Origin of the sequence: Bradyrhizobium tropiciagri (assembly GCF_001189845.1) — a bacterium.
Taxonomy (GTDB): domain Bacteria; phylum Pseudomonadota; class Alphaproteobacteria; order Rhizobiales; family Xanthobacteraceae; genus Bradyrhizobium; species Bradyrhizobium tropiciagri.
Window position 1 is genome coordinate 57,672 of the sequence record NZ_LFLZ01000017.1, and the last position, 57,671, is coordinate 115,342.

At 62.7% G+C, this 57,671-nt stretch carries 51 protein-coding genes and 3 pseudogenes (2 of these 54 cut by a window edge); 43 read left to right on the forward strand and 11 right to left on the reverse strand.

The window, feature by feature from the left end; translation table 11 throughout:
* A protein-coding gene (locus tag AKN84_RS15995; protein ID WP_050421653.1) for a hypothetical protein crosses the window boundary here: on the forward strand, window positions 1-110 show its final stretch. 325 nt of this gene lie to the left of the window's left edge; only the last 110 of its 435 coding nucleotides appear in the window; the start codon falls outside the window, past its left edge; it ends in the stop codon at window positions 108-110.
* Between the two features lie 158 nt (window positions 111-268).
* Here the strand turns inward: AKN84_RS15995 and AKN84_RS16000 are convergent, their stop codons facing one another.
* Window positions 269-1,246, reverse strand: a complete 978-nt coding sequence (locus AKN84_RS16000) for a LysR family transcriptional regulator (RefSeq protein WP_050421712.1) — start codon at window positions 1,244-1,246, stop codon at window positions 269-271.
* Window positions 1,247-1,452: 206 nt separating this feature from the next.
* Here AKN84_RS16000 and AKN84_RS16005 point away from each other — a divergent pair, with 206 nt between their 5' ends.
* From AKN84_RS16005 to AKN84_RS16035, 9 genes are all read left to right on the forward strand, one after another.
* Window positions 1,453-2,220, forward strand: a complete 768-nt coding sequence (locus tag AKN84_RS16005) for an SDR family NAD(P)-dependent oxidoreductase (protein WP_050421654.1) — start codon at window positions 1,453-1,455, stop codon at window positions 2,218-2,220.
* A 38-nt stretch (window positions 2,221-2,258) separates the two neighbouring features.
* Window positions 2,259-2,870, forward strand: a complete 612-nt coding sequence (locus AKN84_RS16010; protein ID WP_050421655.1) for a glutathione S-transferase family protein — start codon at window positions 2,259-2,261, stop codon at window positions 2,868-2,870.
* A gap of 252 nt (window positions 2,871-3,122) precedes the next feature.
* The gene (locus AKN84_RS45540; RefSeq protein WP_244485191.1) at window positions 3,123-3,353 is read left to right on the forward strand and encodes a putative quinol monooxygenase; all 231 of its coding nucleotides are present in this window, start codon (window positions 3,123-3,125) and stop codon (window positions 3,351-3,353) included.
* Between the two features lie 341 nt (window positions 3,354-3,694).
* Window positions 3,695-4,348 (forward strand): flavin reductase family protein, encoded by a 654-nt coding sequence (locus AKN84_RS16020; protein ID WP_050421713.1) that lies wholly within the window; start codon window positions 3,695-3,697, stop codon window positions 4,346-4,348.
* The gene (locus AKN84_RS49980) at window positions 4,345-4,473 is read left to right on the forward strand and encodes a hypothetical protein (protein WP_283805522.1); all 129 of its coding nucleotides are present in this window, start codon (window positions 4,345-4,347) and stop codon (window positions 4,471-4,473) included. The genes AKN84_RS16020 and AKN84_RS49980 overlap by 4 nt, the downstream gene beginning before the upstream one ends.
* Window positions 4,474-4,482: 9 nt before the next feature.
* Window positions 4,483-5,349: an MBL fold metallo-hydrolase gene (locus AKN84_RS16025; protein WP_050421657.1), complete on the forward strand. Its 867-nt coding sequence runs from the start codon at window positions 4,483-4,485 to the stop codon at window positions 5,347-5,349.
* A gap of 140 nt (window positions 5,350-5,489) precedes the next feature.
* Window positions 5,490-5,654, forward strand: coding sequence for a hypothetical protein (locus tag AKN84_RS50980; RefSeq protein ID WP_488226064.1), 165 nt, complete (start codon window positions 5,490-5,492; stop codon window positions 5,652-5,654).
* Between the two features lie 351 nt (window positions 5,655-6,005).
* Entirely contained in the window at window positions 6,006-6,290 is a 285-nt protein-coding gene (locus AKN84_RS16030) for a hypothetical protein (protein WP_128970872.1), read from the forward strand.
* A 176-nt stretch (window positions 6,291-6,466) separates the two neighbouring features.
* On the forward strand, window positions 6,467-6,700 hold the full coding sequence (locus AKN84_RS16035; protein WP_050421714.1) for a DUF6894 family protein: 234 nt from the start codon (window positions 6,467-6,469) through the stop codon (window positions 6,698-6,700).
* Between the two features lie 45 nt (window positions 6,701-6,745).
* On the opposite strand, the gene AKN84_RS16040 is transcribed toward AKN84_RS16035, so the two are convergent.
* Complete coding sequence (locus AKN84_RS16040) at window positions 6,746-7,660, reverse strand: LysR family transcriptional regulator (protein WP_050421659.1); 915 nt, start codon at window positions 7,658-7,660, stop codon at window positions 6,746-6,748.
* A gap of 101 nt (window positions 7,661-7,761) precedes the next feature.
* Here AKN84_RS16040 and AKN84_RS16045 point away from each other — a divergent pair.
* From AKN84_RS16045 to AKN84_RS16075, 9 genes and pseudogenes are all read left to right on the forward strand, one after another.
* Window positions 7,762-8,600: pseudogene (locus tag AKN84_RS16045) on the forward strand (SDR family NAD(P)-dependent oxidoreductase).
* Window positions 8,601-8,737: 137 nt separating this feature from the next.
* A complete protein-coding gene (locus AKN84_RS16050) occupies window positions 8,738-9,343 on the forward strand; it encodes a flavin reductase family protein (RefSeq protein ID WP_050421660.1) in 606 nt (201 codons plus the stop codon).
* Window positions 9,340-9,855: a hypothetical protein gene (locus AKN84_RS16055; protein ID WP_244485176.1), complete on the forward strand. Its 516-nt coding sequence runs from the start codon at window positions 9,340-9,342 to the stop codon at window positions 9,853-9,855. The genes AKN84_RS16050 and AKN84_RS16055 overlap by 4 nt, the downstream gene beginning before the upstream one ends.
* The gene (locus tag AKN84_RS49060; RefSeq protein ID WP_244485177.1) at window positions 9,791-10,060 is read left to right on the forward strand and encodes a hypothetical protein; all 270 of its coding nucleotides are present in this window, start codon (window positions 9,791-9,793) and stop codon (window positions 10,058-10,060) included. Before AKN84_RS16055 ends, AKN84_RS49060 begins: the two co-directional genes overlap by 65 nt.
* Before the next feature lie 155 nt (window positions 10,061-10,215).
* Window positions 10,216-10,386 carry a hypothetical protein gene (locus tag AKN84_RS48065; protein WP_167351856.1) on the forward strand — a complete coding sequence of 57 codons (171 nt, stop codon included), beginning with the start codon at window positions 10,216-10,218 and terminating at the stop codon, window positions 10,384-10,386.
* Complete coding sequence (locus tag AKN84_RS16060; RefSeq protein WP_050421715.1) at window positions 10,383-10,592, forward strand: hypothetical protein; 210 nt, start codon at window positions 10,383-10,385, stop codon at window positions 10,590-10,592. The genes AKN84_RS48065 and AKN84_RS16060 overlap by 4 nt, the downstream gene beginning before the upstream one ends.
* A gap of 283 nt (window positions 10,593-10,875) precedes the next feature.
* The gene (gene hemA / locus AKN84_RS16065; protein WP_050421661.1) at window positions 10,876-12,105 is read left to right on the forward strand and encodes a 5-aminolevulinate synthase; all 1,230 of its coding nucleotides are present in this window, start codon (window positions 10,876-10,878) and stop codon (window positions 12,103-12,105) included.
* A gap of 89 nt (window positions 12,106-12,194) precedes the next feature.
* Window positions 12,195-12,554 (forward strand): hypothetical protein, encoded by a 360-nt coding sequence (locus AKN84_RS45545; protein WP_244485179.1) that lies wholly within the window; start codon window positions 12,195-12,197, stop codon window positions 12,552-12,554.
* A gap of 1,495 nt (window positions 12,555-14,049) precedes the next feature.
* Window positions 14,050-14,361 (forward strand): DUF736 domain-containing protein, encoded by a 312-nt coding sequence (locus AKN84_RS16075; protein ID WP_050421663.1) that lies wholly within the window; start codon window positions 14,050-14,052, stop codon window positions 14,359-14,361.
* Window positions 14,362-15,281: 920 nt separating this feature from the next.
* On the opposite strand, the gene AKN84_RS16080 is transcribed toward AKN84_RS16075, so the two are convergent.
* A complete protein-coding gene (locus AKN84_RS16080; protein WP_244485181.1) occupies window positions 15,282-16,451 on the reverse strand; it encodes an IS630 family transposase in 1,170 nt (389 codons plus the stop codon).
* Window positions 16,452-16,477: 26 nt separating this feature from the next.
* Window positions 16,478-16,837: a helix-turn-helix domain-containing protein gene (locus AKN84_RS50705; protein WP_128970873.1), complete on the reverse strand. Its 360-nt coding sequence runs from the start codon at window positions 16,835-16,837 to the stop codon at window positions 16,478-16,480.
* An 846-nt stretch (window positions 16,838-17,683) separates the two neighbouring features.
* On the opposite strand from AKN84_RS50705, the gene AKN84_RS16090 reads away from it, so the two are divergent.
* The 7 genes from AKN84_RS16090 (at window position 17,684) to AKN84_RS16115 (ending at window position 27,169) form a co-directional block, all read left to right on the forward strand.
* Window positions 17,684-17,935 (forward strand): helix-turn-helix domain-containing protein, encoded by a 252-nt coding sequence (locus tag AKN84_RS16090; RefSeq protein WP_050421665.1) that lies wholly within the window; start codon window positions 17,684-17,686, stop codon window positions 17,933-17,935.
* 207 nt (window positions 17,936-18,142) lie between these two features.
* A complete protein-coding gene (locus tag AKN84_RS16095; protein WP_128970874.1) occupies window positions 18,143-18,823 on the forward strand; it encodes a glyoxalase superfamily protein in 681 nt (226 codons plus the stop codon).
* 128 nt (window positions 18,824-18,951) lie between these two features.
* Entirely contained in the window at window positions 18,952-19,995 is a 1,044-nt protein-coding gene (locus AKN84_RS16100; protein ID WP_050421667.1) for a PDDEXK family nuclease, read from the forward strand.
* A 27-nt stretch (window positions 19,996-20,022) separates the two neighbouring features.
* Window positions 20,023-21,381: a hypothetical protein gene (locus AKN84_RS16105; protein ID WP_050421668.1), complete on the forward strand. Its 1,359-nt coding sequence runs from the start codon at window positions 20,023-20,025 to the stop codon at window positions 21,379-21,381.
* Between the two features lie 173 nt (window positions 21,382-21,554).
* The gene (locus tag AKN84_RS49065) at window positions 21,555-24,233 is read left to right on the forward strand and encodes a HigA family addiction module antitoxin (protein WP_244485183.1); all 2,679 of its coding nucleotides are present in this window, start codon (window positions 21,555-21,557) and stop codon (window positions 24,231-24,233) included.
* Window positions 24,230-25,681, forward strand: a complete 1,452-nt coding sequence (locus tag AKN84_RS48535) for a hypothetical protein (RefSeq protein WP_202814695.1) — start codon at window positions 24,230-24,232, stop codon at window positions 25,679-25,681. Before AKN84_RS49065 ends, AKN84_RS48535 begins: the two co-directional genes overlap by 4 nt.
* Before the next feature lie 3 nt (window positions 25,682-25,684).
* Window positions 25,685-27,169 carry a hypothetical protein gene (locus AKN84_RS16115; RefSeq protein WP_050421669.1) on the forward strand — a complete coding sequence of 495 codons (1,485 nt, stop codon included), beginning with the start codon at window positions 25,685-25,687 and terminating at the stop codon, window positions 27,167-27,169.
* 66 nt (window positions 27,170-27,235) lie between these two features.
* Here the strand turns inward: AKN84_RS16115 and AKN84_RS16120 are convergent, their stop codons facing one another.
* Window positions 27,236-27,631, reverse strand: coding sequence for a hypothetical protein (locus AKN84_RS16120; protein WP_050421670.1), 396 nt, complete (start codon window positions 27,629-27,631; stop codon window positions 27,236-27,238).
* A 510-nt stretch (window positions 27,632-28,141) separates the two neighbouring features.
* Here AKN84_RS16120 and AKN84_RS16130 point away from each other — a divergent pair.
* A complete protein-coding gene (locus AKN84_RS16130; RefSeq protein ID WP_050421672.1) occupies window positions 28,142-29,482 on the forward strand; it encodes a glycoside hydrolase family 16 protein in 1,341 nt (446 codons plus the stop codon).
* A 36-nt stretch (window positions 29,483-29,518) separates the two neighbouring features.
* Here AKN84_RS16130 and AKN84_RS16135 read toward each other — a convergent pair whose 3' ends face one another.
* The 3 genes from AKN84_RS16135 to AKN84_RS16145 form a co-directional block, all read right to left on the reverse strand.
* Window positions 29,519-31,333 (reverse strand): reverse transcriptase family protein, encoded by a 1,815-nt coding sequence (locus AKN84_RS16135; protein ID WP_050421673.1) that lies wholly within the window; start codon window positions 31,331-31,333, stop codon window positions 29,519-29,521.
* Between the two features lie 352 nt (window positions 31,334-31,685).
* On the reverse strand, window positions 31,686-33,356 hold the full coding sequence (locus tag AKN84_RS16140) for an SWIM zinc finger family protein (RefSeq protein ID WP_050421674.1): 1,671 nt from the start codon (window positions 33,354-33,356) through the stop codon (window positions 31,686-31,688).
* A complete protein-coding gene (locus tag AKN84_RS16145) occupies window positions 33,353-36,511 on the reverse strand; it encodes a hypothetical protein (protein ID WP_050421675.1) in 3,159 nt (1,052 codons plus the stop codon). The genes AKN84_RS16140 and AKN84_RS16145 overlap by 4 nt, the downstream gene beginning before the upstream one ends.
* Window positions 36,512-36,718: 207 nt before the next feature.
* On the opposite strand from AKN84_RS16145, the gene AKN84_RS16150 reads away from it, so the two are divergent.
* Window positions 36,719-37,093 (forward strand): hypothetical protein, encoded by a 375-nt coding sequence (locus AKN84_RS16150; protein WP_050421676.1) that lies wholly within the window; start codon window positions 36,719-36,721, stop codon window positions 37,091-37,093.
* Window positions 37,094-37,099: 6 nt separating this feature from the next.
* On the opposite strand, the gene AKN84_RS16155 is transcribed toward AKN84_RS16150, so the two are convergent.
* Complete coding sequence (locus tag AKN84_RS16155) at window positions 37,100-38,461, reverse strand: polysaccharide deacetylase family protein (protein WP_050421677.1); 1,362 nt, start codon at window positions 38,459-38,461, stop codon at window positions 37,100-37,102.
* Between the two features lie 96 nt (window positions 38,462-38,557).
* Complete coding sequence (locus AKN84_RS16160) at window positions 38,558-39,373, reverse strand: polysaccharide deacetylase family protein (protein ID WP_050421678.1); 816 nt, start codon at window positions 39,371-39,373, stop codon at window positions 38,558-38,560.
* Between the two features lie 84 nt (window positions 39,374-39,457).
* Here AKN84_RS16160 and mgtE point away from each other — a divergent pair, with 84 nt between their 5' ends.
* From mgtE to AKN84_RS16175, 3 genes are all read left to right on the forward strand, one after another.
* Window positions 39,458-40,879, forward strand: a complete 1,422-nt coding sequence (gene mgtE, locus AKN84_RS16165; protein ID WP_050421679.1) for a magnesium transporter — start codon at window positions 39,458-39,460, stop codon at window positions 40,877-40,879.
* A gap of 83 nt (window positions 40,880-40,962) precedes the next feature.
* Window positions 40,963-41,283 carry a helix-turn-helix domain-containing protein gene (locus AKN84_RS16170; RefSeq protein ID WP_050421680.1) on the forward strand — a complete coding sequence of 107 codons (321 nt, stop codon included), beginning with the start codon at window positions 40,963-40,965 and terminating at the stop codon, window positions 41,281-41,283.
* 414 nt (window positions 41,284-41,697) lie between these two features.
* A complete protein-coding gene (locus tag AKN84_RS16175) occupies window positions 41,698-41,907 on the forward strand; it encodes a hypothetical protein (RefSeq protein WP_050421681.1) in 210 nt (69 codons plus the stop codon).
* 18 nt (window positions 41,908-41,925) lie between these two features.
* Here AKN84_RS16175 and AKN84_RS16180 read toward each other — a convergent pair whose 3' ends face one another.
* Window positions 41,926-42,813 (reverse strand): LysR substrate-binding domain-containing protein, encoded by an 888-nt coding sequence (locus tag AKN84_RS16180; protein WP_050421682.1) that lies wholly within the window; start codon window positions 42,811-42,813, stop codon window positions 41,926-41,928.
* 80 nt (window positions 42,814-42,893) lie between these two features.
* On the opposite strand from AKN84_RS16180, the gene psrA reads away from it, so the two are divergent.
* The 12 genes and pseudogenes from psrA to AKN84_RS16240 form a co-directional block, all read left to right on the forward strand.
* A complete protein-coding gene (psrA, locus tag AKN84_RS16185) occupies window positions 42,894-44,024 on the forward strand; it encodes an iron-containing alcohol dehydrogenase PsrA (protein WP_050421717.1) in 1,131 nt (376 codons plus the stop codon).
* A 25-nt stretch (window positions 44,025-44,049) separates the two neighbouring features.
* Window positions 44,050-45,296: pseudogene (gene phnA / locus AKN84_RS16190) on the forward strand (phosphonoacetate hydrolase).
* 24 nt (window positions 45,297-45,320) lie between these two features.
* The gene (phnY, locus tag AKN84_RS16195; protein ID WP_050421683.1) at window positions 45,321-46,769 is read left to right on the forward strand and encodes a phosphonoacetaldehyde dehydrogenase; all 1,449 of its coding nucleotides are present in this window, start codon (window positions 45,321-45,323) and stop codon (window positions 46,767-46,769) included.
* An 85-nt stretch (window positions 46,770-46,854) separates the two neighbouring features.
* Window positions 46,855-48,171: an MFS transporter gene (locus tag AKN84_RS16200; protein ID WP_128970876.1), complete on the forward strand. Its 1,317-nt coding sequence runs from the start codon at window positions 46,855-46,857 to the stop codon at window positions 48,169-48,171.
* 374 nt (window positions 48,172-48,545) lie between these two features.
* Window positions 48,546-49,850: an MFS transporter gene (locus tag AKN84_RS16205; protein ID WP_050421684.1), complete on the forward strand. Its 1,305-nt coding sequence runs from the start codon at window positions 48,546-48,548 to the stop codon at window positions 49,848-49,850.
* 55 nt (window positions 49,851-49,905) lie between these two features.
* Window positions 49,906-50,682, forward strand: coding sequence for a maleate cis-trans isomerase family protein (locus AKN84_RS16210; RefSeq protein WP_050421685.1), 777 nt, complete (start codon window positions 49,906-49,908; stop codon window positions 50,680-50,682).
* Window positions 50,679-51,482, forward strand: a complete 804-nt coding sequence (locus tag AKN84_RS16215) for a GntR family transcriptional regulator (protein ID WP_050421686.1) — start codon at window positions 50,679-50,681, stop codon at window positions 51,480-51,482. Before AKN84_RS16210 ends, AKN84_RS16215 begins: the two co-directional genes overlap by 4 nt.
* Window positions 51,479-52,239: pseudogene (locus AKN84_RS16220) on the forward strand (aspartate/glutamate racemase family protein). The gene AKN84_RS16215 and the pseudogene AKN84_RS16220 overlap by 4 nt, the downstream one beginning before the upstream one ends.
* On the forward strand, window positions 52,239-53,651 hold the full coding sequence (gene hydA / locus AKN84_RS16225) for a dihydropyrimidinase (RefSeq protein ID WP_193399659.1): 1,413 nt from the start codon (window positions 52,239-52,241) through the stop codon (window positions 53,649-53,651). The pseudogene AKN84_RS16220 and the gene hydA overlap by 1 nt, the downstream one beginning before the upstream one ends.
* 44 nt (window positions 53,652-53,695) lie before the next feature.
* Window positions 53,696-54,580 (forward strand): alpha/beta fold hydrolase, encoded by an 885-nt coding sequence (locus tag AKN84_RS16230; RefSeq protein WP_050421687.1) that lies wholly within the window; start codon window positions 53,696-53,698, stop codon window positions 54,578-54,580.
* Window positions 54,581-54,938: 358 nt separating this feature from the next.
* Window positions 54,939-56,630, forward strand: a complete 1,692-nt coding sequence (locus tag AKN84_RS16235) for a phospholipase C (RefSeq protein WP_050421688.1) — start codon at window positions 54,939-54,941, stop codon at window positions 56,628-56,630.
* 51 nt (window positions 56,631-56,681) lie between these two features.
* Window positions 56,682-57,671 carry the 5' portion of a cytochrome-c peroxidase gene (locus tag AKN84_RS16240; RefSeq protein ID WP_244485185.1) on the forward strand. It continues 294 nt past the right edge of the window, so only the first 990 of its 1,284 coding nucleotides appear in the window; its start codon is at window positions 56,682-56,684; the stop codon falls past the right edge of the window.

A 57,671-nucleotide genomic window follows, 5' to 3' on the forward strand; every position in this document is an offset into this window, starting at 1 on the left:
TTCTTTCCTTAAGCATGTTCCGGGCAGAATTGAAGGTTCTACAAGGCAGATTTGATGTACATCCGCGTTTCAGACGTTGGCTCGAACAAACCAGTCAAACGCGGACATAGGTTGGCCGAGCCGTTTCGCGGAAGTCAGCGGCCCGGGGCAGGGAATGAAGCGCCATTCGGAATAAAACCGCGAACCCGTGAATACGTATGCTTTGCGCGGCGCCGCTGACCCGGCGTCGTCTGAGACGGTTTCGGCGTCTAGACTGCAGGGCATTTCGCTACGTGCCCCGTGACCCCGCGCGCGTCGGCCGCTCTGATGGAACGACAAGCGGCGCGCGGTGCTCACTCTTCGCGATTGATTCATTGCCCGCAAACAGCGCGGCGAGCCAGTCGATGAATACCCGAACCTTTGTGCTCATGTACCGATTCGGCTGATATGCGGCAAAAACGGGAATGGGGTCCGAGACCCAGTCGTTCAGGACGGTTTCGAGCGCCCCCCTTTGAAGGTGCGTGACGGCGGAAAAAGTCAAAGCGTGTACGACACCGAGACCGGCCAAGCTCATGGTCAGGCACGCCATGAAGTCGTTCGAACTGAGTCCGTGCCGATTCTGCACTTCCACTCGTTCACGACCTTTCGCGACCACAATCGGAAAGGGCCGCTGGGTCCGCGAAGCAACGGTTCGGATGACGACATGGCCATGCTCGAGATCCGACGGATGCGAGGGGCGCCCATGCTTGCCCCAGTACGCTGGCGTCGCACACAGTATCTGCTTGACGGTGCCGATCTGTCGTGCCGCGAGCGACTGATCGAAGATCTTTCCCGCGCGCACGACGCAGTCGACGCTCTCTGCAATGAGGTCGACCGGGCGGTCACTGATTCCAAACTCGAACTCGATGTCCGGATAACGCGCGACGAACGCCGGTAACGCGGGAAGGATGACGGACTGGCCCAACGGTATCGGCAGATCGACACGCAGGCGTCCTCGAGGGCTACTTTTCGCGCGCGACATTGAGCCTTCGAGCTCCGAGAGGTCATCCATCAACTGTCGCGCGCGCTCGTAGTACGCAGAACCATCCGCTGTCGCCGACACTTTGCGCGTCGTCCGGTTGAGCAGCTTCGTGCCGAGGTCGCCTTCGAGCGATACGATCAAACGGCTAACAGCCGTCTTGGGTAAATCGAGCATCTGCGCAGCTTTCGTGAAAGTCCCGCTCTCGACCACTCGAATGAATGCCTGCATTGCCTGAAATTTGTCCACGATCTGACTCCTTGCTTTCCGCGTAACCTGCATTGTTTCACCGAGGAAACAATGTGGAACTGTAGCAGCGGTTTATCGTTTTGCACGCGCTCGCTATCGTTTACCCGTCGCAGCGACTAGCGACCTTCAACGGCGCTTCGAACGGACCGACGGGCAACTCGTTCCGCTTTCGAGGGCCGAAGTTCATTTTGTAAGGGGAAATTGTCATGTCCAACGCTGCGGAAACGCACGTCGCGGACCGCCCGAAGGCGGTGGTCATCGGAGTGGGGCCAGAGCAAGGGCTCGGCGCGGGACTGTCGCGCCGATTCGCGGCAGAGGGGCGCCACGTCATCGTCGCGGGGCGCACCCAATCGAAGATCGATCGGGTACGCGAGAGCATTGTCGAGGCCGGAGGTTCGGCGAGCACGGTTGTCATGGACGTGACGCAAGAAGCGGATGTGATCCGGCTGTTCGATGTTGCGATGCAGACAGACGAAAATGGCGGCAGCGCCGACCTTGTCGTATACAACGCGGGAAACAATCAGCCTTCTGACTTGCGCACGATGGAAGCGGACGTCTTCGAATCGTTCTGGCGGTTGAATTGTTTCGGTGGGTTCCTTGTGGGTCGCGAGGCCGCACGGCGCCTTGCGCCACTCGGCCGAGGTTCGATTCTCTTTAGCGGGGCGACGGGTGCACTTAGAGGTATGCCGAACTTCGCCCACTTCGCGTCGAGCAAGGCCGGGTTGCGAATGCTCGCTCAAAGCATGGCGCGCGAATTCGGTCCGCTGGGCCTGCATGTCGCCCATATTGTGATCGACGGGGGCATCGACGGAGAACGGGTGCATACGCGCTTCACCGAGCACTTCCAGCAAAAGGGTGCCCGCGGACTGCTCGACATCGACGCGATCACCGATGCATTCTGGTCGCTCCATCGCCAGCACCACTCGGCGTGGACGCACGAACTCGATCTGCGTCCGTTCACAGAGCCGTTCTGAACCAGGGCCCCAACACAATGAATTCCGAGGAATCAACAATGAAGCTTATCGGTCCCTGGCTTTCCGGCTTTACCCGTCGGGTCGGCATCACGTTGAAGCTGCTAGGCATATCGTTCGAACATCTGGCCTTTCACGCCTATGAGCAGAAGGAGCTTATCCGTCCTTTCAGCCCAATGGTGAAGGTGCCGGCGCTCGTGCTCGACGACGGCACGATTCTCTACGACAGCGGAAGCATCATAGAATACCTGCACGAAGCGGTCGGACTCGAACGCGCATTGCTCGCGCCCGCCGGCGCAAAACGGCGCGACGCGTTGCAGTTCGTCGGCATCGCGTCCGCCATCTACGCAAAGCTCGGCGATATCTACGATGAGTCGCTTCGTCCGCCCGAGCATCGGATTGCCACGATCGTCGATTCGTTGTGCCAGCAGGCGCTGGCCGGGCTTCAGATGATCGAGTCGCGAGCTGGCGGCGGATGGCTGGTGGGCGGCTCGCTTTCGCAAGCCGACATAATGGCCGTCGTCACCTTTCAGGCGTCGCTGGTATTCATGCCCGACGTCGTGAATGCAACCGCATTCCCCAGGCTTGCCGGACTGGCCGCGCGCGCCATGGAGATCGAAGCATTCTCCAGTACGTTTCCCTTCAAGCAATAGCGGCTCCCTGAGTTGGCCAGGCGTCAAAGTTGAGCATCACTTTGGAGTCAAATCCGCATTTTCACCTTAGGAGACGCTACCGGTCCGTGCGGCCAAAACAGTCGAAGGCCCGCGAGATGCTGTAAGTGTGGTGCTACGGATCAGAAGACAAATCCATAGTATGAGAAGGAGGAGCTAGATGATTCACGTAGTCGTAGAAATCAGGGCGAAGCAGGGCAGCGCGAGACTATCCTCAGCGCATTCAAGGCGAACATACCCGCGGTTCATGCGGAGCAAGGTTGCATCGAATATGCCACGTACGTTGATGCAGCGGGTTTCGGCGCGTTCGCGCCCTATGGCGACGACACGTTTATCGTCATCGAAAAGTGGGAAGCAGCATCCGACTTGATGGCCCATGCCAAGGCTCCTCACATGCTGGAGTATCAGGCCAAGGTCAAAGATCTGGTCGAACGCCGCACCGTCCACGTTCTTTCGCCTGCATAGATAGGGAGCTATCGTCGCCAGGAAGGAGGCGGTGTCATCGTGCCGACGAGCGGCACCTATGACAGGCTCGGAAAGATCGCATTTCCGGACGTTCCCGTCCGCTGACTTCGGAGCGGGTAGCGGATTCTGAACTAGGGCCTGATGGAGCGAAAGCGAGTTTCCATCGGTGGTCCGTCCCCGCGACTAAACCAGTCGTAGCCCCGGCCGTTACGGGGTTCGCCTGGGAAGTGCTGCGAAGCCGGCCTAAGCCGTTCTTCGTCGGGGGCGAAATGTACGCGGCCGTTCAACCGGCGGATCGCACTTCTGGCGTGGTTGATGAAGATTCGAGAGAGAACGAGGTCATGGATTTCCACTACTACGAGCCGGCCAAAGGCCACGGGCTGAAGCACAATCCCCTCAACGCAATCATCGCGCCGCGACCAATCGGATGGATCTCCTCCCGGAGTTCAACGGGGTTAACCAACTTGGCGCCCTATAGCTTTTTCAACGCGTTTCTCTACGACCCACCGATCATCGGCTTTTCGTCGATATCTTGGAAGGATACCGTCCAGAATGTCTCGGAAACGCGGGAGTTTGCCTGGAATCTGGTGACTAAAGAACTTGGCGATAAAATGAATCAGACATCAGAGGGGTTTCGCCACGGTGTCAACGAATTCGAGGTCGCCGGGTTGACCCCCATACCTAGCCGGCACATCCGCGTTCCGAGGGTTGGCGAGAGCCGAGCCTCAATGGAGTGCAAGGTATCCGATATTGTTCCCCTTCGGTCCGCAAGCGGAGAAAAGACAGATGGATGGCTTGTTCTTGGAGAGGTGGTCGCAGTCTACATCGACAAGGCACTGATCGAGGACGGCATCTACCAGACTGCGTTAGCCAATCCAATACTCCGCTCAGGACGCGGCGACGAGTACATTCAAGTAACTCAGGATCGCGTGTTCGAGATGCCGCGACCACCTGGCAGCAGCCATCCGGATTTTCATGGTTCGCGCGGCTCGTGAAGCTGTTGAACGACGGCGTGCGCGAGCGGCTTCGCGACGTCCTCGGCGGATACAACTTCGACTACACGATTTTGGCTTCCGGCGGCACAGAGGTGGGGTCCGTCACATCGTTTGAACCTATTTAGGAGTTGAACATGTTCGAAAAATCTGCGCTGGCCAGAGTGCTTCTCTTGCTAGTCGTCGCAGCCGGGGTTTCTTTCTCGGCGCAAGCCGAACAGCCTCTGCATAAGGGGCAAGCGCCGGGCTACTTCCGCACGAAGGTAGGCGCTCTCGAAGTGACCTCGCTCTATGACGGGGCTGGTGCTTTTCAGGTCGACTGGCTGAAAGGCAAGCCTGCTGCAGTTGAAGAGATCGGAAGTGCTGCCAAGGACAACCCGCATTTCTTGGACGGAAACGAGGCCGGTTTCCTTATCAACACTGGCACAAAGCTGGTTCTCGTCGACGTCGGCGCGGGTCCATGGTTTGGTGGCAGTGCCTTTGGTCACCTTGGCGAAAGCCTGCGGCAGGCTGGCTACAAGCCTGAGCAGATTGACATGGTGCTGGTCACGCACCTGCACTCCGATCACGTCGGTGGCCTGACATCCAAGAGCGGCGAGCGCCAGTTCCCGAACGCTCAGATTTATGTGGCTCAAGCCGAGAGTGACTTCTGGCTCTCAAAGGAAACTGCCGCCAGGGCACCGAGTGACGCCAAGCCGTTCTTCGATGCCGCCCAAGCGATCGCTGCCCCGTACATCAAGGCTGGCAAGTGGCACACGTTCCAACCGAACGAGAAGATCCTTGACGCGATGACTATCGTGCCGCTGCCGGCCCACACGCCCGGCCATTCGGGCTATCAGTCGAATCCGAAGGAAACAAGATCCTCTTCTGGGGCGACACCGTCCATTCCATCAATGCTCAGCTTCCCGACCCCGACGTGGCGGCAGTATTTGACATTGACGTGGAAGGAGCCATTGCACAGCGGACGAAGCTGCTCGAGGCCATTGCTGGGAAGGACATCTTGATCGCGGGGCCGCATTTGGCGTTCCCGGGGCTCGGTCGCGTGTTTAAGGCGCGCGGTGCCTACCACTGGGCTTCGATCTCGTATTCCAATCGCTGGGAACAACGATAAAACAGAGCAAGGCTATTCGGCGCTCGCGCTCCCATTGATGCTGCCTATACCAACGTCGATCCGGTTCACACTTGGATGTGTCTGCCGCAGCGGGTGCCGATGAGGATCGCGATCGATCATGTTCCGTCTGGCGTGCCTTTGGCGTCCGGGCCGACCGCCACAGTCGCGATCCGGGACGGCAAGGACGGCCGAAGGTAGGGGGCTCTGGGAGAGAGTCCGCGCCGAGCTCGCGACGAGCTTCTTTGGGCTGATCGGCGAAGCGTCGGCGCGGCCGGGCTGCATTCCCGGCCCTCTGATCAGTCACGATGGGAGCCGATATCAGCGTTGGCGTTTGTGTAGCCACCGCGGGTCGTTCACCGATCTCGTGCCGCTTGCATTCGCTGCGAAGAAGCGGCTGCTCGTCGGTGCTAAGCCAAGGTTTAGGTGAGACAACCATCGCAGTATTCGGAGCAATGCAAGTACAATAGATCGAAGGCTCGCGGAATTGTAACTCTCTCTCAACAATTCGTCTTGCGGAGCTCGATCATGAGGAGAGTAGGATTTCTCGCGTTGGCTGTGGCGATCAACGTGTTCACAATTCCTGCAGTTGCGGCGGAGTGTACGCCGATCAAGGACATCGACGCCTCTCGTTCACGCTGGGAGCTGTTGCGCAGCCAACCGGCCAAGGAGGCTGACAGGGACAAGATCTGCCGCGCCTACGCCACGTCGTTTTACGAGTCGGTGACGCTTCGGCAAGCCGAGGCAAGATGCGCTGGCGGCGAACGAAATCTCGCTGTGCTTGATTCCGAGATCGACGCTTTCAACGACCTGCTGGCGAAGCAGTGTGGTGGTTGAGCCATCGTCAGGCCAGTGACAATTCCGAGGTGCGCTGATGATCCTGTTTCCGCTCATGATTGCCTGGATGTGGTTCGAGATCTTCAAAACATTACGGGGGCTGGCACTTGTGCCGGCACGGACAGGTCGTCAGTGCTGAGATCAGTGACGAACGTCGTGAGTGAGGGAGGATGAACATGACACAGGTGTTCTTTCACTGCTCGAACCCGAAGAAAGTATTCCTTGATCCTCGCGGCGCCGAGGTTGACGACATTGCGGAGGCGCGCGATCTCGCGACCCGCGTTGTGCGGTCGGTCACCAGCGAACGCACGCTCGAAGACTGGCGCGATTGGGTCGTACATGTCAGCGACGATCAGGGCGATGAGCTCTTCGTCATGCCCTTCACTTTGGTCCTCGGAAAGCCGCATTGAAGGTCCGCCATGCTCTGGACAGTCGACTGGGCCAGGCAGCACTATCTAGGACGCAGGCGGCTGCAGTGCCGCGAAGGCCTTCTTCAGCCTCGGCGCTGCAAAATCGAGGAAGGCGCGGACCTTGATCGGCAGAAAGCGGTTGGCCGTGTAAACGAGATTGACCGGCAGCGGGGCGGGCTGAAATTCGTCGAGCAAGGGCGTGAGCGCCCCACGTTCGAGAGCTGTCTGGAAGTGATAGGCGAAGGCGGAGGTAATTCCGATGCCGGCGCACGCGGCGTCGCAGGCGGCTTCGGCGCTGCCGACCATGAGCCGGGCACGAACGGGTACTGCGACCGCGACCTTGTCTTTGAAGAATGTCCAGACATCGGGCGACATGAAGCCCGCATAGGTGATACAATCATGCCTGGGGAGATCTTCGGGCGAACGCGGTACTCCGTGTGCCGCGAGATGGGCGGGACTGGCGCAAATCATGCGACGCATCGTGCCCAGGCGTACGGCAATCAGGCTGCTGTCGGGAAGCGCGCCGATACGCAACCCGAGGTCAATCTGCTCCTGAAACAGGCTCTGCACGCGATCGGCGAGCAGCAGGTTGGCCTTGATATCTGGGTACACCTTGAGGAAATCGGCCAGGATCGGGATGAGGTAGGCGCGGCCAAGTCCGACGGGAGCCGTCAAGATCAACTCGCCCGTCGGAGCGGAATATTCGCCGGAGGCGGCGCGCTCGGCCTCGGTCACGTCAGCCAGAATCCGCTTGCACGCGGCAAAATAGGAACTGCCTGCATCGGTCAGGACCAGCTTTCTGCTCGACCGAATGAACAGCTTCGTCCGCAGATGGGATTCGAGCTCGGAGACCTTACGGCTGACCGTCGCCAATGGCGTTTTCAATTGCCGCGCCGCAGCCGACAGGCTGCCGGTCTCAACCACGGCCAGGAAGGTCGACATCGAGTCCAGGCGATCCATCCCGCGCCGTTTCCAGATTTTGGAAGGATAGCTCTCGACTTTGCCATATAGCGCGAGATTTCGGAAGGCTCTAGGTCTCGACGGTACAACGGAGAACGTCCATGAGCACCACAACGAAAGGCATTGCCCTCATCACCGGCGCATCATCAGGCATCGGCGCCATCTATGCCGACCGCTGGCCAAGCGTGGATATGACCTGATCCTGGTCGCTCGCGACAAGAGCCGTCTTGCCGGCCTGGCGCAGCGTCTGAAAAGTGCGACCGGCCGCTCCGTCGAAACGCTCGCGGCCGATCTCAACGACAAAGCGGATCTCGCCGACGTCGAGGCGATCCTGCGCACGAATGCCGACATCACGCTGCTGGTCAACAATGCCGGCGTCGGAGCCACGGCGCCGCTGCTGAACGCCGATATCGAGAAGATGGATGACATGATCCACCTCAATGTTCGGGCGCTGACCCGATTGACTTACGCGGCGGCCCCAGGCTTCGTCGCACGCGGCGCCGGCACGATCATCAACATCTCGTCGATCGTGGCGATCTCTCCTGAGACGCTCAACGGCGTTTACGGTGGAAGCAAAGCGTTTGTGCTGGCTTTCTCCCAGTCGCTGCACCACGAGCTTGCGGCCAAGGGGGTGCGCGTCCAGGCCGTGCTGCCCGGCGCGACCGCGACCGATTTCTGGGACGCCGCCGGCGTGCCGCTGCACCATCTCCCGGCCGCGATCGTGATGTCGGCCGATGACATGGTCGATGCAGCGCTCTCAGGTCTCGACCAGGGCGAGGTCGTCACCATTCCCTCGCTCGCCGACAACGCCGACCTGGACAGATACGAGACCGCGCGCCGCGCGATGTCCGGGAAGCTCTCAAGCGCTGTCCCTGCGCCCCGATACAAGGTGAGGGCGAACCCCGCGGCCCCAAAGGCTGCCGTAGCGTCGGCCAAGTGACTACCGCCAAGGAATGTAACACCCAAGCAGATGCAACCATGAAACGTCTGGTGCTTTTGCCGCCCGGGCGACGGGTTAGCATCATCGGATCAGCCAGGTAACCAGGGATCGGAGCAGGCCATGCAGTTCGAGAAACGATGGGCGCCCCCGAGCGGTACAAGCTGCTGCTGGCGACGGTCTTGCCGCGACCGATCGCGTGGGTGACGACGCGTGACGTCGCCGGTGCAATCAACGCCGCGCCGTTCTCGTTCTTCAATGTCTTCGGTAGCGACCCCGCGACCGTCGGCATTGGCATCGGTAGCAAGGGACCGGCTGAGCCGAAGGACACCCGCGCCAATATTCGCACCAACGAGCAATTCGTCGTCAATCTGGTGCCGTTCGCGCTGGCCGAGCAGATGCGCGTCACGTCGATTGCATTTCCCAGAGGCGTCGAAGAACCGAGAGAAGCGGGCCTGTCGTTGGCGCCTTCTATGCGGGTCGGCGTGCCCCGCATCGCGGACGCGCCAGTCTCGATGGAGTGCACCTTCATGCAGGAAATCGCGCTCGGCAGCTTTGGCCTGGTCCTCGGCAAGATCCTGATGGTGCACGTTCGGGATGAGGCCGTGACCAACGCGGCCCGCCAGCACGTCGATGCCGAAAAACTTGATCTGATCGGCCGCATGGAAGGCGGCTGGTACGCGCGCACGCGCGAGCGCTTCGAACTACCGGCAATCGCGCTCGAGGATTGGAAGGGAAGGCCATGAACGAGCTGTTGACAACGGTCCTGGACGCGCACGGCGGCCTCGAGCGCTGGCGTAGCTACAGCAAGGTTGAAGCCAGCATCGTCAGTGGTGGCGGCTTCTTCGCCTTGAAGGGAGTTCTGCAGGATGCAAATCCGCGCCGCATGACTGTATGGCTGCATGAGGAGCGATCATCGGTCACACCTTATGGCGCGGCCGACCAGCGCACCATGTTCACTCCCGATCGCATCGCGATCGAGAAGCTCGACGGCACCCTGGTCGCGGAACGGCTTGCGCCCCGAGATTCATTTGCCGGGCACCAGATGCACACGCCTTGGGACCCTCTGCACCGCGCCTATTTCAACGGCGAAGCGCTATGGACCTATCTCGCGACGCCCTTTGCCATTCGCAATGGACGGCTTCCGTGTCGAGGAGACCGCACCTTGGCAAGAGGGGAAGGAGACGTGGCGAATGCTGCGTGTCTATTTTCCGGGGGCGATCGAGACGCATTGCCAGGTCCAGGATTTCTTTTTTGACGAGCGGTTCGAGCTCCGGCGGCACGACTACAGTGTCAATATCGCCGGTGGCTTCCCCGCCTCGCAACTGATGCTGGAATACACCGAGGCCAACGGGATTCGCTTGCCGAGCAAGCGGCGCGCGTACACCCGCGGTCCCGTCCGGCGTCCGATCCTCGACATGTTGATGGTTTCGATCGACCTCAGCGAGGTGGCGTTCTCGTAGACGGTTTGGACCGACCGAATGAAGGCCTCCTTTCGACACTTGGACGACAACACGAGCTTTTGTTTCCTCGTTACCGCCTGACAGGCTTCAAAGCCGCAGTCGATGAACCCAAATCATCTAAATGTATGATAATCGTCATGTAATAGGAGCGATCCATGGGTGAGGTTATTCCATTCGTCTCAAAGGCCGAGCGCGAGCGCATCCGCCTGATCAAGGAAGCTCGCGCGATATATGACAGCGTGTTCCCGCCGGATCGTCCCGTTGACGAACAGGGCAGCGAAGCGCCGGCAGTCCATCCGTTTAGCGGCGGGTGCTCCGTGTCGTGATCAAGATCATCGCCGTGCTCTGCAGCTTGTCTTCTCCGGCAAATTGTCAGGAGCAGACGGTCACTTCATCGGATTTCGCCGATGTCTCCTTGCAGTCATGCCTAATGGGCGCACCGCAGCTTGCCGACTGGATGAAGCAGCATCCCGCCGAGCGCCTGGCAGCGTGGCGTTGCGTGATCGGCAAGGAGGACGGCAGGGGAGCTTAGAGAGCGCATTCGCCACGATTTGCCAAGATTTGGTCTGCTTAACTCGCACCGACGTTCGGCGTCGGATACCAGTCTACCTCGCGAAGACAGACAGCTTCGCGACTGCCCCGGCGCCGGACCCCCGTCCCGTCGCCGCGGCTTGCGGCGGCCGGCCCTTCTCTTCCTCCCGAGGACCGGCCGCCCCTTTTAAGGTCCGATAGCGGCAACGCCGGATCGAATGCACCACGGCTCACAGGATCGCTGGGTCCGATCGTTGAGCCTAACTGGACGGAGAGTTGGTTCCATGAACTACGATCGTTTCTTCTCCGCCGCGGTTGAGCGTTTGCACGCCGAACGGCGGTATCGTGTGTTTGCCGACCTCGAGCGCGTCGCTGGTCGTTTCCCGCATGCCGTATGGCATTCCCCAGGCGGCCCGCGTCCGGTCGTGATCTGGTGCTCGAACGACTACCTCGGCATGGGCCAGCACCCGAGCGTGATCGGCGCCATGGTGGAAACCGCCACGCGCATGGGGGCGGGCGCAGGCGGCACCCGCAACATTTCCGGTACCAACCATCCGCTGGTCGAACTGGAGCGCGAACTCGCCGACCTGCACGGCAAGGAAGCGGCACTGGTCTTCACCTCGGGATATGTATCCAACGAGACGGGCATCCCGACCATCGCCAAGCTGCTGCCGAACTGCGTAATCCTGTCCGACGCCTGGAACCATAATTCGATGATCGAGGGCGTGCGGCGGGCCGGCGTGGACAAGAAGATCTGGCGCCACAATGACGTCGATCACCTGGAGGAATTGCTGGCGGCGGAGCCGCCGGAGCGACCGAAGCTGATCGTATTCGAGGCACTCTACTCGATGGACGGCGACATCGCGCCGGTGAAGCAAATCTGCGACCTTGCTGAGCGCTATGGAGCGATGACCTACATCGACGAGGTCCATTCGGCCGGCATGTACGGACCGCGCGGCGCCGGCATCGCCGCGCGCGAGGGCGCCTTGCACCGGATCGACGTGGTCGAGGGTACGCTGGCCAAGGCGTTCGGATGCCTGGGCGGCTATATCGCGGGCAGCGCGGACGTCATCGATGCGGTGCGCTCCTACGCGCCGGGTTTCATCTTCACCACCGCGCTGCCGCCAGCAGTCTGCGCCGCCGCCACCGCGGCGATCCGGCACCTCAAGGCGTCGCAATGGGAACGCGACCGCCACCAGAACCGCGCGGCGCGCGTCAAGGCCGTGCTCAACGCAGCCGGCCTGCCGGTGATGCCCAGCGAGACGCATATTGTGCCTGTCATGGTGGGCGAACCGGAGAAGTGCAAGGAAGCCAGCGATCTTCTGCTCGCCGAGCACGGCATCTATGTCCAGCCGATCAACTATCCGACCGTCCCGCGCGGGACCGAACGGCTGCGCATTACGCCGACGCCTTATCACGATTACGTGCTGATCGACGTGCTCGCAGAAGCGCTGGTCGGTGTCTGGGAACGACTTGGGTTGCCGCGGCGGTACCGGATGCTCGCTGCGGAGTGATCGGCGATGCATGGCGCATCGGTGACGCGCCGCACTGAGAGCGGTAACGTTGCATTTCATCGAAGGAGTCAAACGCTTTGGAACACACAATGAAACAGTTTCTCAAGTCTGCGGTTGCCGCAACTTGTTTGATGGCCTCCGTGCCAGTCGCGCAGGCCCGCACTGCTTATGACGGGTCCTGGGACCTTCTCTTCGTGACCCAAAGCGGTGCGTGCGAAGCTGCGTACAACTTTTCCGTCAACATCACAGACGGCATCGTCACGCATCCGAACCTCGTGCGGTTCAGGGGTTATGTGACGCGCTCGGGCGCAGTTCGCGCCTCGGTGACGGTTCCGGACAAATACGCGTCCGGCTCAGGTCGGCTCTCAAGCAATTCTGGTCGCGGGACGTGGCGCGGCCGTTCGGGAGGCGCGCGTTGCTCGGGGTACTGGACTGCCCAGCGGAACTGACCTGCTCGCTTGCCCCGATCCAGACGGAGCCGGAGTTTTGGTCACAGCGATGCTATCGCGCTCCTGAATATACGCGACGCGACGTCCTCGTTAACCGGTCTCGCGACTGCAGTCGCCTCGGTGCCCGCGGTCATTGCATGCCCGCGTCGCTATCACTGCCCTCTCGTCGGCTGCTCTTTGATTTGCTCACTCTTCGCTTGATTTCACTTCCGCTGAGCTGCCCAAGATCTCCAAGCTTGAGAGCTAATGGGCTCCGCCCCTCGCGCGCGCCAGGATAAAGCGCCGGCTTGAGCCGGCGCCGCCCCGAGCGGTCTCCCCGGTCTTCCGCGCTTTCGCGAGCTCTCTTACGTCATCGAACGACTGATATGCGCCCGTGCAGACCCGCTCTTGCGAGCGACCCTCTCGGGCGGGCGAGCCCCCTCCGCTCGGGCGCCCTGGCACTTGCTAGCCCCGGTCTCGCCGACGGGCAGGGGTGCAGGCGCGGAGTGCGCCTCGCACCCACGGAAGCAAAAGGAAGTATGATCATGTCGGTAAAGCACGTTGAGATCATCGCCGCGAGCGGCCTACGGTGCGTGCCTCTCGTCCGTATTACTAAGACGGCATCCTCGAGGTGGTCCGTGAAGGCTTCAGCGAGGAGGCCGCCGAGCGCTTGTCGGGGCTGAAAAAGGCTGAGATGGCGGCCGCTGCCGGGGTCAACTGGCTGGCTGCCGTTGCTGCTGCGCACCGCCAGGGTGGAGGATCGGGCCAATGCGCCAGATGGGGCGCAGGGCAACGATTCCCGCTTGGAAGCTGCGGGGGAGGTGGTGAGCCGGGGTCGTAACGACGGCTCCGGCGCTCCAAAAATTTGCGGCCGCGCACCTGACGGCGCGCGGCCGGTTCGAGCGACGATTACGCACGCTAGCCCCTTTCTAGATGCGGGCCAGGATCCGTTCGATCAACGCCGTTTACCGCACCCGGGATGGCGGTCGCGCGCCTCCTTTTGCAGAGACGAGGCGATCAAACCGGGGGCCACGGGCATGTCCGGACCTCGCGTATCGCGCGCGCAATCCGGCGGATTTTTTTGGCGGCAGCGCCGGTTCTGCAGGCAATAATGCGATTGGGTTCGCGTTCATTTGCCCGGTGCATTGTCCTTGCCATCGATGCGCAGGCGTTGGTTTTCTTGATCGATCCGGCCATTTTCCGGTGCTGCGGTGGGCGCCGGTAGCCATGCTAATCCCGGTCAGTTTGGGCGTGGGCTCGCGTCCAACGCACCCTCGAATGGGCTGATCAGGCCCGAGGGACGGCAAGAGCCTCGATCGCCTTCCCGCAACAGCTCACGCCTGCTTTTTTCCCCTGCCGCCTGGCGGCGGCATTCCTCGCGCAAGACAAAAAAGCAGGCTTTCGCCGTCCTCCGCTGGCGCTGCGGGCCTTAAGGCTGCGGGCCGATCGCTCCCCGGCCTGAGGATCGCCATCGAGGCTGCGATGGGCGCGGCCCGAGCAACAGAGGAAGATTACCATGGCTACCATCGGCACCTTCACCGCTTCGGACAACGGCTACACCGGCTCGATCAAGACGCTGACGCTGAACATCAAGGCCAAGTTCACGGCCTCCGAGAAGGACAACGACAAGGCTCCCGACTACCGCATTTTCGCCGGCGCAACCGAGTTCGGCGCCGCCTGGAAGAAGACCGTCCGCGACAGCGACCGCGAATATCTCTCGGTCAAGCTCGATGATCCGAGCTTCCCGGCTCCGATCTACGCCTCGCTGGTCAAGGTCGAAGGCGAGGAAGGTTTTAGCCTGATCTGGTCGCGCCGCAGCGGCGACTGATCGTATCGGATCATAAGCCCCGCCTCCTCGAGGCGGGGCTTCTCTTGCGTGCTTTGCACCGCTTTGAAAGGGAGGAGAGGGGCATTTTTTCGTTTGGAAGAGGGGCTTCGCCGCTCCCAAAAATGCGAACAACCGGAACGATTTTGGCGTAGCATTTTGGGCCGATCACTCACGATTTTGAATCGGATATGGCCCTGATTTTCGATCGCTGAGCGGGTTATTTCGTCAGCTTCCAGGGACGAGATTGTGCCGTTGTTGGGCGTGGAAACCTTCACGGCGCGTTGGGATTTTTGCGGTCGATGACGCTTCCTGGCGTCGATGCAAGGACCTTGTCACGGCAGAGAGAGGAAGCTTAAGCGAGTTGATCGTGAAGACGGGGAGAGTGCAAGATAAAAGCACTGGCGCCGAAGTGCGGCTAAGTGGTTGTCTGCACATCTAAGAGTTAGAGATAGCGCAGGGCGCGATGTCGCTACAAATTGCTAAACGATTTATCTCGCCGAAGAATAACGTCTGCATCGGATCGCAGTAGGTTCTAAGCGTTGCGAGCGCATCGGAAGGAGCGGCGAGATCTTCCCGAGGAGTTTCGTGCTCCTCGGCGGCATCGGCGCCGGCACAAAGCAGACGATGGTTTCCTATCGAATGCGTTGATTTCGGGAAACCCAAGCAGACCTGCTCCGCCCGTCGTCGAACCGCTCGTTTGGCAGAGAGAATTCGCACGGCGCCATGTCGCGCGATGGCGCGCCATATGAATCTCCCGAGCCTCCGACGCAGTGGGGCATGCCTCGCCGAGGCGATGGCGGAAGCCCGCCCTTTGGACCAATCGTGGTCATGTCGTTGGCACAGAGATTACACTCCGTGTCATCGAGGTGGAACTTTCGTAAATTGCGGTTGCGCCTTGGCCAAGGGAGCACCGCCTCCGTTTATCCAAACCGAGGGTCTTTGCAGTTGCTTGAAGGTGAGAACTCGGCTGGCTCCCGTTCCTTGCCCCAGAGCTTGCCGCCGGCGCGTCGTGGATTGCCCTTGAAGTGAGCATTGCGTTCGCAAAAGTATCGGTCGATAGCAGCTTTAGCCTCCTCAATCGATCCATAGTTGCTGTTGTGAATGATGGCCCGAGCCAGACCGCTGAAGACCGACTCGATCACATTGAGAAACTGCGCGCGGGCTGGAAGCGGTGCCGTGTCAATCTGTGGGCCGTTGTTCCCAATAGTGGCGTTATGGGCATCGATATGTTCGAACAGCCTTTTAGAGACGTGCCAGGAGGCAGCATCCCAAGAAAGATAAAGCTTGGTGCGATCGCGGTACTCGGCGACGAGTGCCTCCAGCATACGGATCATTTCTTCGGTGTTCTTCTTCAGGCTGTAGAAATGGGTGATCTGGTTGGATGATAACTCAATGGCGGCGGTGACGATGATTGAGCCCTTCGATTGCTGCCATTGCGCCACAAAATGTTGTTCGCCTGGACCGATCAGCATGCGTCCAGGTTGTGCCTTGACCGCAAAGGGGCCGAATTCGTCGATCGAGAAGAAGGCTTCACCGGCCCTGAGGTCGGCCAGAATGGAACGGATACGTTGGAGCTTCTGCGAGAAGTCGGGATCGTTGGAGGTCAGAACGATCCGCGCCTTGCGCCAGCGGTAGCCGGCACCTTTCACGATCGCGCGGATTACATCTTCGCAAGCTGGCTGCCCTTTCTCGTGCATCGCACGCACCAGATCAGCCATTTTCCAGGTTGTACGGTTGATGCCGAAATTGGCTGGCGGTTGGTGCAGGATGCTGAACAAAGCCTGTTTGACCTGCTCGCTGTCAAACTTGCGATGGGGGTTAATGCGAGGGGCGAACAACTGTCCCGCTCCACCCTCCTCGAACAGGCGAACCGAACATGCGTAGCTTGACCGACTCTGCTTGAGAATGCGGCAAGCCACGCTTGTTCTTAGCCCGCTGCGTGAAGCGACGACTGCGAGCGCGCGACGCCGCTCAGAGGGGCGGCCCATTTCGAGCTTCTCGACCAGGATCCTGAGGTCGGGGTGACTTTCAAGAGAAGCCGGCAGATCCTGTTCACTTAGCGGGTTGTGCAACTGCCCGAGCAGACCCAAGAACCTGCCGTGTTCGGGAGAGCCCTTCAATTGGTTATGGCGGGCCAAGATCGCTGTGATGGTTGACGCCGCGGGCACTCTGGCGCAGCCATCGATCGAAGATGGAATGCTATTTTTCGCCCACCCCAGGTTGGGTGGTCGGCGCGCACGGTTAGAACGGCCGCTTCGGTAGGCTCCGGACAGCGATGGGGCGTGTAGTGCGGCCGGCGTGACTGGCTCTCCAGGCCTTTCGCACCGGCTATTCGATATCGTTCCAGCGTTCGATAGCCTGTCTGCCGGCTGATATTGAAGCTCCGACAGAGGCTCTGAATGTTGGCATTCGGGGCGAGCGCCAGTTGCACGAATTCGCTACGGGCCTCGAGAAGCGTATTTGACTTCCAAGGCATGTTTTGCGCCTCTCTGTTCTGAACCAAGGGGCACGCGGGTCGGCAGGACACCTCGGCAGGCGTGCACGCCACGGATGAACCGGCTCACGATCGTCTCGGCCTTGCGCTGCTGCTGGACCCGCGCGGCCGCCTGTGCCGTTCCCCAACGAGGAGTAGGGGGAGGGCGAATACGACGACGGTAGCTGCTGTAGCGGCGGCCACAGCGGCCACGGCATGCAGCGCGATTTCATACCCCGGGCTGTGGCTCGGCTTCCACCATCAGCGGGCATTCGGTTCATGACCTAATCCGACCTATGCTTAATGACCTCGTGCAGAAGAGCTACGGAACGCTCAAGCCGTTCTAACAGCGAACTCAAGTCCACCGCACTAATCCCCTCCAGCCTCAGATTTTCGACTGAAAATGATTGGGCAATGAGTTGGTCTATTGGCTCGGCTTTAGACGTGAGGTCCGCGACCCCGCTAAGGGTAGATCGAATGTATCCGTCCGGCGTAATCGTTGTCGCAAGCGCCAAATTGGCCACGATCGCCGTCTCAGCGATCGCCGCAGGAAATTCCATACTGCAAAGAATGCTTCCCGTTGCGCGAATGCGGTAGCCCGCGCGGTAAGTCGAGGGGCCCAAGGGGCCCGCCTCGCCGGACTCCCAAAACGCTTCCACCTTATCAGCCGTTGGACACTCGGGGGCCGAACCGTCATGGCGGAACGCAGTGTCGCAAGTGGCCAAGTTTCTATCCCTCGGAGCGTGCATTTCGATAACGCTATCGATGTAGACGATAGTCAACATTTGTGGCTGAAAATGGGACTCAGAGTCCGTGGATCGATAGTCTGCTGAGACGTTCTTTGGGCCGATGACGGCCGGGAAGAACGATTCAGGAATAATTGGAGTGGTGGCCGACAACGTCAGGGCGCTTAGGAAGGCGGCTGAGCTCTCGCAGGAGGAGTTAGCACATGAGGCGGGGGTGGATCGGACCTACATCAGTCAGGTCGAACGCCGCCAAAGAAACGTGACAATTGTGGTCCTCGCGAAAATCGCAACAGCACTGAACGTGACACCGGACAAGCTGCTGATCGTACCCTCATCTCGGCGAAGAGGTCCCTAATTCAGCCCGGTCCGGAAGGACGCGTCCGGAAATCCTGACTTTTATTGACGGAATGCGGTACAATTTCCTCGGCCTTAAGCACAGGCCGGTGTGCCCACCGCTCGCGAAGCTTAGCAGTGCTTTTCAATTTCCATGATGACCGTTCCCGAATGGGCGGACTGATTTGCAGTGGGCACCGTGTCAGATCCGTGCACTAAGGAATGGATCATGACTATCCTCAATGAACTCGACGAATTCCGTATCTTTGCAAAGCGTCTCTCGCGCAAACATCAGATTCGCCATCACGATGCTTTGGACATCATAGCGAAGCAGCAAGGGCATTCTAACTGGAACGCCCTTATGAAAGCCTGGGCTCAAGGATGGCGTCCTGATCCTTGGGACGTCATCGACATAAATGAGTCCAGTATTATCGAATCTCCCACCAGAGGCTTCGATAAGGTCAAAACGACCGAAGGCGACATCGCAGGCGAGCCGTACACTCTACGGGTCTACTTCGACGAGGTTGTTATCGGCGGTAATGGCTGGGGAATCTATTTCGGCCACGCGCCGTTAGAACCAGCCAAAATAGAGACTTACACAAAGCCTAATCCTCTTGATGACAAAGCGTTCTTCTCGAAAATCATGAAGATAGGAATAGAAGCTGCCGACGCTGTGCGGGAAGCAATAGCGCGAGATTGGGGTCCGGGTTCAATGCAGCCGTGCAATGACGGCAGCGTCAAGCATCCCTTGTTCGGCGGGGTTTCCGCCGAATGGTTCTGCATGCATTGCGATACGCGTTCGACCGGAGCGCAGATGGCTGCCAACATGTGGCATTGCCCGAAATGCAGGGCGACGCCGCTGGATGTGCACCCCAACGCGTGGTGGAAAGAACCCGTTTCATCTGGCTAACAGGTCTTCGATATAGGCGGTCGGCGAAGGCGGGCATTTTTATCCGGACAAAAGGCATGCTTGTCCTAGGTGTGTATGTTAGCGCGATGCAGCTTTAGATTTAGCGGCAGCCGGGCTAACGTTTCCCGATGATTGAAAACAGACCCGCCTCGCTGCTGGCCGATCCGGCTTACAGCATTTTGCCAAAGCTGCCGGTCGCTCTGGATTGGTCGTCCGTCCCGGAATTGATCCGGGTGGCGACGCTCGATCTTGGCGGAGTCCAGCCCATTACGAAAGCGATGACCGAAGCTGCGGGCGGGAGGTTGCACGACAAGCCTAGTGAGGGGGAGGTCGAGCTGTTCCAGAAACGCGGCACGAACTTTCAACTCATTTCCATCGTCCTGAGCTGCGTCCCTGCGGGCATGGTGGACGACGTGCTGCAGGTCCGGCCATTCGCCATGACCCTCATCCCCGCATCGAAGCGGGACAAGGTGCAGGAAACGGCTATCGACCTGGTGGCCAAGCTCGACGTTAACGCATGGCTCGCGACCGAACCGATGTATGCGGGCTACGATCCTTTTTCGGGAGACTGGTCTCTGTCTGGGAATTTGCCCGGCTACATGGACGGCGAGCGCAAGGGCCACCTCGACGAAATGGGTTTCGTCATCGATCAGTTCTTCCTCGCAACCGAAGTGCCTGAAGATGACGAAGTTCTCACCATGGACCTCAAGATGCCTTCTGAACAGATGAAGGCTCGCTACGAAAAGCACCGGCGGACGCTGTTCTTCACGCCGTTCAAAAGAGTCGAAGCGCGCCGGGTCTGGGGCGCCGAGACGCCAATCGAGTTGTTCGTACTCCAAGCACTCGCAAAGGAAAACCTGCACCCTGCCTGCCAGATGCTCATCATGAGTGATGGGGCAACATTTCCGTCCTGGTACCACTTATGGAACGACGTCGAATTCCGCCATACAGACGGTCTTGTGACGGAAGCCGACCTGTTCTTCGAGAAAGAGCGCGTTGCCGTGTTCTGCGACGGAGGCTTTCATTCACGTCCCAAACAGAAAGCAAAAGACGCGGCCATCGTCGAAAAGCTTGCGGCATTGGGCATTCGCTCTGTCCGCATTCCCGGTGATGAAATCAGAAACGATCTGCCGAAGGTAATCGTGCGGGTCAAAGAGGTACTTGGGCAATAATTGAAATGCATTTTGAAAAGTCATTACATGAGCAACCCGGAAAAGATCATTGAAGACATTCTTGTTGCGCTCCGCGCAGCCGAAGGGAAATCCGTAACTGCGCTGATTTCGGGTGACAGTTTCCAGCTCCCGCGCTTAATTCCGTCGGGAGACGGCGGCACGATTCAAATCACCAAAGAGATCGACGATTGCATCAGCCGTTTGGCTCATGAACTGAAAACAATCCGTCCAAATTTGGCGCGCAACGTCAAAGAATCCGAATGGCGAAGCTGGGTACGTTCGTCAATTGGGCCGTTGCTAGCCAAAGTGTCTTTGTCCGCTTCGAAGCAAGCACCGACGTTGCTGACCAAGCTTGAGACCGCTCTTAATGGCATTGTCGCGAATTTGAATCCGACTGAGTATGCGTTCGGAACGACATTGTTTTCCAATTCTGATGTCGCATCGTTCGCGATTGGACCGGTTGCGTTCGAGCCTAGGATGGCTTGGCTCAACCGCAAGGTGGCAGAAGGCGAATATACGCCGGTCACTCACCGCCGCGTTGAGCGTATCTGGAGTGGAGCCCGTGTGGGCGCTCGAAAGAGCAATCGCGATAAATTGCGCGAGGCCGATATCATCAACGCAATCGGGCCGTGCCAGTATGTCTGCACAGTCAAACTGTCTGCAGCATTTGCATCTGACGCGGGACTGGAGACTGCACTGACTGCAGCCCGACTGGCCTTGACATGTGCGTCGCTAGTTTTCGAGACTCCGTCGGTCACACTGCAGGGGTTCAACTTGCACTACGACGGTCCAATGTATCGCCAAAGCGCACTCACCTTTGTTCCAGGGAGGTCTGTTCTTTCAGGTTCGCGTTTCAACCGCAGGCCGACCGGACCGCGCATCCGGGCGAAGCATTGGCAGGCAGAGCTTACTCGTCTGGCAGATATGTTTGCAGCGTGCGGTGAAGTGCTGGACAATCTCGTGGACCCGGCTCGGAGCACGCCGCGCCCTGAGCTTCTCGAAGCATTGCTGCAAGCGCTGATCTGGTTTGAGAGAGGTTGCCGGGAAACCGGAGACCTGATGGCCACGGTTGGCTTTGCCGTCTCGCTCGATGCGCTGGGTAAGGGCACGAAGACAAAGGGCATCCTGGCGGTGCTCGAAGCAAGGCTAGGTATCAAGCGGACGGATCGGGTCAACCCACAGGGCCCAACCTTCCAATCCCTCCTTGATACGATCTACAGCGATGGGCGCAGCCGAACGATCCACGGTACCAGTCAGAAGATTGGTTATGACTGGACCAGCATGCGGGGGACGTCGGAGCACCTCGCACGGTACGCCCTCGTCACCTGTCTTGCTCACGTTGCACAGACACCCGCCGCAACCCAGACAGACGATCTTAAGCAGTAGGCGTGCGGCTCGGCAGACAGTTGCACAGGATCGATCGCAAACTTTTTGCGTGTTGAATCAAAAGGTTGGGGTCTGAACGTCTGTATTGTGTAGCGTCACACAATACAGTTCTTGCAAGTACATAGAGAATCGTCAATTTTGTAGGCGAACAAGTCCATTTGAGCCATTTGACGATGAAACAGATTAAAGTTCCGCACCCAGGCGTGCGCATCAAGTCCGAAGTGATCCCGGCAAAAATGTCAGTGACCAAGGCTGCCCAACTGATGGGGGTTGGCCGTCCGGCGCTCTCAAACCTGCTGAACGGAAACGCGGCTTTATCTGCCGACATGGCTACGCGGCTGGAGAAAGCCTTCAAGAAGTTCTCTCGCAAAGAACTCCTCGATATGCAGGCGGAATATGACGCTGCCCAAGCGAGGAAAAAAGCTCCGGCTGATACCAGGGCCTACGTTCCCCCATTTTTGGGCATCAAGGCCAATCAGGTTGAAGAATGGGTCACGCATAACATTTCAGCGCGGACGCGATTGTCGGTTTTGCTGCGCACCCTCGTTCATTCCACGGGCCGTGGCCTGACCAAGGTTGATTTCCCCGGCAACGACGACGCGGAACGTCCCGGTTGGGACGGCTTCGTTGAAGCAAGTGAGGGCACGCCGTGGGTGCCCGCTGGAATTTCTGGATGGGAGTTCGGCACCAACGAAAATATCAAAAAGAAAGCCAACGACGATTTCGCGAAAAGCGTGAAGGCGCACGACAAGAAAGTGCGCGATGAAGTGACATTCGTTTTTGTTACGCCGCGCAATTGGCCCGGGAAAGCTGACTGGGTCGATGAAGCCAAGGCCAAGGGCCGCTGGAAAGATGTCCGTGCCTATGACGCGAGTGATCTAGAGCAATGGCTGGAACAATCGATTCCAGGCCAGGCATGGTTTGCAAACGAGACGCATATTCCGGCTCAGGAAGTTCGCTCTCTTGATCGGTGTTGGGCCGACTGGGCCGATGTTGCATCACCGCCGCTGACGGGCGCGCTGTTTTCATCGGCGATCGAGGCGACAAAGCGGGTTTTGACATCGCGTTTGAGCAATCCGCCAACGGGACCAATCGTGATCGCTGCTGACTCAACCGAGGAAGCGCTTGCATTCTTGGCACAAGTCTTCGGCCCTGCCGGCGGCGAAGAGCTGGCAAGCTTCCGCGACCGCGTTCTTGTCTTCAATCAGCCAGGCGTGTTGCCCCGGCTCGCCGAAGGCGCTCAAACATTCATACCCGTCGCTTTTACGCGCGAGGTCGAACGCGAACTGGCCCCCGTGGCCACGTCGATGCATTCAATCGTCGTTTATCCGCGTAATGCCGCCAGTTCCGAACCCGACGTCGTGCTTGAGCCCGTGCCCTACCAAGTCTTCAATGAGGCGCTCGAGGAAATGGGCAAGGACCGGGATGACGTCAATCGGCTTACAAACGAGTCGGGACGCTCCCTGACCGTGTTGCGGCGCCGGTTGGCGACTGGCGCACTGCGCACGCCCGAATGGGCGGACAACACCGATACGGCAGCGAGCCTCGTTCCGTTTCTGTTGGTCGGCGCATGGCACAGCACAAATGATGCGGATCGGTCGTGCCTGTCCTTGCTGGCTGCCGACCGGCCATATGACGAACTCGAAAAAGAAATCCAGGCGTTGGCGCTATTGAATGACGCGCCGGTTTGGTCAATCGGCACGTATCGCGGCGTAATTTCGAAAATCGATCTGCTGTATGCAATTGCGAACGCCGTTACCGCCGACGATCTCAAGCGGTACTTCCAGATCGCTGAAATCGTTTTGGGGGAGGACGATCCGTCGCTCGATCTCGATGAAGACAAACGTTGGGCCGCCGCCATCTACGAGAAGACCCGCGAGTTCTCAGGGGCGTTCCGAGAAGGCATCTCCGAAACATTAGTTATTTTGTCATTGTATGGTGGACACCTCTTCAAAAAACGGCTCGGCTTCGACACCGAGGTTGAAGCCGTTCGGCTCGTACGTCGGCTGTTGAAATCACCTTTGACCACGCGGGTTCTGGAGGCGAACGACCGCGACCTCCCGACATACGCCGAAGCTGTGCCGGAAGAGTTCCTGTCAATCCTTGAGCGCGATCTGAAATCGGACGATCCGGCGGCGCTCGGACTTCTGCGACCAGCCACGACCGGTGTTTTTGGCCGCAGCCCAAGCCGAACAGGTCTGTTGTGGGCGCTGGAGGGACTGTCCTGGAATCCAGAAACTCTCGCGCGCGCGGTATCGATCCTGGCACGGCTGGCCCAAGTAGAAATCGACGACAACTGGGTGAACAAGCCGACAAATTCCCTCGGGGCGATTTTCAGCGCGTGGATGCCGCAAACGGCAGCCGGCCACGACGCGCGTGTTGGCTTAATGAAGAACCTGGCCCTGCGTTTTCCCGATGTGGCATGGAAAATCTGTGTCGCGCAGTTTGGCGACAACCACGGGATCGGCCATTACAGCCACAAACCGCGTTGGCGACCCGATGGATATGGTTTCGGCGAGCCGTTTCCGACTTGGGGGCCAATTAACGCATTCGTTCGCGAAATGGTCGAGATGGCCCTGAGCTGGAAAGAGCATTCGTTATCGACGCTCAGCGATCTCGTCGCGCGATTGCCGAATTTGTCGCCTGAGCATCAGACGCGGGTATGGTCGCTGGTCGAAGCTTGGGCGAAGGACAAGGCCGACGACGCCGACAAAGCGGCTATGCGCGAAAAGATCAGAATCTCGGCCTTGTCTCGCCGCGCCGCAATTCGTTCCAAGAAAGATGCGCAGGCGAACGCATTGGTTGCCGCCGCCAAGGCGCTTACGCTGCTCTGGAACCAGCCGATGTCTTGAACAGGCACGCGTGGCTGTTTCGCGACGGCTGGGTGGACGAGTCCGCCGACGAAATCGAAGACATCCAGAAGATGGACTTCCAGAAGCGCGAAGAGCGTATCCAGAATCAACGCGCCGACGCCATGCGGGAGATTATGGCCCAGCGCGGCATTGCTGGTCTGATCGAACTGGCGAGGCGCGGAAATGCAGCGTGGACAATTGGTGTCATCGCCGTCACCAAAGCTGTACTCACGGAAGCCCAGCTTGTCGAACTAACGCGAACAGCATTCGAAAAGATATTGGAGGGCACGAACGATGTTACTGCCTTGAAGAACATCGTCGCCGGTATTCTCCGGGCTACTACAGACAATGACGTGAGAGCCCGCATCATCAAGGCTGCATCCGGGAAACTGTCCGAAGTGGATTTGGTCGGCTTGCTGATGCTCGGACCGTACTCATCAGAAGCCTGGAAGCTGGTCGATACGCTCGGAGAGGCGGCTCGGTCGAAGTACTGGAACGAAGTAGTACCTGACTGGCTACACCACTCGGATGAAGAGAACAACGAAGGCGTGGAACGTCTTCTCAAGGCCGGACGGCCACGTGCCGCATTTTCGTGCGTCCGCTTCAAGCCTAACCAGATCGACGCTCAGGTGCTGTACAGACTGCTGTCGGACATGGCGCAGGGTGGCAACGATAAGTCGGGCGAATATATGCTCGAACACTACAACGTCGAGCAGGCGTTCAAGCACCTGAACAGCAGTCCGGTCCTAACGCTCGATCAAAAAGCAGGGTTGGAATTTGCCTTTATGGAGGTGCTGGCTCAACCACGGAGTACCCGTAGAGAAAGCTACGGCATTCCGAACCTGGAAAAATATATCGAGGCGCATCCCGAAGTGTTCGTGCAGGCAATCGCGTGGACCTACAAGCGCAAGGATGGCGGAACGGATCCGGAGGGGATCGCGGTCGCGCCGGACCGCGTTAAGAGCATGGCAGAACGTGGATACAAGCTGCTGGAGTCGATCCGGCGTATCCCCGGGCATAACGAGATGGGGGAACTGACGGCTAAGGATTTGTCGAAATGGATTACGACGGTCCGGCAGTCCTCAGCCGAGCTGAGCCGTGCTGATGTCGCGGATTCCTGCATCGGCAAGCTGCTCTCGCACGCCCCAATCGGCAATGACGGTGTCTGGCCATGCGAAGCCGTGCGCGACGTGCTGGAGGATATCCAGCCCGAGTCACTGATGCACGGGATGCAAATCGGGGTCTATAACTCGCGCGGCGCACACTGGCGTGGCGAGGGTGGCGATCAAGAGCGCGAACTGGCGGCGAAATACCGAAAATGGGGGCAAGCGCTCCAGTCCTCTCATCCGTACGTGGCATCGGTACTGCTCATGGGATTGGCTCGCAGTTATGAAGCGGACGCCAATCGAGAGGACACAGAGGCCGGAATCAGGCGGCGGCTGAGGTAATCGATGGCAACATTTTTCAATGAATATTTCGGCGTAACCCAGGACCAGGTCGATGATTATGGAGCGTTCAACGTTTCAATCATCAATGACCTGCCGCTTTTCATCGACCCGTTTCTTCTGTTCAACAGCGATAAGCCGGAATACAGGGCGCTGCATGACGGCATCCTGAAATACATCATTTTTCTGCGTGACGCGGTGGTCGATCGTCGCGTCAATGACGACCTCGTGAAGGCATGGTTCTATTTCCCAGAGGTGAAGCAGAATTGGCTCGGCTTCTCGCTGAACGGGAACGGTGGCACCGGTCTGGGTGCCGAGTTCGCGATTGCGCTGCGTGCGAACCTTGCAACGCTGTTTGCAGATTTCGGTGAAGAGAGAGTCACCGAATCCTCTCACCTTGAGAAGGTGTGCCTGGTCCGTGACGGCGTTGGCCGTGACAATATCAGCGACTTTACCGTGAATCTCACACTCGACTTCCTGTGCAGGTACACGCAAGAATTCGCGGCCCTTCACATCGACCCGTCCCTGCGGAAGACGCACTGGGTGAAGAAGGCGGTCTTCAATTACGAAACAGAAAGCTGGGAACGACGTTCGTATGACCTCCCATGCATGGACGGTGACTTCGTTCTTCTCACGCCGAAGGACATCCTGACCCGCGACGAAAACTGGATCAACCGGACGGACATGATCCGCGATTTCGACCAGATACCTGCTGCCATTCCGGATGCCGAACTTCGCGGCCAGGTATTCAATTACTTCCAGTCCGTACTCTCTCGGCCACCGACCCGACCGGGACGGAAAGAACGTGCGCCGAGCCAAAAGGACCGGGATACTGCCGCTGCCCGGACCCTGATGCAGTTTCCGCAGTTGATGGACTACTATATCAAGATCAAAGAGGAGACCGGTGACGACGCTGCCGACATTAGCGCGGAAAAGGTGGCCATTACGAAGTTCGTGTTCGAAAAGCAGGTACGCGACGTGCAGCAGACGTTGGCGGCAGAGTCGGCATTCTATTCGACGGTCGGCGGATCCTATGTCGAGGCCCACCAACGGCTCGCGTATTTAAAGGACGTGATCGAGAACAAGGGAGGCCACCGCCTGTTCTATCACGATGGGAAGCCGATCCAGCGCGAAAGTGATCTGCAAATCTTGTATCGCTTTGTGTGGTTCGGGACGCCGTCCGACGTGGGCCGGGAAGCGAATGACGGTCGGGGGCCAGTCGATTTCAAGATTTCACGGGGCCGGGACAAGACGCTTGTCGAGATGAAGCTCGCCAAGAACACGGCTCTGGAGCGGAACCTTCAAAAGCAGTTGCCCATCTACCAAGCCGCGAGCGACGCTCAAAATGGCATCAAGGTGATCGTCCATTTCTCGGCGCAGGAGAAGGCACATGTCGAAGGCATTTTGGACAAGCTGAAAATTCTTGGACACAAAGACGTCGTCCTTATCGATGCTCGAGACGACAATAAGCCATCTGGCTCGAAAGCATGAATTTGTCGCGGGTAACGGGAGCTGAAGGCACTCTTGGGGCTGAAGTGAACCTTTCGATCCAGGTCATCAGGATAAACCGTTGAAATCGCAGCAGATGCGAACGCCCTCCGAGCGCACCATTAATTCACATTTCATATTGAAATAATTAAGCTTTCTTCTGGGAATGGGACCACTCCGTTCCTGCGCACTGTTCGCTTGCGGCACCGCCAGCCGGCCGTCCAGTGACTGGCCCCGATCGAACGTGACGATTTTCTCCATTCCACTGATGCCAAGCCTCACTCGATTCGCCTGCGCGATGTAATGGGCGGGCATTTTCGGGTCGGACGTCGCTGTCGCCCGGCTCTTGGTGCAGTCGGCGTAGGCAGCCACTTCGGCACGAGCCTTGCGCGCACCATGGCAACTCTTCTTTGGTTCGTTGATGCCGGCCGGGACCGCGTACTTCTTGAACTTGTGGCCGCCCATGCCTCCTTGTTTATCGGCCGGACTCGCCCGTGCACGACTTTGCCGGCGAACACTCGGACTTGGATTTTCATTTGCGTAATCAGCGTAGTGGCACTGCCGGGAGCCGCGGTCGGATCGGCGGCGGCGTCGCGACTGAGCTTGCGCACGCGGCCCCTGATCAGGCCGTAGCGCGCATGCGCGGCCACGCCTTCAAAGGCATCGTCGCGAGCGCGGTCGCGAATTAAATCTCAACCGATCGGAAGTCCACGTGCGAAAAGTTTCGTGCGAATAAGGCGAGCCGCTGCGCAACCGCCCATGTGAAGATCATTTTGAAGCCATTTTTCGCCATACTTGATCTTTAGCCAACCGACGAGCAGTCGAGGGAGCGTACCTCGAAATCTCCACTGCGTTGGAATGTGCTCGCGCAGCGCGCGCCGGGCATGCGGTATGTCGCGCGATTCGCGGCAGTGGAATGGTCGCGCAGTTCGCGACGGGTGGAATTCTTCGTTCAATCTCTGGGAGGGGCATGGAATGGCACTTGCCGCGCCAGCAGGTTTCACGTCGAGCAATCTCGTTTACCAGGAGAGCTTCTCCGGGACGACGCTAGACAGTTACTGGCACAACTACATCACGAGCAACGCCGCCAATGGCTGGGCGTGGAATAGCAATGGATCGGGAGGTAGCGGACCGGGCGGCCCGTACGATGCCGACTACGACATGCCGAGCCAGGTGACCGTGACCAATGGTCTCCTCGATCTCACGGCGATCCAGCAGCCGGTCAGCGGCATCAATCAGGGCACCGCGCAGACATTTCCGATCACGTCCGGTGCCGTCAGCAGCTATGGCAATTTCGAATTCGATGGCGGCTACCTTCAGATCAGCATGAAGGCGCCGAGCGGCGACGGTGCATGGCCGGGACTCTGGTTGATGCCCGGCGCAGGCTCGAGCAGCGGCGACAATTTCGAGATCGATATCCAGGAGGGGGGATATACCGGCAATGGGCCGGCCAACCAGGCCTTCACCTGGCATCTTCACACGCCCTCAGGGACGGTCGGCGGCACGGTCGACACCGGCATCGACCTCACGGCCGGCTTCCATACCTACGGCATCAATTGGGTGCCCGGCCAATCGATCACCTGGTATCTCGACGGCAAGCAGATTGCGACGGCGACCAGCGCGCAGGTCCCGATTCCGAACGAGCCGATGCAGCTGATCATGAGCAATCAGGTCGCGAACTCAAACGCGGCCGGATGGCATACCGCGCTCGATAGTTCGACGCCCTCGTCGATGCAGATGCAGATCGCCGAGGTCCAGCTCTATCAAGCCGCCGGCAGCGGTAACACCGTCACCGGTGCCAACGTCACTGCCTCGACGGACCCGACCACACCGCCCACCCAGCCGACCACGACGACGACCCCAGTTGCGACCAACCCGGCCGCGACCAATTCCACAACCGCCATTGTCGCGCCAACTGTCATCCCGGACACCACTTCGCCGGTGGCCGCGGCGGTCGACCCATTGCCGACCGCTGCAACGACCGACCCCGGCCCCATGGGAGCGATGCTAGCCGCCATGGGACTGGCGCCGACGTCATCGTACGGCTGGTCGGCGAGCACGACCGGCGCAAGCACTGGAAGCTGGGCAAATCAGGATTTTGCGCAGCCGAGTTCGTTGGCAGCCGCCGCGCCGCAGGGAACTTCTGGGTGGGGAGATCGAGGCACGACCGCCGCATCTCAAGCCGGCAGCAGCTTTGCGCTTCTGAACCAGTATCTGGCAAGTAGCTCTGGTCGAGCCGGTGGCGGTTCGATCGCTGTAGCGATGGGTGGCGCTGGCTGGACACAGGACTCGTTCCTGACCAAACCTCAGAGCTAGTGCGTTAGCTGGCTCTCACGCGAAAGCTCCGGCCGCTTACCGTTTCCACCATCGGCTGAAGTAAAGAAACAGCAATGCGCCGGCCATCGCGGGGCCGCCGGGCAGCGGCAGCAGGGCAAGTGCAAGTAGGATCACCAGTGCCGTGACGAACCACGGCCGTTTCCCGCTGGGTGCCGTCGCCGGTCGCGCCGCGGGCGGCGGGCCATCCGGGCGCGTGACGCCTGGCGGCGGTGGCGGAACATTGGGCGGGCGCGACGGGCTTGGTGCTGCGGCGCGCGCTTGCGCAGCCCGCTTCTTTGCGTCCTGTCGCGCCAGTGCAACCAACACCGGGTCCGGCGCTGGCGGCGGCCGCTCCGCGGGAGTCCATTGCCGGCCGGGCGGCGTCTGGCCGGCGGCTGCGGCCTTGCGGAATGCGGCGCGGGTCGGGCGCCGCGCGGAACGAGCTGGCGCGTGCTGCGGGGCGAGGCGTAGCGCTCGCTGCAGCAGGGGCGCGCCGCTTTCCGGATCGACCATGACAGCGAAATGCCCGAAGCCGAGCAGCGACCGGATCACATCCTTGCCGGGGCCGAAGTGCTTGCCCGCCGGCCCATGGCGTTCGACCTGCTGCAGCACGGCGCGGTAACGGCGCAGCAAGTCGCGCGGCACGGCCACCGCCTCGTTGACGGTGAGGCCGGTGACCTCCTGGCGCGACGAGCGGCGCATGACGCGCGTCTTGTCCGGATGGACCGTGAACCCTTCGGCGGCGACGATGCCGTGCACGGCCTTGAGCAAGGTGCCGATCTTTCTCACCGCTTCGCCCGAGCCGGAGAACGTCAGGTCGTCGGCGTAGCGGCTGTAGACAAAACCGAGTGTGCGCGCGAGTCCGACCAGGCGCCGGTCGAGCTTGCGGCAAATCAGGTTGGTGATCGCGGGGCTCGTCGGCGCGCCCTGCGGCAGCAGCCGCGGGCCGTCGGCGACAAAGTGGCGCTCACCGTCGAGTGCCACTTCGTCGACCATCGGCTCGGTGCACAGCAGCGCGAGCGGGATCGCGACCGCTTCGGCATAGCCCAGCGCCTCGAACAGCCCCTTGACGCGGGCGTAGGTCAGGGTCGGGAAGAAATCCTTGAGGTCGAGATTGATCACCACGTCGCGGCCGACATGGTTGCGCGCATTGGTCAGGATGGAGCGCTGCGCCGCAAAGCCGTGCGCGGCTTCATGCAGCGGCACCCGCGCGAGGATGTTGTCCAGCACCCAATATTGCGCGCGCTTGAGGCGCGGCATCGGCGCCGAGATCAACCGCTCGCCGCCGCTCTTCTTGGGGATCGTGAAGCGCTGGTAGTGATTGACCGACGCCACCTTCCTGTTGAAGGCGAGGAAGCGCAGCTCGCCCAGCGGCACGCCCATCGCGTCAGCCAGCGCCTTGGCATCGGCGAGCGGGGGCAGGCCGTCGCGCAAGGGCGTCGTGGTCGTACGGGTATGAAGGCCTAGCGAGACGTCCTCGCCGAGATAGAGCACGTCGCGTTTGCGCCGGTCGTACCAGGCGAAGGCCCGGCTTTGGCGCGCCTCCGCGTTGCGGCGCTTGGTCTCCTGCCGCCGCGCCATCGCCTCGGCCTTGCGGCGCTTGTGCATTTCCTTCAGCGCGCGCTCGGGATCGGCGAGCGTGGCGTTCTGGCGCTGCAGCTCGGTGAGCTCGCGCATCGCCTCTGCGCGGCCGCGGATCGCGTCCGCGGCGGGCGCCGGCGCATCTTCACCATCGGGCCAGAAACCGAGGCGGATCATCTCCTCGAGGATGACCTCGTCCTTCGACGACTGGCGGATGCGGTCGTAGAGTTCCTGGCGCGTCAGCGTGCCGGGAGCAACGGTCTCGTTCACGCGGCCAGCCCTCCGGTCAGGAGTGCGGCAGCGGCCTTGTGCAGGGGGTTCGGAAAGGGCGCAGGCCGGATTGCCTTCGTCTCTTCTAAGAACTGGATCGATCCACTCGACGCCGGGGCGTCCACCCCTACGCAATTGGGTTCAAGGAACCCATTCTGCGATTGCGTAGGGGTGGACTGCCCCGGCCCAGTGAAGATCGGGCCAGTGACGCATGCGTGGTCATGGTGCAAGGACGGCGATACGCCGCCCGGGTTGCAAGGTCCTGACCGGCCTGCGCCCTTCCGAATGCAGTGATACGCGAATTGCCGTCGCCGGCACAAGCCGGCTCTGCGGATCAAGGGTTTCATGTCACTCATGCGATGGCGGGTCCGTCCTGGGCGACGCCCTCGACTTGCGAATGGAAAATCCGGCGCAGCGCCAGCATGTGCTCGCAGGGGCCGCGCATCATCTTGTTGTGGCCGTAGAAATGACAGCTGCACCGCGCCTCGACGAGACGGTCGTCATCGTCGATGACGAGGTTCACCTGCTCGGTGCGCGCGTTGTCGAGCACGCTGCCGTTGATGGCGCGAACGCCCTGGTTGCGATCAATGTTGCCGATCGTCACGAGGTTGGCGCCGATCAGGCGATCGGCTTTTTCCTCCTGCGGGCTGGCGAAGCGCAGCTGGGCTGCTGACAGCGGCTCGCGCGTCAGCTCGCGCAGCCGGTAGAGCGACTTGTCGAGGTCGAACATCGCGCGTCCGGCCTGGGTGTAGGATGTGAGCGCCGCATGCACCAGCGCCTGATCGACGCCGGTCTGCCGCGCCAGCTCGGTGGCGCTCGCCGCATGGGACTTGCCGAGTGCTGCGAAAATGCGCTGCGCGCTGTCGTTGTCGACCTTGTGGCGCGGCGCGAGCAGGTCGAATTGTCCGGCGGACGACCAGTCGTTCGCGGTCCAGCCGGACAGGCCGAGCGTGAAGCGCAGACCGCCGAAATCGACGACGAAGAATGACGGCAGGCCGGTCCCGGTCAAATGCACCCGCACCGACCGCGCCAGCGGCAGCGCCCGCCCGAGGATCGCAAGCCGCCGCCGGCCCCAGATGCGGATCTCGGCGGGGGCCGTGCCGCGATAGATCGAGCGGCGGAAGGTCAGCCGTTCGTGCCACGGCTCGATCACGACCTGCACCGGCGCGTCCGGCTTCAGCACGAACCGCAGCGAGCGCGGGCCGGCCTTTTCCTTCTTCTGCGCGAGGCGGGTGAGGATGTTGGCCATGTCCACGGGATGCAGGTCGAACACATGCGCCGGCAGGGTCATCGCGCTCGACACCTGCAGGAAGCCGCGCACCCAGCTGTCCGGCAGCTCGATCTTCTCCTCGCGGAAGTCGAGATCGTCGCCGGTCTGCACCTCGAACCCTGAGGGATCGATGGTGAGGGTGGTGTCGCGATAGGAGCGGATCTTCTGGAATTCGTCGTAGAGCGCGTGGCTGTAGTCGATATTGGTGGTGCCGAACGCCATCTCGCCGAGGCTCTCGAACACGTCGTGGTCGCAGGACAGCCGCCCGTAGCTCGATTCGTCGAGGCTGAAGCACTCGAAGAAGATCTCGTCCGGGTGCACCGTGATCACCGGATCGAGCACGATCCAGGCATCGCGGTTCTGCTTGTAGAGGTAGTTGAAATAAGCCTGCCGCGCCGCCCAGAACGGCTTCATCTGGCGATCGCGCTCGCGGTCGAAGCCGCGGATGCGGTCCTGCAAGTCCGCGATGCGTGGCTTGAGCGCGGCGGACTGCGCCGTCGCTTCGGCCAGGAAACTCGCCTCGCTCTGCTTCAGCCACTCGAAATAGGCGGTGCGATCGCGCGGCTTGAAGCGCAGGTCCGACACCACGACGTGATGCAGCGCGGAGATTGCCTCGCGGAAGGCGAGATGACGCGCCACCTTGCCGGTGAAGAAGGTCGGCTGGCGCAGCGTGTCCGGCGCGAAGGCGAACGACGACGAGGCGGCGTCGGACGAGGCGCTGGTGCTGCCGAGAAATCGATATGCGAAATTCATGCGGCGGTCCCGCTGGTTTGCGAGCCGCCGCCCCGCGGCGTGTGGCCGGCGCGGGCCACGGTGACGGGCAGCGGCAGATCCGGCCAGGCATGCGCGATGTCGCGCAGGATGATCAGCGCGGGCGCCTTGTCACGCAGGGTCACGCTGAGTGTGAAGTCGTGCAGCAGCTGCGCGATCGCCGCTGCGCGGTCCCGGTGCGCCAGCGCCTCGTTGCGCAGCGCCGTGAATATCCGGTCCTTGGCGATGCGCCCGCGGTTGATCTGCATCAGGATGATGCGGGCCTGGGTGAGGAATTTGGCGAAGATCGCCGCGTCCGCCAGTGAGTCACCAGTGATCAGCTCGGTGACGAAGAGATGGAAGCTGCCGGAGGGATGCTCCAGCATGCGCCCCAGCACCTCGGCGATATCGCCGTCGGCGAGGCTGCGCCGCAGCAGCAGGCGAGCGCCGTCCTGCACCGCCGGCACGGTCGAGTCCGCCATGACCGCCAGCGCGGCCGCCGGCAGCGCATCGCTGGGCCATGCCGTGAGGCGGTTCACCGCGGTCGTGCGGACATCATCCCACTCGCTCTCGACCAGCAGCACCGCATTCTGCGGGTCGGCGCGGAAGCGGGGCTCGTCAGCCGTGAACGCATCAAGTGCGAAGCGGCGCACGGCGGCGAACGGATGGTTGCCGAGGCGGGCGAGCTGGCGCACCGAGAAGCGCGCCGGTGCGCGGCTCTCCAGCAGCTTGGCGCCGAGCATGCGGGCGCCGGCCGCGCGCGCCTGCAGCAGGCGCCACAGCGTGCCGTCGTCGATGGCGGTCGCGGCCTGCGGCAACGCTTCGACGAACAACGTGACCATGTCGGCCGCGTGGCCCTCGATAGGTTCGGCGCGGAAGAAGCCGGCCATCAGCATGTCGCGCAGCCGGATGGCGAAGGCCTCGTCGCTCGCCGCAAGGCGCGCGACGAGCGGCCGCGCAGCCGCGCGCAGCCGGGCATGGTCGCCGGTTGCCGCCAGCACGATGCCATCGCGATGTTGCGCGAGGGCGGCGTCGTCGAGCCGCGCCAAGAGGCTCATCGAGGCAATGCGGATTTCCGGCGCATCGGCCCGCAGGATCGCCTGCCAGAATGCTTCCGGCAGGTCGCCCGGCCGCGTCGGGGTCACCGCGATGAGCTGGATGCTGGCTGCCTGGACGTCGGGGCTGGCGTGGCCGGTCAGGCTTTCGATCACCTCCGGCTGCAGCGGGCAGTCGCGATCCGGCCAGAGCTGTGGCAGCAGCGCGAGAGCCGACGTGAGACCGGCGCGCAGCAGATCGTCGAGCACCGGCGGCAACTGCGCGAGCCAGGCCGCAAACGCTTCCGTCGCGCGGGCGCGTTGCTCTCGCGAGGGCGCGCGGTCGCGCAGCCAGCCGCGCGTGCGGCCTTGTACCTGGTCGTGCGGGCTCGTCAGCGCGGCGCGTCCAAGGGCGGGGTCGGCCCACGGCCAATCGGCGCGGTCGTCAATGGCGCGGATGGCCAAATCGCGCATCTCAGGTGCGGTGGTATCGAGCAGCGCGGCGACCAATGCCGCATCGGCCTTGCCGGCATCGATCAGGCGCCGTGCGATCGTGGCCGCGAGCGTGGTGACCTCGGGATAGGGCGAGGCGAGCAGGCCGCCGATCGCGGCCACGTCCATCGTCTCAGGCCGCGGCGGGCCCTGCCGCAGCGCCTCGGCCGCGAAGCGCGCCGCCGCATGATTGCGCGCCAATGCAGCGATCCGCAGCAGCCGCTCGGGCCGGGCATCCCATAGCGCGGGGAAGGCTTCCTCGCGCCGCGCCGGCGCACGGTCGCCGACATGGCGATGTGTGAGAGCCCTGGTATTGAAGTGGCTGGTCGGGGCTGCGGCATGCAGCAGGTGGCTGACGCTCCAAACCCGGCTGAGCGCCTCGGTGGCGTGGGGGACAGGACGATAGCTGCGTTCGATCCGGATATGCTCGGTCCAGGTCGCCGGCTTGATGCCGTCGGCGTCGGTGAAGGCGAGGAGGAGCTCGCTCGCCATCGCCGTGAAGGTGTCCTGTCCGAGCTCGGCGCGCTTGCGCAACATGCGCCAGGCGCGCCGCTTGAAGTAGAGCAGGGTCTGGTCGGACAGCGCGACGCGCGGAGCCGCGCTGTGCAGTTCCTCGCTGAGCTTCAGCGCCTGGCGCGAACCGGGCAGCCAGACGCGGTCGTTGTAGACCCGGCCGCGATAGTACATCGGCGACGCCAGCTCGAACTGCCGCGCGGTTGCAGCGAACAGCGGGCCGTCGTCGGTAAGATCGGCATATTTGAACAGCCGCCGCAGCACCTGCACGTAGGGCGGGCGCGGGCTCATCGCGTGCACGGCCGCGAGCAGCGTCTTGCGCGCGGCGCTGTCTGCGAGCGCATGGTGGGCGAGCGCGATGAGGAACTGATTGGCGAAACCCGGCTGAGCCGAGTTCGCCGCCAGCAGGGCCTGGATCAGGCCCGCGCCATTGCCGTTCGCCAGCGCCATCTCGATGTCGCGGGTCGCCGCGGCATCTGTCGTTCGCGGCAGCGACAGCCGCGGCGCCGATCGCCGCGCGTCCATCAGTTCACTTGCGAGGGCATAGGCCGCGTAGTCCCGCGTCACCAGGCTGACATTGACGTCGGCGCAGCGGCGTAGCAGATCGGCGGCGTCGGCGCCGCCACACCGCGCCAGCGCATAGACGAGGCTGTAACTCGCGTTCGCCGCGCCGGTCTTCTCGGCGATGGCGGCGAGTTGGGGATAGGCGGCTGTGAGCCGGATCACACCGAGGCGCCAGAACAGGCGGTCGCGCTCATTCTCTGGCCACGCACTGCGCGCGCAGACCGCGAACTTCCTGAGCAATTCCGTGTCGCGTCCGTTGGCATCGACTCCGGCATCCGAAACGGTCAGCGACGGTGCATCGCCGTCGATGCGGCGATAGCCGTCGTTGATCTTGGACACCACGACACTATCGAACAGCTTTTCGGCATTCGCGTGCGTGACCGGCGATGGGGTCTTGGTTCCATCCCTTAGCGAGGTGCCGCGACGGCCATATTTGAAATTGACCAGGTAGCGTGCGTCGTTGTCGGCGCGTTCCAGATCGACCAGATCGACTTCATAGAGCTTGTCGGATCTGCCCTCCTTCATCCAGAGGCGAACGGAGCGAACGACTTGCATTGACCACCCTGGGATGTCCGGGGCGGATTACATCGCAAGCCGGCCGCGCCGCGTCAATGGGGCGACGCCGAGGCGCTGCCCGATGCGGTCCTGTAACACCGGTCGGGTAGAGTGGCGGATGCATGGCCTTGCTGGTATGGCGCTGCCGACCGGAGGCGGCCGCGTCTCCGATCGCGCCGCCGCGAGCCTGCCCACCCGGAGCATCCGATGATCCTTGCTAGCTACGTCTACCGTGCCGTCTCCAACTTCGTGTTCCTGGGGCTGGTCTATTTCACGCTGAACCTGCTGGAGAAATACGAGCAGCGCGCGACGGTCGCGATCCTGGTCCTGGTCTATGCGGTGATGCATGCACTGTCCGGCCTGCGCTCGTTCTATTTCTTCCAGCGCATCGAGCGCCTCGAAGGCGAAACGCGGCGGCTCGCCGCAGCGGCCGGCGAGGGGCCGAATGCCGCAGCCTCGCGCAAGCAGATCGTCGCCGATGTCACCGAGCTCAGGCACGCCGGCGAGATCAAATCCTACATCGACATCTTCTTCCTGGCGCTGGTGATCCTGCTCTGCGTCGCCAAGATCGTGGCCAGCTAGAGCGCGCTAGTCCGGTACGCGCTTGCCGGCCGCCGAGGCTTCGGCGCGCGGGCTACGCTTGGCGACGTGGACTGCGGCGTTGCTCGCACCCGGCGGCGCGACATGGAGAGGCGCGCCGTGGCCTCCGCCATGCGCCGCAGCGGGGATCTGATGCGCGGCCTGCTTCGGATGTCTGGCCTGGCGCGCCGAGATCGCCTGCGCGCGCGGTGCGCCGGCGGCTGGACCAGCCGCGCGCTGTGTGAGGCGGCGATTCGCCGCGAGCAGGGTCAGGTCCAGCGCTTCGGGAACGCGAAAGACGTCGGCTGCTGGTATCGGTAATGTCGAGACCGGTGCGAGCTGCGCGACCTGCGGCTGCGGCCACAGCGTGCGGACGGGCACACCGACGCGTGCGCGCTGCGCGTGGTCGAGGATGTCGGCGTCGCGCCAATCCAGGTCGGCAAAGACAGCTGCCGGCAGCGTCCGCGTCGCGGTGAAGACGAAGTTCGGAATTCTCGGCCAGCGCGTGGTCGCCACCGTCTCGGTCGGCGGATGCATGAACCATTGCTGCGGCTGGGTCGGTGTTGCCGGACGGTCGGCGGTCGCGGGCACGACATGGACGATGCGGTAGCCGCGCTCCCTGAGCGTGTTGAGGATGCGCGGCAGCGCCGCCACGGTGCGCGGCTGGATGTCGTGCAGCAGCAGGATGCCCTTGTGCTTGGCCTCGATCCGCTGGATCGCGAGGTCGTAGACCCGCTGTGGCGAGATGTGGCGCCAGTCGTCAGCCGGGAAGTCGGCGCTCCAGACCTGGATGCCCTGTGACGCCAGATACGCCTCGGGGATCTCGGCGCGCATCAGGCCGGGAATCCGGAAGAACGGCGCGAGCTTGCTCTTGTCACCATTGAGCGCGGCGAGCGTCGAGGCGATGCCGTCGTCGACTTCCTGCCGCACCTTCTCGAGCGGCATCTTGTTCATCGTGAGCGGATGGTTCTGGCTGTGGGTGCCGACGGTATGCCCGGCGGCGATCAGCTTGCGCACGCCCTCCGGATTGAACCGGGCCTGGGAGCCGATGGTGAAGAAGGTCGCCTTGACGCACTGGCTGGCGAGAATGGCCAGCACCTGGTTGCTGTATTTCGGCAGCGGCCCGTCGTCGAAGGTCAGCACCACCTCGTGATCGGCGAGCGGCAGCGTCTCCGGATACTGCATGGTGCCGATCCGCGGATGCTCCCTGGGATCGACGACGATGGTCCGCGAGGTGCCGAGCGCGTTGGGATTACCGGGGCAATCCGCGGCGGGGGCGGCCTGCGGCGCCATGAAGCAACAGCCCAGCAGTGCCGCGCCGATCACGGTCCGCGACCGCTTCCGGATCATCACCAGGACGTTTGCAATCATCGAATCTCGGCCGCATTCCAAACGCACTGACGAATCCTTAAGGGCGGCCCCATGAATGCCGCCTTAACGGTCTGTAATCCACCTTGGGTGCCGGGTTCAATGTGTCCGGTCAGACACGGTCTTCATCGCTGCCGGGACGATGTGGACGACGTGATAATTATGCTCCTGCAGGTACCTTAGAAAGGCGGGCAGCATCTCGGCTGTGCGCATTTGCGGGTCATGCAGCAGGATAATTCCCTTGCGGTGGCCTTCGAGCCGCCCGGTGAGCAGCTTGAGTTCCTCCTCGGGGGTCATCTTGTTCCAATCGCTGGCCCAGAAATCGGCCCCGAACACCGCAATACCGCGCTTTTCCAGACGCTCGAGCAGGGCGGGCGTCGACTCAAAATAGGGGAACCGGAAAAACGGCGTGCTCGGGACCGTGCTCACGGTGCCGTGCAGGGCCTTCCCGACCGCTTCGATCCCCCGGTTGATGTTCGCCTCGGCCTGATCCAGCGGCATCTTGTTGAGATGCGGATGGTCCCAGGTGTGGTACCCGATGGTGTGGCCGAGGCGCGCAATCTTGCGGACCATATCGGGATGATCGGCGGCGTTGCGGCCGACCATGAAGAAGGTGGCCTGCACACATTCGGTTGCCAGTGCCGTCAGCACCTTGTCGGTGACGCCGGGCGTCGGCCCGTCGTCGAAGGTCAGCACGACCTCGCCATCCCGAAGCGGCAGGGTCTGCGGAAAGCTCTTCAGCCCGACGCGCGGATAGGTCGCAGGATCGACCTCGAGCACACGTGAGGTGCCGAGCGCATCCTTGCGCGTGCACTCGGCGGCCTTCGCCGCGCCGGTCAGCGCGCAAGGTGCGAGCGCGATCAGCGCCGCGACAACGTTGAGGATCGGTCGCGGTGCGCTCGACTTCTTTCTCATTGCACAGGGCCCCACCGATTAGGTAATCCGTTCCGCACTCATCCAACCAGTTTTTCCCCTCCTGTCAAACCGGCGAAACACGGCATGGCCGAGAATTTCGACGTTGCCGAACCCGCCGAAGCCGACCCGCTGGCCCGGATGCCGATGCGGGACGAGGAGGGCCAGCTCCGCCCCGAATTCGTCGCTGGCATCACCCGGGCGATCCATGCCGCCGACAGGCCCCTGCTGTGCGAGGTGGTGGCGGAACTGCACGAGGCCGATCTCGGCGACCTGATCGCGGCGCTGGAGCCGGACGACCGCGTTACCCTGGTCGAGATCACCGGCACCGACTTCGACTTCTCGGCGCTCAACGAAGTCGATGAGACGGTCCGCGAGGAGATCCTCGAGGAACTCGAGCCGGAGACGGTTGCGGAGGGCGTCCGCGAGCTCGACTCCGACGACGCCGTCGAGCTGCTGCAAAGCCTCGACGAGGAGGACCAGGAACAGATCCTGGAGAAACTGCCGGCGGCCGAGCGCGCCGAGATCGAGCGCAGCTTGCTGTACCCGGAGAATTCCGCCGGCCGGCGGATGCAGACCGCGTTCATTGCGGTGCCGCTGGATTGGAACGTCGGGCAGGTGATCGATTACATGCGCGACACGCCCGATCTGCCGGATCGATTCTACGAGATCTATGTGGTCGACGCCGAAAGGCACTGGCTGGGCGCAGTTTCGCTGGACGTGCTACTGCGCGCGCGCCGCCCGGTTCCAATCAAGGACCTGATCGACGAGGACCGCCGCCGGGTCTCCGCGCTCGAGGACCAGGAAGAGGTCGCGCGGATGTTCGGCAAGTACAATCTGGTCGCCGCTCCCGTGGTCGATACCATCGACCGGCTGGTCGGCGTGATCACCATCGACGACGTCGTCGACATGATCGAGGAGGAGGCCGACGAGGACTTGAAGGCGCTCGGCGGCGTCACCCATCCCGAAGAGCTGTCCGACACGGTCTGGACCATCGCCCGCGGCCGCTTCAACTGGCTCTTGGTCAATCTCGCGACCGCGTTCCTGGCCTCGTCGGTGCTCGGCCTGTTCGAGGGCCAGCTCGAGAAGATGGTGGCGCTTGCGGTGCTGGCGCCGATCGTGGCGAGCCAGGGCGGCAATGCCGCGACCCAGACCATGACGGTCGCGGTGCGCGCGCTAGCCACCCGCGAGCTCGGTGCGTTCAACGCGATGCGCGTGGTGTTGCGCGAGACCATGGTCGGGCTCGTCAACGGCATCGCCTTTGCCGTCATCACCGGCATCGCCGCGGTGGCCTGGTTCAAGATCCCGGGCCTTGGCATCGTGATCGGGCTTGCGATCATCTGCAACCTGGTCGCCGGCGCGCTCGGCGGCATCCTGATTCCGATGGTGCTGGAACGGGTGCGCGCCGATCCGGCGGTTGCCTCCGGCACCTTCGTCACGACCGTCACCGACGTGGTCGGCTTCTTCTCGTTCCTCGGCATCGCCACACTGTGGTTTGGGCTGAAATAGCGGATCGTCGGCGGAGCCGTTTATCGTTAATCGCGCCTTAACGGGGTTGGCGGATGATGCACCTATCTCCAAAGGGGGCCATCATGCAGCGGTTGCGGCTCAAGGCGGACGGACGGATCGTCGAATTGCGCGACGGGCAGGAAATCCCGCTCGTGCCGGCATACCCGGCCGAGGCGGCGATGCACCCTGCGGCCGCGCGACCCGCGGTGCGCGATCTGCGCCGCCGCGCCCAGCTGACCCAGCTCGAATTCGCCGCCAAGCTCGGCGTTCCCGTTGAGACCATCCGCAACTGGGAGCAGGGCAAGCGCGCCCCGCGGGGACCTGCCCGCGCCTTGCTCGCCGTGATCGCGCATTCGCCGGAAACCGTGTTCGCCGCGCTGTCGAGCGAGCCGACCGTGGCTTGAGCCGATACCGCGCGCTTCGCCGTCACTGTCAGCCGATAGATCACGCTTATGCGCTGCATCCTCCACCGTCGTCCTGGCGAAAGCCAGGACCCATAACCACCGCAGCGGATGATGAACGGGACAGCGGCCCCAGCGCCGCGCAACAATGCGCAGTTGGGGTAATGGGTCCTGGCTTTCGCCAGGACGACAATGGGGATTGTTCGCGCCAAACAACGCGGTGTCATCACCGCGAAAGCGGGTGATCCAGTATTCCAGAGGCGGCGGCGCTTGAGCCGACAGGTCGCGGCGTACTGGTTCGCCCGGGCCGCCAGCATTAGCGCTCACGGCACCGCGTCACGGGGCTTGCCAGGAAAGCCGTTTGGCCGCTTTAATCGAGGGATTACAGCATGTTATTTTTTGAACCGTGGATTTCCAATGAACGCCATCGAGCAAATTATTGCCGGCTATGTATCGCTGAAGAATCGTCAGGCGCTGGAAGAGCTCAGAGACCATCGCCAACGATTGTTGGACGGTGTTCGAGCACACAGCGTCCCGGGTTTCAGGCCGACGGTCGTGCATGACACGCTCCGCGAGGAGATCGAGCTCATCGAGGCGGCATTGGCTCGCTTCGACGAGGACGCATAGCCCGCGACGGGGGCGCCGTCACCCGCTGCGGTCGCTGACCTTCATCCGTCGAACCGTATCGATGAAGGCCTTGATGATCGGGGAGTGGCCACGCCCGCTGTGATGGGCGATGCTGTACTGGGTCTTGATGGTGCGGTCGCTGATCTCGAGCGCGCGCAGGTTGGGGTGCGGCACGAATTCGAAGTCGGCGACGACGCTGATGCCGAGCCCGCGCTCGACCGCCTTCCACACGCCCTCACGGCTCTCGATCTCGAACACCGGCTCGATCCTGATGCCCTCGGCCTGCATCGTTGCCTCGAAGGCGCGCCGCGTGGTCGAGCCGCGCTCGCGCAGCACGATCGGTTGGTCGGCCAGCTCGCGCAGCCGGACCGACTTACGCGTGAACCAGGGATGATCGCGATTGACGAACACGATCACGCGGTGGGTGCGGTAGGGGATCATGGTGACGCGCGGATCCTCCGGCACCTCAGCCAGGATCGCGACATCGGCCTCGAAGTCGACGATGTGGCGCAGCGTGCGTTCGGAATTGCCGAGCAGGGTCGAGATCTGCACCTCGGGGTGATCGCGCTTGAAGGCGGCAATGATCTCGGTGGCGTGAAACGGGCCGACGGTCGCCACGCGCAAATGGCCCTTGGTGGCCTTGCCATGCGCAGCCAACAGGTCGTGCGCCTCGTCGCAGAACGTCATGATGCCCCGCGTGATCTCGAACAGCGCGGCGCCGGCCTCGGTCAGCTCGGTGTGCCGCGGCTTGCGGATCAAAAGCTCGACGCCGTAGGTCTCCTCCAGCTCCTTGACCTGGATGGTCAGCGTCGGCTGCCCGACATGGAGCACGCGCGAGGCCGCGGTGAAGCCGCCATGGGCGGCGACCGCATGGAAGGCGCGCAGCTGGCTGAATACTATTGACATAATCAATAGAACGCATCCGAAGAATGAATTTGTCAATAGCAGCCGGCGCCGTACCTTCGCGCCAAATGGAGGACGCGTGGATGGCCTGGACTTATTCCAACCCGGTAAGGATCGAATTCGGAGCCGACAGCTTCGACAAGCTGCCGGCGTTGATCGGCAAGCGCGCCTATGCGCTCGTGACCTATGGCGAGCCGTTCTTCGATGGACTCGAGCGCCGGCTGCGCGCCGCGGCGGGGCCGTCCGTCCTGACCATCCGCGACGTCGCGCCCAATCCGGACTATCGGCTGCTCACCGAGCAGACCGCGCGCTTTGCCGGGCTCGCGAAGCAGCCCGAGGTGATCGTCGCGCTCGGCGGCGGCTCGGTGATCGACTCCGCAAAGGTGTTCGCGGCGGCCGGCGGCGACTTCGCGACCGTGAAGACCTATCTGGAGACGCAACAGGGCGCCGAGCGGCTCGCGGCGATCCCGATCGTCGCGGTGCCGACCACCGCCGGCACCGGCAGCGAAGTGACCTGCTGGGGCACGGTGTGGGACGAGGCCAACGGCAAGAAGTACTCGCTGGCGCGCCCGTCGCTCTATCCGACCCATGCGGTGATCGATCCGCGGCTGATGCTCGGCAAGCCGCAGCTTCTCACCATCAGCACCGGCCTCGATGCGCTGTCGCATGCGCTGGAGAGCATCTGGAACGTCAACAACAACCCGGTGTCGGCCAACCACGCGGTGGCAGCGGCGCGCGGCGTTCTCGAGGTGCTGCCGAAGCTCGCCAATGACCTCGGCAATCTCGAGCTGCGCAGCCGCATGGCGCAGGCGGCATTGTTCGCAGGGCTCGCGTTCTCCAACACCAAGACCGCGATCGCGCATTCGCTGTCCTATCCGATCACGCTGCGGCACGGCGTGCAACATGGCATTGCCTGCTCGTTCTCGCTGCCGATGGTGCTGCGCAGCGTCAAGGGGGCGGGCGGGCTCTGCGAGGACAGCCTCAGGCAGATATTTGGCGCCGATCTGGCGCGCGCGGCCGACGACCTCGAAGACTTCATGGCGCGGCTCGGCATCTCCTGCAATCCGGCCGCCTACAGGATCGAGCGCGCGGAATGGCACGCGCTGATCGCGGACTCGCTCGAGGGCGAGCGCGGCCGCAATTTCCTGGGGTCGAAGGAGCGGTTGATCGAGGCAGCGCAGACCCAGCGCATGCCGAGCGCGGTGAGCGCGTGACGACGGCGCGGTGACAAGGAGAGACATGATGCAAGACACTCGCAAGACCATCACTGTCAACGGGCGCGATTACGAGGCGCCGACGCGGCCGACGGTCGTGATCTGCCTCGACGGTTCGGAACCCGGCTATATCGAGAAGGCGATCGAGGCCGGCGTGGCGCCGACCTTCGCACGCTTCATGAAGGAGGGCGCGCATGTCCACGCCGCCAGCGTGATCCCGAGCTTCACCAATCCCAACAACCTCTCGATCATCACCGGGCGGCCGCCCGCGGTGCACGGCATCGCCGGCAACTATTTCTACGACACGGCGAACAACGCCGAAGTCATGATGAACGATCCGAAATTCCTGCGCGCGCCGACCATCCTGGCCGGGGTCCACGACGCCGGCTACAAGGTCGCCGCCGTCACCGCCAAGGACAAGCTGCGCACCTTGCTCGCCTACGGGCTCGACTATGCGAGCGGCCGCGCCATCGCGTTCTCGTCGGAGAAGGCCGACCAGGCCACCAAGGCTAATAACGGCATCGACAATGTGCTCGATTTCGTCGGCCTGCCGCTGCCGGAAGTCTACTCAGCCGATCTGTCGCGCTTCGTGTTCGCGGCCGGCGTCAAGCTGGTCGAACGTTACCGTCCAGATCTGATGTATCTGTCGACCACCGACTATATCCAGCACAAGGTCGGGCTCGGCACCAAGGTCGCCAACGACTTCTACGCGATGATCGACGGCTATCTTGCCCAGTTCGATGCGCTCGGCTGCAACATCGTGGCGACCGCCGACCACGGCATGAACGACAAGTTTCTGCCCGATGGCAAGCCCGACGTGATCTATCTCCAGGACGTCATGGACGACTGGACGGGTGCGGGCGCCGCGCGCGTGATCCTGCCGATCACCGATCCTTACGTGGCCCATCACGGCTCGCTCGGCTCGTTCGCGACCATCTACACGCCCGAAGGCGCGACGTCGGCACGCTGCTGATGCGGCTGCGCGATACCAAAGGGATCGAGGTTGCACTGACGCGCAAGGACGCTTGCGCCCGGTTCGAGCTGCCGCCGGACCGGATCGGCGATATCGTCGTGATCTCGACCAGGCACAAGGTGCTCGGCACCAGCGAATCTCGCCACGATCTGTCAGGGTTGACCGAGCCGCTGCGCTCGCATGGCGGGCTGACCGAGGAGCGGGTGCCGCTGATCGCCAACCGCAAGATCGTGCTGCCGGCCGGTCACGCCCTGCGCAATTTTGACGCCTTCGACGTCGCGCTCAACCGCATCCAGTGACATCCGGACTTTAAGGACACCACCATGAACATCCAGGGCCCGGCCGTTCGCCATGAGCAGATGCGCATCGCAGGCTCGCTCGTCGACACCGACGAGCATGTCGAGGTCTTCAATCCCTACACCAACAAGGTGATTGGCACCGTCCCGGCGGCGCGCCCGGAGCATGTGCGCAGCGCGTTCGCCAAGGCGGCGGCGTTCAAGCCGAAGCTGACGCGCTATGAGCGCCAGCGCATCCTGCTGCGCACCGCCGAGATTTTGGCGGGCCGCAAGGAGGAGTTCGCGCGGTTGATCACCGCCGAGTCCGGGCTGTGCTGGAAGGACTCGCTCTACGAGGCCGGCCGCGCCTACGACGTCTACTCGTTTGCCGGCCAGCTCGCGATCATGGACGATGGCGAGATATTCTCCTGCGACATCAGCCCGCAGGGCAAGGCGCGCAAGATCTTCACGACGCGCGCGCCGCTGCTCGGCGCGATCTCCGCGATCACGCCGTTCAATCATCCGCTCAACATGGTGAGCCACAAGATCGCACCCGCGATCGCCACCAACAACCGCGTGGTGCTGAAGCCGACCGAGCTGACGCCGCTGACCGCGCTGGCGCTCGCCGATGTGCTGTATGAGGCCGGGCTGCCGCCGGAAATGCTGTCGGTGGTCACAGGCAATCCGCATTCGATGGGGGATGCGATGATCACAGATCCGGGCGTCGATCTCGTGACCTTCACCGGCTCGGTCAGGGTCGGCAAGCACATCGCCACCAAGGCGGGCTACAAGCGCCTGGTGCTCGAGCTCGGCGGCAATGATCCCCTGATCGTGATGGAGGACGCCGATCTCGAGAAGGCGGCCGAGCTTGCGGTCACCGGCGCGACCAAGAATTCCGGCCAGCGCTGCACGGCCGTCAAGCGCATCCTCTGCGTCGAGGCGGTTGCCGACGATTTTGCTGCGCTCGTCCTGAAGAAGGCACGCAGCTTGAAGTGCGGCGATCCGATGGACCCGACGGTCGATGTCGGCACCGTCATCCATGAGGGTGCGGCGAAGGAATTCGAGCGCCGCGTCAACGCGGCCGTTGCCGACGGCGCCGAGTTGCTACACGGCAACGATCGCCAGGGCGCGCTGTATCCACCGACGGTGGTCGACCGGATTCCCTACACCAGCGAGCTGGTGATGCAGGAGACGTTCGGGCCTGTCATCCCGATCATCCGCGTGCCCAACGACATCGAGAGCGTGATCCGGATTTCGAATTCGACCGCGTTCGGCCTGTCGTCCGGCGTCTGCACCAACCGGCTCGACTACATCACGCGGTTCGTCAACGAACTCGATGTCGGCACCGTCAATGTCTGGGAAGTGCCGGGCTACCGGATCGAGATGTCGCCGTTCGGCGGGATCAAGGACTCCGGCCTTGGCTACAAGGAGGGCGTGCAGGAGGCGATCAAGAGCTTCACCAACGTCAAGACCTACTCGCTGCCTTGGCCGGTCTAGAGCAGCGCGTCCGACGAGGGCTGCACGCGCACAACAAGAACAACGCCGCGGCCGACAGCATCAACCAAACAAAGGGGAGGCCTCAATGTCGATCACGTTCAGTCCGTCGAGCGTCGGCTCGGTCGGAGTCCAGAATCCGGAGCTTGCGACCTCGTTCCGCCGCGCGCAGTGGCGGATGCTGTTCGCGGCGATGTTCTGCTATCTGTTCTTCTACACCGGGCGGCAGACCTTCGGCTTCGCCATTCCCGGCATCCAGGCCGAGTTCGGCGTCACCAAGGAGGCGCTGGGCTGGGCCAGCGCGGCGCTGCTCTGGTGCTACGCGGTCGGCCAGGCCATCAACGGCAATCTCGGCGACAAGTTCGGCGGCCGCCGGGTGATGAGCGCGGGCGCGATCCTCTCCTTCATCATGAACTGGGCGACCAGCCTGTCGACCGGGATCGTCAGCCTCACCGCGTTCTGGGGCATCAACGGTTATTTCCAGTCGATGGGATGGGCGCCGGGCAGCCGGCTGCTGTCGAATTGGTGGGGCCGCCACGAGCGCGGCACGGTCTACGGGCTCTACACGTTCGCGGCGGGCCTCGCCTCGGTGCTGTCGTTCGTCACCTCGCTGGTCGTGGTCGGCTATTTCCAGCTCGACTGGCGCTGGATCTTCCGCATCCCGGTCGTGCTGCTGCTGCTCGGCGGCATCGCGTTCTATCTGATCGCGCGCGAGAAGCCCGAGGACATGGGCTTTGCCTCGCCGCATGACGAGGCCGACGACGTTGTGGCAACGGAGGCCGCGGTCGATGCCAATGAGGGCTCGCTCGCGCGCTACAAGGCGGTGCTGTCGAACTGGCGCCTGCTGGTCGCCGGCGTCTCGATCGGCTTCCAGAACGCGGCGCGCTATGGCCTGCTGGTGTGGGTGCCGGTGCACTTCCTCGGCAGCAACTGGGCCAAGGCCGGCGCGAGCTCGGTGGTCGATCCGCGCTGGATCAGCATCGCGCTGCCGGTCGGCATGGCGGTCGGCGCGTTCAGCAACGGCTGGATCTCGGACCAGGTGTTCGGCTCGCGCCGTTACCTCGCGATCGTGCTCTACATGGTGCTCGCCGCGGTCACCGCGCTCTGCATGTATGCGATCCCGACCACCGATATCTATCTCGGCATGACGGTGCTGTTCCTGTGCGGCTTCTTCACTTATGGCCCGCAGTCCTCGTTCTGGGCATTGTGCCCGGACCTGGTCGGCCACAAGCGGGCAGGGACCGCAACCGGGGTGATGAACTTCTTCGCCTATCTGTTCGCGGGTCTCGGCGAGCCGATGATCGGCCACTTCATGGACAAGCATAACCAGACCTCGCTGGTGTTCCTGGTGGTCGCGATCTGCGCGACGTCGAGCGCGGTGGTGGCGGCCTTCATCCGCCGCTGACGAGCGATCTACATCGGCGGGTCACGACAGGTCCGCGCTTCCACGGGAAGCGCGGATTGCTCTTTTTGGACTGAGCAGACCGCCGTTGAGTGCGGTCCCCGGAGCCGCAGCGCCGGGCCAATTCTCTGAAAAATCCCGGCGCGGGCAGGCGAGCTGGCGCCCAATTTCTCGCCATGACCTGATTAACATCAAGGCTTAATAGGTATAATTTATAGTATAATCAGTATGATATAGAAAATTGTATGCAGAATGCAAAATGTGCTTGTCGCGTCAACCTCCTTGAAGCAGACTTCGCGCGGGGCAGGAGAGGCCAACCACCTTCGATGACGAGGCGCGCCAGGGGCAAAAGCAATCTGCCGGCAGAGGAGCGTGCAATGAGCGAGCAGGTGTCCACCATCGCAATGGCAGATGCGGCGAAGCCTTCCGGCGTGCGCTGGAAGATCTTCCTGCTGATGCTGTTCCTGATCTCGATCAACTATATCGATCGCGCCTCGCTGTCGGTCGCGATGCCGGTCATCGCCAAGGAGTTCGATATCGATCCGGCGATGCAGGGCCTGATCCTGAGCTCGTTCTTCTGGACCTACGCGCTGATGCAGGTGCCGGGCGGCATGCTTGCCGATCGCTTCAAGCCGCGCATCGTGATCGCGCTCGCGACATTGTTCTGGGGCTTCTTCCAGGCGCTGGCGGCGCTGTCCACCAGCTGGATGCTGCTGCTCATGACCCGGCTCGGGCTCGGCGCGTCGGAAGCGCCGATCTATCCGGCCGGCGGCAAGCTCAACGCGATCTGGATGACGCAGACCGAACGCGGTCGCGGCGCGACCTTGCTGGACGGCGGTGCGCCGCTCGGCGCTGCGCTTGGCTCGATCGTGATCGCCTGGCTGATGGCGGCGTTCAGCTCCTGGCGCGTCGCCTTCGTCGTCGCCGGCATCGGCACCATGCTGTGCGGGCTGTGGGCCTGGTACTACATCCGCAACGTGCCGCGCGAGCATCCGTCGGTCAATGAAGCCGAGGCGCGCTATCTCGAGGAGGCGCATGCGATCGAGGACGCGGCGACGCCGCCCTCGTCCGGCGCCAGCGGCATCGCCTATTTCCGCTTCCGCTCGGTGTGGTGCATGTGCCTCGGCTGGATGTTCTTCAACACCACCTTCTACGGGCTGCTGACCTGGATGCCGACCTATCTGTTCAAGGTGCACGGCTTCGACATCAAGGCGCTCGGCGGCGCCTCCTTCATCATCTTCTTCGCAGGCTTCGTCGGCGAACTGGTCGGCGGCTGGATCGGCGATGGCTGGCGCGCGCGGGGCGGGGCGCCCAACACCGTGTTCCGCACGCTGTTCGGCATCGCCGCGATCATGGCGACGGTGTCGATCTTCCTCGTCGCCTACGTCACCAATGCGGTTGCGGTGGTGGTGCTGCTGTCGACGACGCTGTTCTTCCTGCGCTGGTGCGGCATGTACTGGGCGATCCCCTCGGCGCTGGCAGGCCGCGGCAAGTCCGGCTTCCTCGGCGGCTGCATGAATCTCGGCGGCAACATTGCCGGCATCACGACGCCGTTGATCGTCGGCTTCATCGTGCAGGCCACCGGTTCCTACTTCCTGGCCCTGATGTATTTCGCCGCCGCGGGCATTGCGCTGTTGATCTGCTCGACCCTGATCGACTACAGCCGCAAGCTCCCGGTCTAGAATCGAACTACGGCCCAGCCCGTGAAGGGTTCGGCCGGTTGATGAGGCCTCGCGAATGACACGTCCCGTCCGGCTCGGCATGCTGACGCCGTCGTCGAATACCGCACTCGAGCCGATCACCTGCGCGATGCTGGCTGGGATCGACGGCGTCTCGGCGCATTTCTCGCGCTTCAAGGTGACGGAGATCGCGCTGTCGGAGCAGGCGCTGCGCCAGTTCGACGCCAGCGAGATCCTTCGCGCCGCGGAATTGCTCGCCCATGCCAAGGTCGACGTGATCGCCTGGAACGGCACCTCGGCAAGCTGGCTCGGCTTCGATCGCGACGAGAGCCTGTGCGAGCAGATCACCGCCGCGACGGGGATCGAGGCCTGCACCACGGTGCTGGCCTATCGCGACCTGCTGCGGCGGATCGGCGCCAGGCGCATCGGGCTGGTGACGCCATATCGCCGGGATGTGCAGGACAGGATCATCGCCAACTGGAATTCGGAAGGGCTGCACTGCTTCGCCGAGCGGCACTTGTCGCTGCAGGACAATTTCTCCTTTGCCGAGGTCAGCGAGGCCACCGTCGCAGGACTGATCGAGGAGGTGGTGCGCGAGGGCTGCGATGCCGCCGTCGTGCTCTGCACCAATATGCGCGGCGCGGGCGCGGCCGAACGGCTGGAGCGCGGATTTGGCGTGCCGGTGCTGGACTCGATTGCGGTGACGTTGTGGGCGTGCCTTGCCAAGACGGGCAGCGATCCGTCGCGCGTGCATGGCTGGGGCAGCCTGTTCACGAATCCCGATCTGCGCGCGGCGAGCGCAATCTCCGATCAAGACAATGAAGGCGTGCAGTGACTGAGGCCAAGAGCGAAATCAAGCCGACCAGACGTAGCAAAGAGCCCAAGCGGGCGATGACGGCGCTGCAACGGCGCCGTCTGCGCGTGCCGCGGGTCGGGCTGCACGAGCAGGCGGCGGCGCGGCTGCGCACCATGATCGTGCGCGGCGAGCTGGCGCCGGGACAATCGCTGGGCGAGGCTGATTTGTCCGACGCGCTCGGCATTTCGCGCACCCCGTTGCGCGAGGCGCTGAAGCAGTTGGCGAACGAGGGCCTGGTCGAGCTCAGGCTCAACCACAGCGCCGTGATCACGCCGTTCCGCCGCGCCGAGCTCGCCGAATTGTTCGAGGCCGTCAGCGGCATCGAGCGCTGCGCCGCCGAGCTCGCCGCACTCCGCATGGAGGACGCCGATTTCGAGCGGCTCGAGGCGCTGCAGGACAAGATCGAGTGGCATCACGGCCGCGGCGAGCTGCGCGACTATTTCCAGGCCAATCAGCAGATCCATTCGGCGATCGTCGGCTTCGCCCGCAACGCGGTGCTGAAGGCGACGCACGAGGCACTGCTGGCGCGGGCCGAGCGCGCGCGCTTTTTCGCGCTCTCGGTGCTCGGGCGCTGGGATGAATCGGTGCGCGAGCATCAGGAGATCCTGGCCGCACTCAGACGCCGCGATGCGGCGCTGGCCGGGCAGATCCTGGCCCACCACGTGCGCCGCACCGGCGAGATCGTCGCCGAGACGCTGGATGGCAAGGGAGATGAGGCCGGAGTGCCGGACGCACCCGCCAAGCCGCGCGGCCGCAAGGCGAGGACCATTGCGCCATGAAGATCCTGCTGCTCAATCCCAACACGACGGCTGATGTGACGGATCTGCTCCACGCCGCCGGCAGCAAGGTCGCCTCGGCCGGTACCGAACTCGTGCCGGTCACTGCCGCGCGCGGCGTGCCTTATATTGCGACCCGCGCCGAGGCGCAGATCGGCGGCGCGATCGCGCTGGAGATGCTGGCCGAGGCCGGTCCCATCGATGCCGCCATCATCGCCGCGTTCGGCGATCCCGGCCTGTTCGGCGCGCGCGAGCTGTTCTCATATCCCGTTGTCGGATTGGCCGAGGCCGCGATGCTCACGGCCTGCATGCTCGGCCGGCGGTTTGCGATCGTGACCTTCGCCGGCGCACTGGCGCATGGTACGAGGAATGCGTCGCCATGCATGGGCTCAGCGGACGCTGCGCCGGCATCCGCACGCTCGACGGCAGCTTCCAGTCGATCTCCGACGTCCAGGCCGAGAAGGAGGAGCTCCTGGTCGCGCTCGCCAACCAGGCAGTCGCGCAGGATGCTGCCGACGTCGTCATTCTGTCAGGCGCGCCGCTCGCCGGGCTCGCGGTGAAAGTTCGCGACCGCATTCCGGTGCCGGTGGTCGATCCGGTCGCGGCCGCCGTGCGCCAGGCGGAGACGCTCGCCGTGCTCAAGCCGCGCAAAGCGGTGGCCGGGACCTTCCGCCGTCCCGATCCGAAGCCGACGATCGGGCTGGCCGAGCCGCTTGCCGCAATCATCGAACATCGCTCACCGAAAGAGGGGACAAGCTGATGTCCTTCGACGCCATCATCCGAGGCGGCACCGTCGTCACCGCGGCCGACACCTTTGCCTGCGACGTCGGCATCCGTGACGGCAAGATCACCGCGCTCGGAAATGATCTCGGCCCGGCCACCACCATCATCGATGCAACCGACCGGCTGGTGCTGCCCGGCGGCATCGACAGCCACGTCCATTTCGCCCAGCCGTCCGGCGACGGCATCGTGATGGCCGACGGCTTTGCCTCCGGCACCCGCTCGGCGGCGTTCGGCGGCAACACCACGGTGCTGCCGTTCTGCCTGCAGGAGAAGGGCCAGACGCTGCGCGAAGCGCTGAAGCACTATCATTCGCTGGCGGACGGCGAATGCCATGTCGACGTCGCCTTCCATCTGATCGTCACCGATCCGACCGAGCATGTGCTGGGCCAGGAGCTGCCGGCGCTGGTCGAGGACGGCTACACCTCGCTCAAGGTTTTCATGACCTATGAGGGGCTGGCGCTGTCGGATCGCGAGCTGCTCGAGACCATGTCGGTCGCGCGCGAGACCGGCGCGATGCTGATGGTGCATGCGGAAAACTTCGACGCTATTCGCTTCCTCACGGACCGGCTGGAACGTGCCGGCAACACCGCGCCGCGCTTCCACGCAGCATCGCGGCCGATCCCGGTCGAGCGCGAGGCCACCCATCGCGCGATCTCGCTGTCGGAACTCGTCGATGTGCCGATCATGATCGTGCACGTCTCGAACCGCGAGGCGATGGACGAAATCCGGCGCGCGCAGCAGCGCGGTCTCAGGGTGATGGGCGAAACCTGTCCGCAATACCTGATGCTCACCGAGAAGGACCTCGACCAGCTCAATATGGAGGGCGCGAAATACGTCTGCTCGCCGCCGCCGCGCGATGTCGCCAGCCAGCAGGCATGCTGGGAAGGCCTGCAGCAGAAAGTATTCTCGGTGTTCTCGTCGGACCATTGCCCGTTCCGCTACGACGATCCGAAAGGCAAGCTCGCGCCGAAAGGGCGCACCAGCTTCCGCTGGGTGCCGAACGGCATTCCCGGCGTCGCGACCCGGCTGCCGATCCTGTTCTCCGAGGGCGTGGTCAAGGGCCGCATCGATCTCAACAGCTTCGTCGCCTTCAGTGCCACCAACCACGCCAAGATCTACGGCCTCTATCCGCGCAAGGGCACGATCGCGGTCGGCTCCGATGCCGACATTGCGCTGTGGGACCCCAAGCGCAAGGTGACGATCCGCCACGAGCTGATCCACGACGGCTCGGACTACACACCCTATGAAGGCCTCGAAGTGACCGGCTGGCCGGTGCTGACCATGGTGCGCGGCAAGGTGGTCGTCGACGACGGCACCCTTGTCGGCAGCAAGGAGCACGGCACATATTTGCCGCGTGCCAAACCTCCGGCGGGGGCGACCATCCCGTAATACGCCAAGGAAGTAACCGCAAAGCAAGAAGGCAGGAGACCACCATGCCCTACGCGACAACAGATGACGGCGTGCGGCTCTATTTCGAGGAGACCGGATCCGGTCATCCGGTGATCCTGGTCCATGAATTCGCCGGCGATTTGCGCAGCTACGAGCCGCAGATGCGGCATTTCGGCAAACGCTTCCGCACCATTGCCTACAATGCGCGCGGCTTTCCGCCGTCTGATGTGCCGGAGCAGGTCTCGTCCTATTCGCAGGCGCGCGCCGCGGACGACATCCTGGCCGTGCTCGATCACATCGGCGCGCCGAAGGCGCATATCGTCGGCCTCTCGATGGGCGGGTTTGCGACACTGCATTTCGGATTGCGTCATCCGACGCGGGCGCTGTCGCTGTGCATCGGCGGCTGCGGCTATGGTGCCGAGCTCGACAAGCGCGAGACGTTCCGCGCCGAGGCCGATGTCATCGCCAACATGATCCGCAAGGAAGGCATGCCGGCCTTCGCCGAGCGCTACGCCTACGGGCCGACGCGCGTGCAATACGAGAACAAGGATCCGCGCGGCCACGACGAGTTCAAGCGCATGCTGGCAGAGCATTCAGCGGTCGGATCGGCCAACACCCAGCAGGGCGTGCAGAAGGAGCGGCCCTCGCTCTACACGCTGGTCGAGGAGATGAAGCGCATCAGTGTGCCGACACTGATCATCACCGGCGACGAGGACTGGCCGTGCCTGTTGCCGGGCATCCTGATGAAGCAGAGCATCCCGTCGGCTGCACTCGCGGTGATGCCGAACTGTGGTCATGCCATCAACATCGAGGAGCCCGACGAGTACAACCGCATCGTCGGCGATTTCCTGTCCCAGGTCGAAAGCGGCCGCTGGCCGCAGCGCGATCCCCGTGCTGTGAGTGCATCGATCACGGGGATAAAGGACTAGGGCGCGTACTCATCGTCAGCGGCTTGCGTGAGAAGGCGAGGGGCTCCATTGCCCCTTGCTCTAATGTTCGTGTGTGCACTCCTGCTAATTTTTCTGCCACACACTCCGCTATGTCGGATTGTTGCCGACGCAATGCGCGCGGGAGCAGGTCGACTCATGACGCGCATATCGGCGTCATCGAGATAGAGAATAATCCAACATCGCTCGCAAGCGCCGCAACGACGCGTGAATCGAACGCGCGTTGATGAATCGTTGTGACGAAGCGTTGCTCGCACAAAACTTACACAGGGCTGTCATCGGCGATGGATAACTTGTCGCAGGTCGACGTCACAAATCTGTAAAATCAAGGGGCACTACGGTGAAAGCCAAATTTCTTTCGACGGTCGGAGTCTGTCTGGTTGCTGCCGCTGCAATTGCGTGCAGCGCCGCCGCTCAGGACGACAGGGATCACGATCATCGTCATCCGCACGACATCCACACCGCAACGCCGATCAAGCATCTCGTCGTCATCTTCAACGAGAACCGCTCGTTCGATCATTATTTCGCAACGTATCCGAACGCGGCCAACCCGACCGGCTCGATTCCGTTCACGGCGAAGCCGCATACGCCGAAGGTCAACAACCTCGCCAACGCCAATCTGCTGACCAACAACCCGAACCTCAATCCGGCCAATGGCACCGGCGCGACCAACCCGTTCCGCCTCGACCGCACCCAGGCCAACACGCGCTCGCAGAACCACGCCTACACGCCCGAGCAGCAGGCGGTCGATAACGGCAGCGAAGACCTGTTTCCTAAGTTCACGGGTCGCGGCACCGCCGGCGGCGTCGGCGCCTTCGGCACCAACGGGCAGGTGATGGGCTATTTCGACGGCAACACCGTCACCGCGTTCTGGAACTACGCCCAGAACTTCGCGATGAGCGACAACAACTGGACCGACACTTTCGGTCCGTCGACGCCCGGCGCGCTCGAGGTGGTCTCCGGCCAGACCAACGGTGCGCAGAACATCGTCGGCACGTCGTCGTCGATCGCCGACGGCCAGGGCGGCCTGACGCTGATCGGCGATACCGATCCTGCCTACGATTCCTGCTCGAGCACGACCAGCCAGGTCCTGATGACCAGCAAGAACATCGGCGACCTGCTCAACGCCGAGCACATCAGCTGGGGCAGCTTCATGGGAGGCTTCGACCTGACGCTCAAGAACAGCAACGGCACCACCAATTGCGGCCGCAGCACCTTCTCGAGCAACGTCAACGGCACCATCGTGGACTACATCCCGCACCACGCCTGGTTCCAGTACTACAAGTCGACCGCCAACCCGACTCATGCGCGGCCGAGCTCGGTGAACGCGATCGGCCACACCTACGTTCCCGGTAGCAAGACGGTCGATCCGGCCAATCATGCCTACGATCTCGAGGATTTCTACGCCTCGGTGAAAGCCGGCAACTTCCCGGCCGTCTCCTACATCAAGATGCCGGCCTATCAGGACGGTCATCCCGGCAACTCCGATCCGCTCGACGAGCAGGCGGGCAATGTCGAGCTGATCAACTTCCTGCAGACGCAGAAGGAGTGGCGCGAGACCGCTGTCATCATCACCTATGACGACAGCGACGGCTGGTACGACCACCAGTACATCGCGCCGACCAGCGCCTCGTATGATCCGACCGCCGATCAGGTCAACGGTCCCGGCCAGTGCGGCCGCGGTGTCGGCAAGCAGACCCAGCCGAACGGCCTCAACGGCCAGCCGGTGAACGGCCGCTGCGGTCCCGGCACGCGCACGCCGTTCATCGTGGTCTCGCCCTTCGCCAAGAAGAACTTCGTCAGCCACACCCGCATCTCGCAGGCCTCGGTCGTGCGCTTCATCGAAGACAACTGGCTGCACGGCCAGCGTCTCGGCGGCGGCTCGTTCGACGACGGCGTCGAATCGATCACGGACATGTTCGATTTCGATCGCGGTCACGATCGTGATGATGACGATCGGCAGAACAAGCTGTTCCTCGATCCGACTGCGGGCACGGTGGTCGTCAGCGCTGACGATCATCACCATCACTAACACTCTGGGACTGGCGCCCTTGGGATCACTGGACGTCATATGAACGGCCGCATGTTGTGGCTTCTCGGCGCCGGCCTGCTTTGCATGGCCGGCGCCGTTGCGGCAGTCGAGACGCAAGGGCTTCCGGGCACCAATCCGAACCCGGTGCAGCTCAGGCGTCCGCCTGTGGCTCCGCTGTCCGCCATGGCGCAGGTCGGCCAGAAGATATTCTTCGACGCGTCGCTGTCGTCGTCGGGCGCATTGTCATGCGCGTCCTGTCACAGTCCGGACCACGCCTACGGCCCGCCCAATGATGCGGCGGTCATGCTCGGCGGGCCCGCGCAGTCCCGGCAAGGGACGCGCGCCGTCCCTGGCCTGACCTATCTCGAGCGTCAACCGAATTTCAGCATCGGGCCGGAGAAGGACGAGGACGACAACGTCGTCGATTTCGCGCAACTTGCGGCGGTGGGCCAACAGGCCGCGCGCGCCAAGAAGGTCGCGACCGGGACCGCCGCGTCGGCGGTCAACATCGTGCCGCAGGGCGGACTGTTCTGGGATGGCCGCGCCGATACGCTGCAGGACCAGGCGATCTTCCCGCTGCTCGATCCCAATGAGATGGACGGCGGCAGCATCGAGGTGGTGGCGCAGAAGCTGCTCCAGGCGAGCTACGCGCCGCGCTTCGCAGAGCTGTTCGGCGCCGGCGTGTTCGACAATACGCGGCTGCTGGTCGCGGAGGCGATGTTTGCGGTCGCACGCTATCAGGTCGAGGAGCCGAGCTTCCATCCCTACACCAGCAAGTTCGACTACTGGCTGGAAGGCAAGGCGCGCTTGAGCGAGAGCGAGATGCACGGCCTGCAATTGTTCAACGATCCGGAGAAGGCCAATTGCGCCGGGTGCCACACGTCAGCGCCGACCCGCGACGGCCTGCCGCCGCTGTTCACCGACCATCAGTATGAGGCGCTCGGCGCGCCACGCAACGCCGCGCTCGGCAGCAACCGCGATCCCAGCTATTTCGATCTCGGGGTCTGCGGCCCGTACCGCACCGACATTGCCGAGCAGACG

Excerpts from the sequence above, each read along its gene's own strand:
- AKN84_RS16005 (WP_050421654.1), top strand. The coding sequence starts at position 1,453 with ATGTCCAACGCTGCGGAAACGCACGTCGCGGACCGCCCGAAGGCGGTG.
- AKN84_RS16010 (WP_050421655.1), top strand. The coding sequence starts at position 2,259 with ATGAAGCTTATCGGTCCCTGGCTTTCCGGCTTTACCCGTCGGGTCGGC.
- AKN84_RS16020 (WP_050421713.1), top strand. The coding sequence starts at position 3,695 with ATGGATTTCCACTACTACGAGCCGGCCAAAGGCCACGGGCTGAAGCAC.
- AKN84_RS16025 (WP_050421657.1), top strand. The coding sequence starts at position 4,483 with ATGTTCGAAAAATCTGCGCTGGCCAGAGTGCTTCTCTTGCTAGTCGTC.
- AKN84_RS16035 (WP_050421714.1), top strand. The coding sequence starts at position 6,467 with ATGACACAGGTGTTCTTTCACTGCTCGAACCCGAAGAAAGTATTCCTT.
- AKN84_RS16040 (WP_050421659.1), bottom strand. The coding sequence starts at position 7,660 with ATGGATCGCCTGGACTCGATGTCGACCTTCCTGGCCGTGGTTGAGACC.
- AKN84_RS16050 (WP_050421660.1), top strand. The coding sequence starts at position 8,738 with ATGGGCGCCCCCGAGCGGTACAAGCTGCTGCTGGCGACGGTCTTGCCG.
- AKN84_RS16055 (WP_244485176.1), top strand. The coding sequence starts at position 9,340 with ATGAACGAGCTGTTGACAACGGTCCTGGACGCGCACGGCGGCCTCGAG.
- AKN84_RS49060 (WP_244485177.1), top strand. The coding sequence starts at position 9,791 with ATGCTGCGTGTCTATTTTCCGGGGGCGATCGAGACGCATTGCCAGGTC.
- AKN84_RS48065 (WP_167351856.1), top strand. The coding sequence starts at position 10,216 with ATGGGTGAGGTTATTCCATTCGTCTCAAAGGCCGAGCGCGAGCGCATC.
- hemA (WP_050421661.1), top strand. The coding sequence starts at position 10,876 with ATGAACTACGATCGTTTCTTCTCCGCCGCGGTTGAGCGTTTGCACGCC.
- AKN84_RS45545 (WP_244485179.1), top strand. The coding sequence starts at position 12,195 with ATGAAACAGTTTCTCAAGTCTGCGGTTGCCGCAACTTGTTTGATGGCC.
- AKN84_RS16075 (WP_050421663.1), top strand. The coding sequence starts at position 14,050 with ATGGCTACCATCGGCACCTTCACCGCTTCGGACAACGGCTACACCGGC.
- AKN84_RS50705 (WP_128970873.1), bottom strand. The coding sequence starts at position 16,837 with ATGCCTTGGAAGTCAAATACGCTTCTCGAGGCCCGTAGCGAATTCGTG.
- AKN84_RS16090 (WP_050421665.1), top strand. The coding sequence starts at position 17,684 with ATGACGGCCGGGAAGAACGATTCAGGAATAATTGGAGTGGTGGCCGAC.
- AKN84_RS16095 (WP_128970874.1), top strand. The coding sequence starts at position 18,143 with ATGACTATCCTCAATGAACTCGACGAATTCCGTATCTTTGCAAAGCGT.
- AKN84_RS16100 (WP_050421667.1), top strand. The coding sequence starts at position 18,952 with ATGATTGAAAACAGACCCGCCTCGCTGCTGGCCGATCCGGCTTACAGC.
- AKN84_RS16105 (WP_050421668.1), top strand. The coding sequence starts at position 20,023 with ATGAGCAACCCGGAAAAGATCATTGAAGACATTCTTGTTGCGCTCCGC.
- AKN84_RS49065 (WP_244485183.1), top strand. The coding sequence starts at position 21,555 with ATGAAACAGATTAAAGTTCCGCACCCAGGCGTGCGCATCAAGTCCGAA.
- AKN84_RS16115 (WP_050421669.1), top strand. The coding sequence starts at position 25,685 with ATGGCAACATTTTTCAATGAATATTTCGGCGTAACCCAGGACCAGGTC.
- AKN84_RS16120 (WP_050421670.1), bottom strand. The coding sequence starts at position 27,631 with ATGGGCGGCCACAAGTTCAAGAAGTACGCGGTCCCGGCCGGCATCAAC.
- AKN84_RS16130 (WP_050421672.1), top strand. The coding sequence starts at position 28,142 with ATGGCACTTGCCGCGCCAGCAGGTTTCACGTCGAGCAATCTCGTTTAC.
- AKN84_RS16140 (WP_050421674.1), bottom strand. The coding sequence starts at position 33,356 with ATGAATTTCGCATATCGATTTCTCGGCAGCACCAGCGCCTCGTCCGAC.
- AKN84_RS16145 (WP_050421675.1), bottom strand. The coding sequence starts at position 36,511 with ATGCAAGTCGTTCGCTCCGTTCGCCTCTGGATGAAGGAGGGCAGATCC.
- AKN84_RS16150 (WP_050421676.1), top strand. The coding sequence starts at position 36,719 with ATGATCCTTGCTAGCTACGTCTACCGTGCCGTCTCCAACTTCGTGTTC.
- AKN84_RS16155 (WP_050421677.1), bottom strand. The coding sequence starts at position 38,461 with ATGATTGCAAACGTCCTGGTGATGATCCGGAAGCGGTCGCGGACCGTG.
- AKN84_RS16160 (WP_050421678.1), bottom strand. The coding sequence starts at position 39,373 with ATGAGAAAGAAGTCGAGCGCACCGCGACCGATCCTCAACGTTGTCGCG.
- mgtE (WP_050421679.1), top strand. The coding sequence starts at position 39,458 with ATGGCCGAGAATTTCGACGTTGCCGAACCCGCCGAAGCCGACCCGCTG.
- AKN84_RS16170 (WP_050421680.1), top strand. The coding sequence starts at position 40,963 with ATGCAGCGGTTGCGGCTCAAGGCGGACGGACGGATCGTCGAATTGCGC.
- AKN84_RS16175 (WP_050421681.1), top strand. The coding sequence starts at position 41,698 with ATGAACGCCATCGAGCAAATTATTGCCGGCTATGTATCGCTGAAGAAT.
- AKN84_RS16180 (WP_050421682.1), bottom strand. The coding sequence starts at position 42,813 with ATGTCAATAGTATTCAGCCAGCTGCGCGCCTTCCATGCGGTCGCCGCC.
- psrA (WP_050421717.1), top strand. The coding sequence starts at position 42,894 with ATGGCCTGGACTTATTCCAACCCGGTAAGGATCGAATTCGGAGCCGAC.
- phnY (WP_050421683.1), top strand. The coding sequence starts at position 45,321 with ATGAACATCCAGGGCCCGGCCGTTCGCCATGAGCAGATGCGCATCGCA.
- AKN84_RS16200 (WP_128970876.1), top strand. The coding sequence starts at position 46,855 with ATGTCGATCACGTTCAGTCCGTCGAGCGTCGGCTCGGTCGGAGTCCAG.
- AKN84_RS16205 (WP_050421684.1), top strand. The coding sequence starts at position 48,546 with ATGAGCGAGCAGGTGTCCACCATCGCAATGGCAGATGCGGCGAAGCCT.
- AKN84_RS16210 (WP_050421685.1), top strand. The coding sequence starts at position 49,906 with ATGACACGTCCCGTCCGGCTCGGCATGCTGACGCCGTCGTCGAATACC.
- hydA (WP_193399659.1), top strand. The coding sequence starts at position 52,239 with ATGTCCTTCGACGCCATCATCCGAGGCGGCACCGTCGTCACCGCGGCC.
- AKN84_RS16230 (WP_050421687.1), top strand. The coding sequence starts at position 53,696 with ATGCCCTACGCGACAACAGATGACGGCGTGCGGCTCTATTTCGAGGAG.